Source organism: Hominiventricola sp., from assembly GCF_057604405.1.
Map to the genome: position 1 here is coordinate 1 of NZ_DBLYVB010000010.1, position 57,671 is coordinate 57,671.

At 46.2% G+C, this 57,671-nt stretch carries 61 protein-coding genes and 1 riboswitch (1 of these 62 running past the window's edge); of the genes, 53 read left to right on the forward strand and 8 right to left on the reverse strand.

Features of this window, described 5'->3' with window-relative positions; all coding sequences use genetic code 11:
- Positions 1-259 precede the first annotated feature (259 nt).
- The 30 genes from ACZMB2_RS07745 to ACZMB2_RS07890 all read left to right on the forward strand — a co-directional run bounded on the left by ACZMB2_RS07745 (position 260) and on the right by ACZMB2_RS07890 (position 30,944).
- Positions 260-1,840 carry a peptide chain release factor 3 gene (locus ACZMB2_RS07745; protein WP_487596275.1) on the forward strand — a complete coding sequence of 527 codons (1,581 nt, stop codon included), beginning with the start codon at positions 260-262 and terminating at the stop codon, positions 1,838-1,840.
- 102 nt (positions 1,841-1,942) lie between these two features.
- The gene (locus ACZMB2_RS07750) at positions 1,943-2,317 is read left to right on the forward strand and encodes an Asp23/Gls24 family envelope stress response protein (protein ID WP_487596276.1); all 375 of its coding nucleotides are present in this window, start codon (positions 1,943-1,945) and stop codon (positions 2,315-2,317) included.
- 76 nt (positions 2,318-2,393) lie between these two features.
- On the forward strand, positions 2,394-2,804 hold the full coding sequence (gene nusB / locus ACZMB2_RS07755; protein ID WP_487596277.1) for a transcription antitermination factor NusB: 411 nt from the start codon (positions 2,394-2,396) through the stop codon (positions 2,802-2,804).
- Between the two features lie 6 nt (positions 2,805-2,810).
- Positions 2,811-4,022: an exodeoxyribonuclease VII large subunit gene (gene xseA / locus ACZMB2_RS07760; RefSeq protein ID WP_487596278.1), complete on the forward strand. Its 1,212-nt coding sequence runs from the start codon at positions 2,811-2,813 to the stop codon at positions 4,020-4,022.
- On the forward strand, positions 4,012-4,242 hold the full coding sequence (xseB, locus tag ACZMB2_RS07765; protein WP_487596279.1) for an exodeoxyribonuclease VII small subunit: 231 nt from the start codon (positions 4,012-4,014) through the stop codon (positions 4,240-4,242). The genes xseA and xseB overlap by 11 nt, the downstream gene beginning before the upstream one ends.
- Positions 4,229-5,116 carry a polyprenyl synthetase family protein gene (locus ACZMB2_RS07770; RefSeq protein ID WP_487596280.1) on the forward strand — a complete coding sequence of 296 codons (888 nt, stop codon included), beginning with the start codon at positions 4,229-4,231 and terminating at the stop codon, positions 5,114-5,116. Before xseB ends, ACZMB2_RS07770 begins: the two co-directional genes overlap by 14 nt.
- 12 nt (positions 5,117-5,128) lie before the next feature.
- Positions 5,129-7,012, forward strand: a complete 1,884-nt coding sequence (dxs, locus tag ACZMB2_RS07775; RefSeq protein WP_487596281.1) for a 1-deoxy-D-xylulose-5-phosphate synthase — start codon at positions 5,129-5,131, stop codon at positions 7,010-7,012.
- Positions 7,009-7,812 carry a TlyA family RNA methyltransferase gene (locus ACZMB2_RS07780; protein ID WP_487596282.1) on the forward strand — a complete coding sequence of 268 codons (804 nt, stop codon included), beginning with the start codon at positions 7,009-7,011 and terminating at the stop codon, positions 7,810-7,812. The genes dxs and ACZMB2_RS07780 overlap by 4 nt, the downstream gene beginning before the upstream one ends.
- Before the next feature lie 8 nt (positions 7,813-7,820).
- Positions 7,821-8,678: an NAD(+)/NADH kinase gene (locus ACZMB2_RS07785; protein WP_487596283.1), complete on the forward strand. Its 858-nt coding sequence runs from the start codon at positions 7,821-7,823 to the stop codon at positions 8,676-8,678.
- 22 nt (positions 8,679-8,700) lie between these two features.
- Entirely contained in the window at positions 8,701-9,159 is a 459-nt protein-coding gene (gene argR / locus ACZMB2_RS07790; protein WP_487596284.1) for an arginine repressor, read from the forward strand.
- A gap of 12 nt (positions 9,160-9,171) precedes the next feature.
- Positions 9,172-10,854, forward strand: a complete 1,683-nt coding sequence (recN, locus tag ACZMB2_RS07795) for a DNA repair protein RecN (RefSeq protein WP_487596285.1) — start codon at positions 9,172-9,174, stop codon at positions 10,852-10,854.
- Positions 10,855-10,915: 61 nt separating this feature from the next.
- Positions 10,916-12,031 carry a SpoIVB peptidase gene (gene spoIVB, locus ACZMB2_RS07800; RefSeq protein WP_487596286.1) on the forward strand — a complete coding sequence of 372 codons (1,116 nt, stop codon included), beginning with the start codon at positions 10,916-10,918 and terminating at the stop codon, positions 12,029-12,031.
- An 88-nt stretch (positions 12,032-12,119) separates the two neighbouring features.
- On the forward strand, positions 12,120-13,520 hold the full coding sequence (locus ACZMB2_RS07805) for an NAD(P)/FAD-dependent oxidoreductase (protein ID WP_487596287.1): 1,401 nt from the start codon (positions 12,120-12,122) through the stop codon (positions 13,518-13,520).
- 5 nt (positions 13,521-13,525) lie between these two features.
- A complete protein-coding gene (locus ACZMB2_RS07810) occupies positions 13,526-14,116 on the forward strand; it encodes a cytidylate kinase-like family protein (RefSeq protein ID WP_487596288.1) in 591 nt (196 codons plus the stop codon).
- A gap of 152 nt (positions 14,117-14,268) precedes the next feature.
- Positions 14,269-15,114, forward strand: coding sequence for a transporter substrate-binding domain-containing protein (locus ACZMB2_RS07815; protein ID WP_487596289.1), 846 nt, complete (start codon positions 14,269-14,271; stop codon positions 15,112-15,114).
- A gap of 141 nt (positions 15,115-15,255) precedes the next feature.
- Entirely contained in the window at positions 15,256-15,924 is a 669-nt protein-coding gene (locus ACZMB2_RS07820; RefSeq protein ID WP_487596290.1) for an amino acid ABC transporter permease, read from the forward strand.
- Entirely contained in the window at positions 15,914-16,654 is a 741-nt protein-coding gene (locus ACZMB2_RS07825; protein ID WP_308458275.1) for an amino acid ABC transporter ATP-binding protein, read from the forward strand. Before ACZMB2_RS07820 ends, ACZMB2_RS07825 begins: the two co-directional genes overlap by 11 nt.
- Positions 16,655-16,932: 278 nt before the next feature.
- Positions 16,933-17,976 carry an ABC transporter substrate binding protein gene (locus ACZMB2_RS07830; RefSeq protein WP_487596291.1) on the forward strand — a complete coding sequence of 348 codons (1,044 nt, stop codon included), beginning with the start codon at positions 16,933-16,935 and terminating at the stop codon, positions 17,974-17,976.
- A 125-nt stretch (positions 17,977-18,101) separates the two neighbouring features.
- Positions 18,102-19,022 (forward strand): ABC transporter permease, encoded by a 921-nt coding sequence (locus tag ACZMB2_RS07835; RefSeq protein WP_487596292.1) that lies wholly within the window; start codon positions 18,102-18,104, stop codon positions 19,020-19,022.
- Entirely contained in the window at positions 19,022-19,816 is a 795-nt protein-coding gene (locus tag ACZMB2_RS07840; protein WP_308458272.1) for an ABC transporter ATP-binding protein, read from the forward strand. Before ACZMB2_RS07835 ends, ACZMB2_RS07840 begins: the two co-directional genes overlap by 1 nt.
- A 243-nt stretch (positions 19,817-20,059) precedes the next feature.
- Positions 20,060-23,608: a pyruvate:ferredoxin (flavodoxin) oxidoreductase gene (gene nifJ / locus ACZMB2_RS07845; RefSeq protein WP_487596293.1), complete on the forward strand. Its 3,549-nt coding sequence runs from the start codon at positions 20,060-20,062 to the stop codon at positions 23,606-23,608.
- Between the two features lie 134 nt (positions 23,609-23,742).
- Positions 23,743-24,666 carry a nucleotidyltransferase family protein gene (locus ACZMB2_RS07850; RefSeq protein WP_487596294.1) on the forward strand — a complete coding sequence of 308 codons (924 nt, stop codon included), beginning with the start codon at positions 23,743-23,745 and terminating at the stop codon, positions 24,664-24,666.
- A gap of 1 nt (position 24,667) precedes the next feature.
- Positions 24,668-25,642, forward strand: a complete 975-nt coding sequence (bsh, locus tag ACZMB2_RS07855) for a choloylglycine hydrolase (protein ID WP_487596295.1) — start codon at positions 24,668-24,670, stop codon at positions 25,640-25,642.
- Positions 25,643-25,722: 80 nt separating this feature from the next.
- Positions 25,723-27,162, forward strand: a complete 1,440-nt coding sequence (locus ACZMB2_RS07860) for a hypothetical protein (RefSeq protein ID WP_487596296.1) — start codon at positions 25,723-25,725, stop codon at positions 27,160-27,162.
- A gap of 53 nt (positions 27,163-27,215) precedes the next feature.
- A riboswitch (TPP riboswitch) is annotated at positions 27,216-27,322 on the forward strand.
- 100 nt (positions 27,323-27,422) lie between these two features.
- A complete protein-coding gene (gene thiW / locus ACZMB2_RS07865; RefSeq protein WP_118769086.1) occupies positions 27,423-27,920 on the forward strand; it encodes an energy coupling factor transporter S component ThiW in 498 nt (165 codons plus the stop codon).
- Positions 27,921-27,935: 15 nt separating this feature from the next.
- Entirely contained in the window at positions 27,936-28,760 is an 825-nt protein-coding gene (thiM, locus tag ACZMB2_RS07870) for a hydroxyethylthiazole kinase (protein WP_487596297.1), read from the forward strand.
- Positions 28,747-29,406 (forward strand): thiamine phosphate synthase, encoded by a 660-nt coding sequence (gene thiE / locus ACZMB2_RS07875; RefSeq protein WP_487596298.1) that lies wholly within the window; start codon positions 28,747-28,749, stop codon positions 29,404-29,406. The genes thiM and thiE overlap by 14 nt, the downstream gene beginning before the upstream one ends.
- Positions 29,399-30,049: an HAD family hydrolase gene (locus ACZMB2_RS07880; RefSeq protein WP_487596299.1), complete on the forward strand. Its 651-nt coding sequence runs from the start codon at positions 29,399-29,401 to the stop codon at positions 30,047-30,049. The genes thiE and ACZMB2_RS07880 overlap by 8 nt, the downstream gene beginning before the upstream one ends.
- Before the next feature lie 15 nt (positions 30,050-30,064).
- A complete protein-coding gene (locus ACZMB2_RS07885) occupies positions 30,065-30,367 on the forward strand; it encodes a thiamine-binding protein (RefSeq protein WP_118769090.1) in 303 nt (100 codons plus the stop codon).
- 10 nt (positions 30,368-30,377) lie between these two features.
- Entirely contained in the window at positions 30,378-30,944 is a 567-nt protein-coding gene (locus ACZMB2_RS07890) for a carbonic anhydrase (protein ID WP_487596300.1), read from the forward strand.
- 37 nt (positions 30,945-30,981) lie between these two features.
- Here the strand turns inward: ACZMB2_RS07890 and bioA are convergent, their stop codons facing one another.
- The 5 genes from bioA to ACZMB2_RS07915 form a co-directional block, all read right to left on the reverse strand.
- Positions 30,982-32,169 carry an adenosylmethionine--8-amino-7-oxononanoate transaminase gene (gene bioA, locus ACZMB2_RS07895; protein WP_487596301.1) on the reverse strand — a complete coding sequence of 396 codons (1,188 nt, stop codon included), beginning with the start codon at positions 32,167-32,169 and terminating at the stop codon, positions 30,982-30,984.
- On the reverse strand, positions 32,170-32,862 hold the full coding sequence (gene bioD, locus ACZMB2_RS07900) for a dethiobiotin synthase (RefSeq protein ID WP_487596302.1): 693 nt from the start codon (positions 32,860-32,862) through the stop codon (positions 32,170-32,172). It abuts the gene before it with no gap.
- Between the two features lie 4 nt (positions 32,863-32,866).
- Positions 32,867-33,850, reverse strand: a complete 984-nt coding sequence (gene bioB / locus ACZMB2_RS07905; protein ID WP_118769094.1) for a biotin synthase BioB — start codon at positions 33,848-33,850, stop codon at positions 32,867-32,869.
- A gap of 26 nt (positions 33,851-33,876) precedes the next feature.
- Positions 33,877-34,452, reverse strand: coding sequence for a biotin transporter BioY (locus ACZMB2_RS07910; RefSeq protein ID WP_487596303.1), 576 nt, complete (start codon positions 34,450-34,452; stop codon positions 33,877-33,879).
- Positions 34,453-34,543: 91 nt separating this feature from the next.
- Entirely contained in the window at positions 34,544-35,035 is a 492-nt protein-coding gene (locus tag ACZMB2_RS07915; RefSeq protein WP_487596304.1) for a GNAT family N-acetyltransferase, read from the reverse strand.
- 328 nt (positions 35,036-35,363) lie between these two features.
- On the opposite strand from ACZMB2_RS07915, the gene ACZMB2_RS07920 reads away from it, so the two are divergent.
- Positions 35,364-36,713 (forward strand): MATE family efflux transporter, encoded by a 1,350-nt coding sequence (locus ACZMB2_RS07920; RefSeq protein WP_487596305.1) that lies wholly within the window; start codon positions 35,364-35,366, stop codon positions 36,711-36,713.
- Entirely contained in the window at positions 36,706-37,533 is an 828-nt protein-coding gene (locus tag ACZMB2_RS07925) for a MerR family transcriptional regulator (RefSeq protein ID WP_487596306.1), read from the forward strand. The genes ACZMB2_RS07920 and ACZMB2_RS07925 overlap by 8 nt, the downstream gene beginning before the upstream one ends.
- 7 nt (positions 37,534-37,540) lie before the next feature.
- Here ACZMB2_RS07925 and ACZMB2_RS07930 read toward each other — a convergent pair whose 3' ends face one another.
- Together ACZMB2_RS07930 and hcp are read right to left on the reverse strand one after the other, a co-directional pair.
- On the reverse strand, positions 37,541-37,711 hold the full coding sequence (locus tag ACZMB2_RS07930; RefSeq protein WP_487596307.1) for a hypothetical protein: 171 nt from the start codon (positions 37,709-37,711) through the stop codon (positions 37,541-37,543).
- A gap of 131 nt (positions 37,712-37,842) precedes the next feature.
- Positions 37,843-39,438, reverse strand: coding sequence for a hydroxylamine reductase (gene hcp / locus ACZMB2_RS07935; protein WP_487596308.1), 1,596 nt, complete (start codon positions 39,436-39,438; stop codon positions 37,843-37,845).
- An 87-nt stretch (positions 39,439-39,525) separates the two neighbouring features.
- Here hcp and ACZMB2_RS07940 point away from each other — a divergent pair, with 87 nt between their 5' ends.
- The 19 genes from ACZMB2_RS07940 (at position 39,526) to ACZMB2_RS08030 (ending at position 55,091) form a co-directional block, all read left to right on the forward strand.
- Positions 39,526-40,188, forward strand: a complete 663-nt coding sequence (locus ACZMB2_RS07940) for a Crp/Fnr family transcriptional regulator (RefSeq protein WP_487596309.1) — start codon at positions 39,526-39,528, stop codon at positions 40,186-40,188.
- Positions 40,189-40,272: 84 nt separating this feature from the next.
- Positions 40,273-41,298, forward strand: coding sequence for a branched-chain amino acid aminotransferase (locus ACZMB2_RS07945; protein WP_118769102.1), 1,026 nt, complete (start codon positions 40,273-40,275; stop codon positions 41,296-41,298).
- A gap of 257 nt (positions 41,299-41,555) precedes the next feature.
- The gene (locus ACZMB2_RS07950) at positions 41,556-41,651 is read left to right on the forward strand and encodes a putative holin-like toxin (RefSeq protein WP_308458250.1); all 96 of its coding nucleotides are present in this window, start codon (positions 41,556-41,558) and stop codon (positions 41,649-41,651) included.
- 365 nt (positions 41,652-42,016) lie between these two features.
- A complete protein-coding gene (locus ACZMB2_RS07955) occupies positions 42,017-42,589 on the forward strand; it encodes a chromate transporter (protein ID WP_487596310.1) in 573 nt (190 codons plus the stop codon).
- A complete protein-coding gene (locus tag ACZMB2_RS07960; protein ID WP_487596311.1) occupies positions 42,586-43,146 on the forward strand; it encodes a chromate transporter in 561 nt (186 codons plus the stop codon). Before ACZMB2_RS07955 ends, ACZMB2_RS07960 begins: the two co-directional genes overlap by 4 nt.
- 25 nt (positions 43,147-43,171) lie before the next feature.
- Positions 43,172-44,017, forward strand: a complete 846-nt coding sequence (locus ACZMB2_RS07965; protein WP_487596312.1) for a patatin-like phospholipase family protein — start codon at positions 43,172-43,174, stop codon at positions 44,015-44,017.
- Positions 44,018-44,333: 316 nt separating this feature from the next.
- The gene (locus ACZMB2_RS07970; protein ID WP_487596313.1) at positions 44,334-44,729 is read left to right on the forward strand and encodes a zinc ribbon domain-containing protein; all 396 of its coding nucleotides are present in this window, start codon (positions 44,334-44,336) and stop codon (positions 44,727-44,729) included.
- Between the two features lie 3 nt (positions 44,730-44,732).
- Positions 44,733-45,572: a DUF5685 family protein gene (locus ACZMB2_RS07975; RefSeq protein WP_487596314.1), complete on the forward strand. Its 840-nt coding sequence runs from the start codon at positions 44,733-44,735 to the stop codon at positions 45,570-45,572.
- Entirely contained in the window at positions 45,572-46,252 is a 681-nt protein-coding gene (locus tag ACZMB2_RS07980) for a J domain-containing protein (RefSeq protein ID WP_487596355.1), read from the forward strand. The genes ACZMB2_RS07975 and ACZMB2_RS07980 overlap by 1 nt, the downstream gene beginning before the upstream one ends.
- A gap of 38 nt (positions 46,253-46,290) precedes the next feature.
- Positions 46,291-47,451 (forward strand): M15 family metallopeptidase, encoded by a 1,161-nt coding sequence (locus tag ACZMB2_RS07985; protein ID WP_487596315.1) that lies wholly within the window; start codon positions 46,291-46,293, stop codon positions 47,449-47,451.
- Positions 47,408-47,635 (forward strand): hypothetical protein, encoded by a 228-nt coding sequence (locus ACZMB2_RS07990; RefSeq protein WP_487596316.1) that lies wholly within the window; start codon positions 47,408-47,410, stop codon positions 47,633-47,635. Before ACZMB2_RS07985 ends, ACZMB2_RS07990 begins: the two co-directional genes overlap by 44 nt.
- A gap of 63 nt (positions 47,636-47,698) precedes the next feature.
- Positions 47,699-48,616 (forward strand): homoserine O-acetyltransferase MetA, encoded by a 918-nt coding sequence (metA, locus tag ACZMB2_RS07995; protein ID WP_487596317.1) that lies wholly within the window; start codon positions 47,699-47,701, stop codon positions 48,614-48,616.
- A 246-nt stretch (positions 48,617-48,862) separates the two neighbouring features.
- Positions 48,863-49,702 carry a DUF6017 domain-containing protein gene (locus tag ACZMB2_RS08000; RefSeq protein WP_487596318.1) on the forward strand — a complete coding sequence of 280 codons (840 nt, stop codon included), beginning with the start codon at positions 48,863-48,865 and terminating at the stop codon, positions 49,700-49,702.
- Complete coding sequence (locus ACZMB2_RS08005; RefSeq protein ID WP_487596319.1) at positions 49,699-51,318, forward strand: type IV secretory system conjugative DNA transfer family protein; 1,620 nt, start codon at positions 49,699-49,701, stop codon at positions 51,316-51,318. Before ACZMB2_RS08000 ends, ACZMB2_RS08005 begins: the two co-directional genes overlap by 4 nt.
- A 2-nt stretch (positions 51,319-51,320) precedes the next feature.
- Entirely contained in the window at positions 51,321-52,235 is a 915-nt protein-coding gene (locus tag ACZMB2_RS08010) for a DUF5688 family protein (protein WP_487596320.1), read from the forward strand.
- An 11-nt stretch (positions 52,236-52,246) separates the two neighbouring features.
- Entirely contained in the window at positions 52,247-52,402 is a 156-nt protein-coding gene (locus ACZMB2_RS08015; protein WP_487596321.1) for a hypothetical protein, read from the forward strand.
- Between the two features lie 163 nt (positions 52,403-52,565).
- On the forward strand, positions 52,566-52,814 hold the full coding sequence (locus tag ACZMB2_RS08020) for a DUF3847 domain-containing protein (RefSeq protein WP_487596322.1): 249 nt from the start codon (positions 52,566-52,568) through the stop codon (positions 52,812-52,814).
- Positions 52,815-52,914: 100 nt separating this feature from the next.
- Positions 52,915-54,576 carry a MobQ family relaxase gene (gene mobQ / locus ACZMB2_RS08025; protein WP_487596323.1) on the forward strand — a complete coding sequence of 554 codons (1,662 nt, stop codon included), beginning with the start codon at positions 52,915-52,917 and terminating at the stop codon, positions 54,574-54,576.
- The gene (locus tag ACZMB2_RS08030; protein ID WP_487596324.1) at positions 54,576-55,091 is read left to right on the forward strand and encodes a hypothetical protein; all 516 of its coding nucleotides are present in this window, start codon (positions 54,576-54,578) and stop codon (positions 55,089-55,091) included. Before mobQ ends, ACZMB2_RS08030 begins: the two co-directional genes overlap by 1 nt.
- 53 nt (positions 55,092-55,144) lie before the next feature.
- Here ACZMB2_RS08030 and ACZMB2_RS08035 read toward each other — a convergent pair whose 3' ends face one another.
- The gene (locus ACZMB2_RS08035; protein ID WP_487596356.1) at positions 55,145-55,318 is read right to left on the reverse strand and encodes a helix-turn-helix domain-containing protein; all 174 of its coding nucleotides are present in this window, start codon (positions 55,316-55,318) and stop codon (positions 55,145-55,147) included.
- Positions 55,319-55,477: 159 nt separating this feature from the next.
- Between ACZMB2_RS08035 and ACZMB2_RS08040 the strand changes: the two genes are divergently transcribed.
- Both ACZMB2_RS08040 and ACZMB2_RS08045 read left to right on the forward strand, forming a co-directional pair.
- Complete coding sequence (locus ACZMB2_RS08040; RefSeq protein ID WP_487596325.1) at positions 55,478-57,001, forward strand: SH3 domain-containing protein; 1,524 nt, start codon at positions 55,478-55,480, stop codon at positions 56,999-57,001.
- Between the two features lie 625 nt (positions 57,002-57,626).
- Positions 57,627-57,671: the start of a hypothetical protein gene (locus ACZMB2_RS08045; protein ID WP_487596326.1), read on the forward strand. Its footprint extends 330 nt past the window's final position; the window shows 45 of its 375 coding nt (coding positions 1-45); it begins with the start codon at positions 57,627-57,629; its stop codon lies off the right edge, out of view.

Here is a 57,671-nt window from a genome sequence, read left to right on the forward strand (position 1 = left end):
TGCGTGAAGCTGACTGTTACTAATAGGTCGAGGGCTTAACCAAGAGGTTTAGGTGTAAGGTTTTGGAAAGAAAAAGTATTGACTGTATGCAGTTTTGAAGGTACACGACAGAGACCATCACGAAAGTGATGGTCTTTTTTGTGCATAAGATACTACTTGACACTCATTCGCCCCTGCTCTATACTAATATGGATTATGCATTGACAGAGGATTCAATAGCTGGAAAGATAGAAAGTCCGGCAAGCAGGAGGAATGATACGTGGCAGATTTACGTAAAGAGATAGAGAAGCGGAGAACATTTGCAATTATCTCCCACCCGGATGCGGGTAAAACAACACTGACAGAGAAGTTCCTTTTATATGGAGGAGCCATCAACCTGGCAGGTTCTGTAAAAGGAAAAGCAACTGCGAGACATGCAGTCTCCGACTGGATGGAAATTGAGAAGGAGAGAGGTATTTCCGTTACCTCTTCGGTATTGCAGTTTAACTATGACAATTACTGCATTAATATTCTGGATACCCCGGGACATCAGGATTTCTCCGAGGATACTTATCGTACCTTGATGGCTGCAGACTCTGCGGTTATGGTCATTGATGGATCTAAGGGTGTTGAGGCCCAGACCAGAAAACTGTTCAAAGTCTGTGTCATGAGACATATCCCGATCTTTACTTTTATTAATAAAATGGACCGCGATGCCATGGATACCTTTGAACTGCTGGATGATATCGAGAAAGAGCTTGGTATTGCAACCTGTCCCATTAACTGGCCCATTGGTTCCGGTAAAGAATTTAAAGGTGTTTATGATCGTGCCACTGAGAAGATCCATGTATTCTCCGATACGGAGAAGGGCACCAAAGAGGGAGAGGATCAGGTGCTGACTCTGGATGAAGCAGAAAGTGTACTGCTTCCGGGACAGAGAGACCAGCTGGCAGACGAGATTGATCTTCTGGATGGTGCAAGTGCAGAGTTTGATCAGGAACTGGTAGACAAAGGAGAGCTTTCTCCGGTATTCTTCGGTTCCGCACTGACCAATTTTGGAGTGGAGATTTTTCTGAAACATTTCCTGAAGATGACCACTCCACCTTTGCCGAGAAAAGCAGATGTGGGACTCATTGACCCGGTAGAAGAAGGATTTTCTGGATTTATTTTCAAAATCCAGGCAAATATGAACAAGGCACACAGAGACCGTATCGCATTCATGCGTATCTGCTCTGGAAAATTTGAGGCTGGTATGGAAGTGCTCCATGTACAGGAAGGTAAGAAGATCCGTTTGTCTCAACCGCAGCAGATGATGGCACAGGATCGTAAGATTGTGGAAGAAGCCTATGCAGGTGATATTATCGGACTCTTCGACCCGGGTATTTTCTCCATTGGAGATACCGTTTGTATGTCCAGCCGCAAGATTCAGTATGAAGGTATTCCGACCTTCGCCCCGGAACATTTTGCACGTGTTCGTCAGGTGGATACTATGAAGAGAAAGCAGTTCGTCAAAGGAATTGAACAGATTGCCCAGGAAGGTGCCATCCAGATTTTCCAGGAATACAACACTGGTATGGAAGAGATTATCGTCGGTGTGGTTGGTGTACTGCAGTTTGATGTACTAAAATATCGCCTGAATAACGAATATAATGTAGAAATTCGTCTGGAAAATCTGCCCTATGAGCATATTCGCTGGATTGAGAATCAGGAGATTGATCTGGATAAGATCAGCGGTACTTCTGATATGAAGAAGATCAAGGATCTGAAGGGTCGTCCGCTTCTTCTGTGGGTCAACAGCTGGAGTATCGGCATGACTCTGGACCGGAATCCGGGACTGGAATTATCCGAGTTCGGACGATAATTTCCCCTTTTCAAAGAGGGTAAGTTTTGGTATACTTGTTAATAAGCGGGACTGTGCAGGTACGAAGATGCACAGGGTAGAATAGATGCAGGAGGTATCGGTATGGAAAAATTAGACAGAGCCACACATGTTCTCCAGGAGGACAGTGAGAAGGGCGCAGTGCAGATCGCAGATGAGGTTGTAGCGATTATTGCAGGAATGGCAGCTACCGAAGTCAAGGGTGTTGCATCCATGGCCGGTAATATTAAGAATGAACTGGTAGCAAAGATGGGCATGAAATCTTTGTCCAAGGGCGTAAAGGTAGAAGTGACTGATACAGATGTGAAGGTGGATCTTGCACTGAATCTGAAGTTTGAGGCGAATATCCTTGCAGTGTCTGGTGCAGTTCAGGATAAAGTAAAATCAGCCATCGAGAGTATGACCGGCATGGAAGTGTCTGAGGTAAATGTTCGCGTAGCCGGCGTAGAGCTGGAATAGGAGAACTTTTGAAAAAAAGGGACTGCTGCGGGGAAACCATATTCCGCGGCGGTCCCTTATGTCATGGAGGATATAAATGAAAAGAAGAGAGCAGAGAGAACAGATTTTTGCACTGCTGTTCCGTGTGGAGTTCAATACACCGGAAGAGATGGATGAGCAGGTTAGTATGTATGTGGATGAGATGAAAGAGGTGGAACCCCTTTCTGAAAAGGATGAGGAGTATATCATTGGTAAATATAAGAAGATTTTAGAACGGATAGAAGAAATTGACGGAATCTTGAATGAGGCATCCAAAACATGGAAAACATCCAGAATGAGCAGAGTGGACTTAACGGTTCTCCGCCTGGCTGTCTATGAAATGAAATTTGATGAGGACATTCCGGAGAAAGTAGCCATCAACGAGGCAGTGGAACTGGCGAAAAAATATGGCGGAGACGAGTCTCCGGCATTTGTAAACGGAGTACTGGCACACGTGGCCGGAAAGTAAAACAGCATGGCAAAAAATGTATATTCGGTGGCTCAGGTCAACCGGTATATTAAAAATATGTTTACCCAGGATTTTATGCTGAACCGGATTTATGTGAAGGGTGAGGTGTCCAATTGCAAGTATCATACATCCGGGCACATTTATTTTTCCTTGAAGGATGAGAGTGGTGCCATTGCCTGCGTCATGTTTGCAGGAGACCGGAGAAGCGGTCTTGCCTTTCGGATGCAGGAAGGACAGAAAGTCATTGTCCTGGGTAGTGTCAGTGTCTATGAGCGTGATGGCAGATATCAGCTGTATGCCAGAGAGATTATGCCGGACGGAGAGGGAGATCTTTACCGTCAGTTTGAGCTGCTGAAAAAGGACCTGGAAGAGATGGGAATGTTTGCCCAGGAGTTTAAGCAGCCCATTCCATTTTACAGCAGAACCATCGGCATTGTGACGGCTCCTACCGGAGCAGCCATCCGGGATATTATGAATATTTCCAGGCGCAGAAATCCTTATGTGCAGTTGGTGCTCTATCCGGCACTGGTGCAGGGAGAACAGGCAGCGGACAGCATCGTCCGGGGAATCCGTACATTGGATCAGTATGGCGTGGATGTAATCATTGCAGGCCGCGGAGGCGGTTCCATGGAAGATCTGTGGGCATTCAATGAGGAAAAAGTGGCGAGAGCTATTTTTGAATGCCGGACGCCGATTATCTCTGCGGTAGGACATGAGACGGATACCACCATTGCGGATTATGTGGCAGATTTACGGGCGCCAACTCCGTCAGCAGCGGCAGAACTGGCGGTGACAGATTACTGGCAATTGATGAGTGGACTGGAACTATACCGGAATCAGTTGGCGGATCGGCTGGAGCAAAAGATTCATAATGACAGACAAAGGGCAGAATACTTGAAGCTGAGGCTGTTACAGGCAAGCCCTGAGTATCAGCTCAGAGAAAAAAAACAATATGCAGCTGATCTGGAGGAACGTCTGAAACGTTCCATGGATCAGAAGCTTACAGACCGGAAGCATAAAATAGCATTGTATGCGGAACGGTTAGATGGAGTGTCCCCGCTGAAGAAATTGCAGCAGGGATATTCGTATACAGAAGCATCAGATGGAAAAGCGCTTCGCAGTGTATCTCAGGTAGCACCTTCCGATCTGTTGTTGATTCATGTAACAGATGGAACCATTCAGGCAGAAGTAAAGGAGTGGACGGAATATGGCAAATAAAGAAGCAGGACAGATGGAACCATTCCGTCTGGAGACAGCTTTTGACCAGATAGAGCAGTTATTACAGAAACTTCAGGAAGGGGAGGTTTCTCTGGAAGAATCTTTTCGGCTTTATGAGCAGGGAATGAAGCTATTGCAGAAATGTAATGAAAATATTGACCATGTAGAGAAGCAGATGCTTCAGATTGACGAGGAGGGACATACCCATGAATTTTCCTGAGGAACTTGCAAATAGAATACAGTGGACGGAAGGAGTTGTAAAAAGCTTCCTTCCGGAAGAAACCGGAAATCAGAAAGAAATTATGGAGGCCATGAATTACAGTGTGACAGCCGGAGGAAAACGGCTTCGCCCATTGCTGATGCATGAGACCTATCGGATGTTTGGCGGTACCGGAAGAGTGATTCAGCCGTTGATGGCAGCTATTGAGATGGTACACACCTATTCTCTGGTGCATGATGATCTTCCGGCCATGGATAATGACCAGTATCGTAGAGGAAAACTGACAACCCATGCAAAATACGGACATGCCATGGGCGTACTGGCGGGTGACGGACTTCTGAACTACGCCTTTGAGACGGCTATGACCGCTTTTGACTGCGGAGAGGATGCAGAGCGGGTTGCAAAAGCACTGAAAATTCTTGGCCGCAAGGCTGGTATTTACGGAATGATCGGCGGACAGGTGGTGGATGTACAATCAACTGGAAAAGCTGTTGATCAGGAAACCCTTGATTTTATTTACGAACTGAAGACTGGAGCTCTTCTGGAAGCTTCCATGATGGTAGGAGCTGTACTGGCAGGGGCAACAGAAGAGGAAGTTGCTGTCATTGAGCAGATTGCTTCCGATGTAGGACTTGCATTCCAGATCCGCGACGATATTCTGGATGAAACCAGTACGCTGGAGACCTTAGGCAAACCGATTCACAGTGATGAGCGGAATGAGAAGACTACTTATGTAACATTAAAAGGGCTGGAACAGGCAACAAAAGATGTGGAGGAGATTTCTGACCGGGGACTTAAGCGTCTGGCAGAACTTCCTTATGAGAATGAATTTCTTACCGAATTGATAAAGGCATTGGTATACAGGGAAAAGTAGAGGTTATGAATTATGGTGCTGGAGAAGATTAATCAGGTCAATGATATCAAGAAAATCCCGCCGGAGGAATATGATACGCTTGCCGAGGAAATCCGTCAGTTTCTGATTACAAAGATCAGTCAGACGGGGGGGCATCTGGCTTCCAATCTGGGGGTGGTGGAGCTTACCATGGCGCTTCATCTTTGCTTTGATTTTCCGAAGGATAAGGTAGTATGGGACGTGGGACATCAGTCTTATACCCATAAGCTTTTGACTGGACGAAAAGCTGGTTTTGATGAACTCCGTAAATATGGCGGCATGAGTGGATTTCCCAAAAGAAAGGAAAGCGACTGTGACAGTTTTGACACGGGACATAGTTCTACTTCCATTTCCGCGGGAATTGGTCTGGTGGCGGCACGGGATCTCCGCGGCGGTGATGAGCATGTGATTTCTGTGATTGGTGACGGCGCACTGACTGGAGGAATGGCATATGAGGCGCTGAATAATGCTTCCAGGCTGAAGAAGAATTTTATTATTATTCTGAATGACAACAACATGTCCATTGCTGAGAATGTGGGCGGTGTGTCAGAATATCTGAATGGACTTAGAACCAACGAAGCCTATACAAATTTTAAGACAGGTGTGGAGCAGTCTCTGAACCGGATTCCGGGCGGTACTCATCTGGCAAATCAGTTAAAGAAAACAAAGAGCGGTATTAAGCAGCTGTTCATTCCGGGTATGTTCTTCGAGGACATGGGTGTCACCTATTTAGGACCGGTGGACGGTCATGATATCGGAAAACTTCAGGAAGTACTGAAGAAAGCGAAAAAAGTCAAAGGTGCAGTTCTGGTGCATGTACTGACCAAAAAGGGAAAAGGATACCTTCCGGCAGAACGCCATCCGTCCCGATTCCACGGGGCAGAACCCTTTGATATTGAGACAGGACTTCCCAGCAAGAAGAGAAAGAAAGCCAACTATCAGGATGTATTTTCTACCTGTATGGTGAAGCTGGGTCAGAGAAATAAAAATGTTGTGGCCATTACGGCAGCTATGCCGGATGGTACCGGATTAAAACGTTTTAAAAATATTTACCCAGAGCGCTTTTTTGATGTGGGAATTGCAGAAGAACATGCAGTAACCTTTGCAGCCGGATTGGCAGCAGGCGGTATGCGGCCGATCTTTGCGGTTTATTCTTCATTTCTGCAGAGGGCTTACGATCAGGTACTTCATGATGTCTGCATTCAGAATCTGCCGGTGGTATTTGCCATTGACCGTGCAGGTTTGGTAGGAAGTGATGGAGAGACTCATCAGGGAATCTTTGACCTGTCTTATCTGTCCAGTATTCCGAATATGCACATTATGGCCCCGAAGAATAAGTGGGAATTGTCAGATATGCTGAAATTTGCCGTGGAATTTGACGGTCCGATTGCGCTTCGTTATCCGCGGGGTGAGGCTTATGATGGATTGAAGGATTTCCGGAAACCCATTGAATATGGTAAGAGCGAATTCCTCTATGAAGAGGAGGATATTGCGATTCTGGCGGTAGGCAGCATGGTAAAGACGGCGGAGGAAGTACGTCATAAGCTGAAAGACATGGGATATAACTGCAGTCTTGTGAACGCCAGATTTGTAAAACCAATTGATACAGAGATTATCAAAGAACTTTCCAAAGAACACAGATTACTTGTGACGATGGAAGAAAATGTAAGAAGCGGCGGTTACGGTGAGAAAGTCCGTGATTTTGTAGAGGATCATGAGATTCCGGTGCATCTTCTGACCATTGCACTGCCGGATGAGTACGTGGAGCATGGCAATGTGGCATTGCTGTATGAAGAAGTGGGAATTGATGCAGAATCGGTAACGAAGCGGATTGTCAGCCGTTACGCTGCCTGTCCGAAGGAGGATGACAGAGCATGAAAACAAGGCTGGATGTGCTTATGGTAGAGCGGGGACTGGCAGAGTCCCGTGAAAAAGCAAAAGCCATTATTATGTCCGGAAATGTATTTGTAGACGGACAGAGAGAAGATAAAGCAGGGACTTCTTTTTCAGAGAAGGTAGTGATTGAAGTGAAAGGTTCTCCGTTAAAATATGTGAGCCGCGGCGGACTGAAGCTTGAGAAAGCCATGACCCATTTTGATGTGACATTGGAAGGAAAGATCTGCATGGATGTCGGCTCCTCTACTGGCGGATTTACGGATTGCATGCTGCAGAACGGTGCAGTGAAAGTTTATGCGGTGGATGTGGGAAACGGACAGCTGGCATGGAAACTGCGTCAGGATGAGCGAGTGATTTGCATGGAAAAGACCAATATCCGCTATGTGACCAGAGATCAGATTGCAGATCCGATAGAGTTTGCATCAATTGACGTGGCATTTATTTCTCTGACTAAAGTATTGGAACCGGTAAAAGAGCTGCTCACACCGGACGGCGAGATTGTGGCGCTTATCAAACCGCAGTTTGAGGCGGGGCGTGAGCAGGTAGGAAAAAAAGGTGTGGTTCGCGACAAGGCGGTTCATCTGGAAGTAGTAGAGAAAATTCTGGACTATGCGGCAGGCATTGGTTTCCAGATTTTAAATCTGGAGTTTTCACCGATTAAAGGGCCGGAAGGAAATATTGAATATCTGGTTCATTTAAAGAACTATGAGGAAGGAACCGTCTGCGACCATGCTCAGGTAGATCCGAAAGATATTGTGGAGCAGGCGCATCAGGCATTATAGACGTACCGATGAAAACATTTTATATTATTGCGAACAGTGGGAAAGCAGAGTGCCTCCGCCTGGCTTCAGAGATTGCGGAGTATCTGACGGAACATGGACAGAACTGTCTCATCCGCAATGGTGGAGGAAATGCAGACAGAGAAGAGAAAGCCTACGATCCGGAAGTGGGAAAAGACGTGGACGGTATTCTGGTGTTGGGGGGAGACGGAACGCTTCTCAGAGCTGCCAGGGATCTGGCAGGAAGAAATATCCCGTTTCTGGGCATCAATCTTGGACATCTGGGATATCTGGCCGAGATCGAGGAACAGAATGTGTATAGTGCACTGGATCGACTGATCGAGGGCTCTTACTCTGTGGAAAATCGGATGATGCTGGAAGGAACCGTTCATGTAGATGGACAGGATGTGGCGAAAGATCTGGCACTCAATGACATCGTACTGGATCGAAGCGGCAGCCTTCGAGTGGTCAATTATGACGTTTATGTCAATGATCAGTATCTGAATTCCTTTACGGCAGATGGTATGATCGTCTCCACACCTACGGGCTCTACCGGTTACAGCCTGTCGGCTGGCGGACCGATTATTTCTCCAACAGCATCCATGCTGGTGCTGACACCCATCTGCCCCCATACACTGAATTCCAGAAGCATTGTCTTTTCCGGCGATGACCGGATCCGGATTCAGATCGGAGAGGGAAGACGGGGAGGACCGGATCAGGCATGCGTTACTTTTGACGGAGATACCAGTGTGGAATTGAAGACCGGTGACTATGTGGAGATAGTAAGATCCGGTGAAGTGACGCCGATTTTAAAGATTAATCAGATCAGCTTTCTGGAAGTATTGAGGGATAAGCTGAGCCGCAGATAAAAAAGGACAAGGGTGAGGCGCTGTGAAAGAGAAAAGACATGAGAAGATCATAGAACTGATTGAACAGTATGATATTGAGACCCAGGATGAACTGGCAGACCGACTGCGGGCAGCCGGCTTTCAGGTGACGCAGGCCACCGTGTCCCGTGATATTCGGAAATTGAAGCTTTCCAAAGTGCCGGGCAGAAATGGCAGACAGAAATATGCACTGCTCACTGGACAGAATCATCAGATGTCAGAAAAATATGTGGGAATTCTCAGGGAAGCATTTGTTTCCATGGACGCCGCACAGAATATTCTGGTGATCAAGACCGTGTCTGGCATGGCTATGGCACTGGCAACTGCCCTTGACAACATTGACTGGAAGGAGATCCTCGGCTGCGTGGCAGGAGACGACACCGTGATGTGTGTCATCCGGACCCAGGCAGATACTGCTGCAGTAATGGGGGAACTGAAGAAAATTGTGGAGGGTCAGTCATAAGGAGGGAAGCAAATGCTGCTGCATCTGCATGTGAAAAATCTTGCCCTGATCCGGGAGACCGAGATTGATTTTACAGAAGGGCTGAATATACTGACAGGAGAGACCGGAGCAGGAAAATCCATTCTCATTGGTTCTATGACCATGGCACTGGGAGGAAAAGTTTCCAGGGAAATGGTACGGGAAGATGCGGATTATGCGTTGGTGGAGCTTGTCTTTGCCACGGACCGTCCGGAGATCCGGAAAAAATTAAGAGAATTGGACATTCCTATGGAGGATGATCAGATTATTTTGTCCCGGAAGATTTCCGGCAGCAGAAGTATCTGCAGACTCAATGGGGAGACTGTGAGCACGGCGGTATTAAGAGAAGTGTCCGGTATGCTCATCGATATTCATGGGCAGCATGAACATCAGTCATTACTCAGCAAACGGAAACATCTGGAAATTTTGGATTCCTATGCCCATGAGCAGTTGGATCCGGTTTTGAAAGAATTAAAAGAATACTATCAGCAATGCAGAAAACTGCAGGAGGAACTGCAGGACATCTGTATGGATGAAGCAGAACGGCTGAGGGAACAGTCATTATTGGAATTCGAATTAAATGAAATTGAAGAAGCAAGGCTTCAGGACGGCGAGGATGAGCGTCTGGAGCAGGATTACAGGAAAATGGTGAACAGCCGCCGCATCATGGAAGTGCTGGGAACCGTACGGACTCTTTGCGTAGGGGAGGAGACATCCGCATCCGATCTGACAGGAAGATCCTGCAGAGAATTAAGCGGCATCACCCATTTCGATGAGGCACTGGAATCCTTATCCGAGCAGCTGCAGCAGATCGACAGTATGCTGGCGGATTTTAGCCGGGAACTGGATGATTATATGGAAGACCTGGATTTCTCAGAACAGGATTTTATAGAGACGGAAGAACGTCTGAATTTGGTCAATCATCTGAAATCGAAGTACGGCTCCACTTTGAAGGAGATTCAAAGTTATGCGGAACAGCAGCAGGAACGGCTGGATCTGTTGGTACATCTGGAACAGCGGAGAGATGTGCTTCAGAGGGAATACGAAAAGTCAGAGCAGCAGTTAAAGGGACAATGTAAAAAAACACATGAGATCCGTGCGGCAGCTGCAAAGGTGCTGGAACAGCGGATGCAGAAGGAATTGTCAGAGCTGAACTTCCTGGATGTACGGTTTGGAATACGTGTGGAAGAAGGAGAAAATCCGGGAGCAGACGGCTGGGATGATGTGGAGTTCCTGATATCCACTAATCCGGGTGAGCCTGTGAAGCCTCTTGGCAAAATAGCATCCGGTGGTGAATTATCGAGAGTCATGCTGGCTATCAAGACGGTGCTGGCAGATCAGGATTCCATTGATACGGTGATTTTTGATGAGATTGATACGGGAATCAGTGGTAGAACCGCCCAGAGAGTATCGGAGAAACTGGCTCTTATTGGCAGGAGCAGGCAGGTCATCTGTATCACCCATCTGGCCCAGCTGGCAGCCATGGCTGACAGTCATTATTGTATTGAAAAACAGGCGGTAAATGGGGAAACCCAGACCAGAATCCGGAGACTGACCGAGGAGGAAGTTCCCATGGAGCTGGCAAGAATTCTAGGCGGCGCGGAGATTACTGACGCGGTGCTCGACAATGCCAGAGAAATGAAACGGCTGGCGGTTCAATATAAAGGAAATATTTGACAGGAAAAAGAGACGGTTTTATGCAGACACTAATGTGAGAACATGAGAAAGGTGTGGCTGCATGAATCGTCTTAAATTTTACCGAATATCCCTGTGGATTGCACTGCTTTCAGCGGTAGCAGCATTAGGAATCTACGGATATTGGTATATGAAAACACAGGTGCCGGATCAGATTCGAGTCAGTGAAGACGAGAATCAGACGCTGTATCTGGGAGTAAAAGAAGTCTCGGTCCGGGTAGTGAAACGGCAGCGGGTGATTCCAGGAGGAATTCCCGTAGGTCTTTATCTGGAAACACAGGGTGTTTATGTGGTAGGAACAGATAAAATAGAAGCATCCGATGGACTCTTCTATGAGCCGGCAGAACAGGTGGTTTATCCGGGGGATTATATTCTGGCAGTGAATGGTAGAAAAATTACAGATAAAGAAGAACTGATTGCCTGTGTGCAGGCAAACAGGAGCGACATCATGATTTTGAAACTCCGCCGAAATAAGGAGGAAATTCAGGTGCGGCTACAGGCAGTGAAGTCAGAAGATCAGGAGTATAAACTGGGGATCTGGGTAAAAGATGATATCCAGGGGATTGGAACCTTGACTTATATGACACAGGATGATCAGTTTGGAGCTTTGGGACATGGTATCACGGACAGTGATACAGGGGAATTACTGACAATTTCCGGAGGGAGCCTTTACGATACGGAAATTTTAAGGATCGAGAAGGGAAGAAGAGGAACACCGGGGGAAGTGAGCGGTATGATTACTTATGCAGAGAGGTATCGCGAAGGAACCATCCTGAAAAATACAAAAGTCGGGGTATTTGGACAGATGAACGGTACCCTGGTAAGAAAATTTTCAGAGGAACCGGTGGAGGTTGCCTTCCGGCAGGAGATTAAGACGGGACCTGCAGTGATCAGGAGTGCTGTCTCTGGAGAAATGGAAGAGTATGCAGTTCAGATCCAGGAAATCCGTATCAATGAATCCGACGTCAACAAAGGTATGATTTTAAAAGTGACGGATCCGGAATTGTTGGAATTGACCGGTGGAATCGTACAGGGAATGTCTGGTTCTCCGATTCTCCAAAATGGACGGCTCATCGGAGCCGTGACCCATGTGTTTGTCAATGACCCCACAAAAGGTTATGGGGGATTTGCGGAGAGCATGCTGGAGGCGGGGAAATAAAGAAATTCCGTTTTGCAAACAGATCAGGATATGCTATACTAAGGACGGAAGTCCATTCGAAAATATGTGAAATACAGGAGAAGATTTTATGAAATATGACGTAGTAATTATCGGAGCAGGACCGGCTGGTATTTTTACCGCACTGGAACTGGTACGAAACGGATCAGATAAGAAAATCCTTATGGTGGAAAAGGGAAAACCGGTGGACAAACGTCACTGCCCGAAAGCAGAGACCGGAAAATGTATGAATTGCAAGCCGAACTGCATGATCACTACCGGATTTTCCGGAGCAGGTGCATTTTCTGATGGAAAGTTAAGCCTTTCCTGCGAGGTAGGAGGAGAACTGCCGAATCTGATCGGTTCTGAATTTGCGCAGGAACTCATTGATTATACAGATACGATCTATCTGGAGTTTGGCGCTGACGAGCATGTGGAAGGCGTATATGAGGGCGAGGAGATCAAAGAAATCCGTAAACGTGCCATCCGTGCAGGCCTTCAGCTGGTAAACTGCCCGATCCGTCATCTGGGAACGGAGAAAGCTCAGCAGCTGTATCTGAATATCCAGAATTATCTGCAGGAAAAAGGCGTGGAGATGCGTTTTAACACGGAGTGTGACAATATTATTCTCAAAGAGGATGTCTGTCAGGGCGTTCGTCTGGAAGATAAGGCAGGCAGTGAGGAAATCTACGCTGACAATGTCATTATTGCTACCGGAAGAAGAGGCGCTGACTGGTTGGAAAAAGTCTGCGAGGAGAATGGAATTGCCCATAAGCCGGGGACCGTTGATATCGGTGTCCGTGTCGAGTGCCGCAACGAGGTCATGGAGATGATCAACAAGGTACTTTACGAAGGAAAACTCATTGGTTATCCGAAGCCGTGGAAGAATAAAGTGCGTACTTTCTGTCAGAATCCGGGCGGATTTGTAGCACAGGAGAACTACGACAATAACCTGGCTGTTGTAAACGGACACAGCTTCAAAGACTTGAAGAGTGAGAACACCAACCTGTCCATTCTTGTAAGCCATAACTTTACAGAGCCGTTTAATCAGCCGATTGCCTATGCGCAGAAGGTAGGAGAGCTGACTAATATGCTTGGTGCAGGTCATATCCTGGTACAGCGATATGGTGATATACTGGATGGAAAAAGAACCTGGCCGAAGGAGCTGGCTCAGTCCAATGTGCGCCCGACCCTGAAAGATGCGGTAGCAGGTGATATCACGGCAGCTATGCCTTACCGTGCCATGACCAATATCATCGAGTTTATCCGGATGCTGGATGAGGTTGTTCCGGGATTTGCCAGCGGCGAGACCCTGCTGTACAGTCCGGAGCTGAAATTCTATTCCAATAAAGTAAAGATGGATACGAACCTGAACACCAATATTCAGGGACTGCACTGTCTGGGAGATTCTTCCGGATGGACCAGAGGACTGATGATGGCTTCTGCCATGGGTGTGCTGATGGGACGCAAACTTCTGGAAAAGGAGAGTTAATCATTATGAGAAAAATTATTACCATTGCCCGTGAATTTGGCGCAGGGGGTGGAGAAATCGGAAGAAGAGTTGCCAAAGAGCTGGGCATCGAATATTATGACAAGGATATTATATTAAGAACTGCACTGGCAAACCCGAAACTGACGCCGGAAGAAGTGCGCAAATGGGATGAGAGGGTACCTAATACATTTGGATTTGCACAGAGTCTCTTTGATTTCTATAACAAACCGTTGGATGAAGAACTCTGGCAGGCACAGATGGACGCGATCCGTGAGATGGCCAGCCATGAAAGCTGCGTGATTGTAGGACGGAACAGTGAATACATATTAAGGGAGTTTGATCATTGTCTGCGGGTATTTGCCCATGCAGGATTCCAGTGGAGAGTCAACCGTATGGCAGGCAAGATGCCTGGGGTTCCGCTTGAACAGGTGGCATCTGACGTGCGTCAGGCAGACAAAGCGCGAAAGAAGAGCTGTGAACATTACACCAAGACCAGATACCGGGATGCGGTCAACTACGACCTGTGCCTGAATACGGAAAAGCTGGGAATTGACTGTGCGGTGAAGTTTGTATTGGAGGCAGCAGAAAATCTGTAGCACAGATAAAGCCTTGACAGAATTTTCCCTTGACAATACGGACAGAAAAAATTATACTGTTTTCAAATGCGAGGCATTGTATACAATAATACAAATGCCTTTCTGCATAAATAGGGCCGGTATATTTGCCGGAGAAAAGGAGCGTACATATTATGAAAAAATTAATTGCACTGTCTCTCATTGCGTGCATGGCAGTATCCACTGCAGCATGTGGATCATCATCTAAAGATACTGCAGCAGCTGAAACTACAGATGCAGCAGAAGAGACTACGGACGCAGCAGAGGAGACTGCTGATGCAGCTGATACTGAAGCATCTGACAAAACATGGGTTATCGCAATGGATACCGTATTCAGACCATTCGAGTATACCGATGAAGACAACGATTTTGTTGGAATTGATGTTGATATCATCAAAGCAATTGCACAGGATCAGAACTTTAAAATTGATATTCAGAGCCTTGGATGGGATGCAGCTGTAGCAGCGGTACAGTCCGGTCAGGCAGATGGTCTGATTGCAGGCGCAAGTATCACAGATGAGCGTCAGGCAAACGGATGGATCTTCTCTGACTCTTATTTTGATTCCTGCCAGATTTTTGCAGTAGCAGCTGGCAGTGATATCGATTCCTTTGAGGATCTTGCAGGAAAGAATGTAGCAGTAAAGAATGGTACCCAGGGTGCTGCATTTGCAGAGAGCCTGAAAGATCAGTACGGATTCACTACCACCGTATTTGAAGATTCACCGACTATGTATCAGGATGTTGTAGCCGGCAACAGCGTTGCATGTGTAGAGGATAAGCCGATTATTCAGGACTGGATTGCAAACAAAGGTCTGGGACTGAAAGTGGTTGACTCTATGGAGAGTGATCCGGCTCCTTACGGATTTGCAATCATGAACGAGGCAAATCAGGAACTGCTTGACATGTTCAATGCAGGACTGGCTGATATCAAAGCAAACGGAACTTATGATGAGATCCTTGCAAAATATCTTGGAGAGTAATCAGTAAAATAATTCTGGTGACGGGAAAGCAGCTGCAGAATATGCGGCTGCTTCCTGCACTGTGAAAACCCCTGTGTGAGAGGCTTTCACAGTGTAAGAAGCATTTTCGGGAACCAGAAGAGAAAAAGGAGACGAGAGACTATGATGAGTATTATTGAAGTTTACGGCGGTATGCTGCTTCGCGCGCTCGGCCAGACTTTGCTGCTGACATTGTTGTCGCTGTTGTTTGCGATGATCATTGGTATGATTTTCGGACTGATGAATGTAGGGCATAACCGGGTGCTGAATCTGATCGGAACGATTTATGTAGATGCCGTCCGTGGTGTGCCGCTGATCGTACTGGCATATTTCATTTATTTTGGTGTACCGGCTGGTATGCAGGGCCTGGGATTTTCCAGTTTCCGTCTGAATGCATTGCAGGCAGGTACCGCAGCACTTTCCATGAACTGTGGTGCGTATATGGCAGAGATTATCCGTGCCGGTATTGAGAGTGTCGACAGAGGACAGATGGAAGCATCACGAAGTCTGGGACTTTCCTACAGCGCCTCCATGGCACTGGTTGTTGTACCCCAGGCAGTACGAACCATGATCCCGTCTATTATTAATCAGTTTATCATTACCTTGAAGGATACCTCTATCCTGTCTATTATCGGATTCCCGGAACTTACGAATGTAGGAAAGACGATTGTGGGAAATACCCTGAAGAGTCTTCAGACCTGGGCAATCGTTGGTATCATGTACATGGTTGTTATCGTTACCCTGAGTAAGATTGCCAAGAGAATTGAGAGGAGGGTAAACCGTGGAAGATAAGCAGCTGAAGATTCATGTTACGAATCTGAAAAAGAATTTTGGAAAACTGGAAGTATTAAAAGATATCAGCATGGATGTCCACGAGGGTGAGGTTGTCGTTCTCTTAGGACCGTCCGGAAGTGGAAAATCCACTTTGTTAAGATGTCTGAACCAGCTGGAAACCGCTACCGCAGGCCAGATTATTATCGACGGACACGATGTGACGGACAAACATACAGATATCAACAAAGTGCGTGAGAATATCGGAATGGTATTCCAGCATTTCAATCTGTTTAACCATCTGACCGTGCTGGATAACATGACCCTTGCTCCGGTACACTTAAAACTCATGAGCAAGGAAGAGGCAAAGGCCGAGGCCATGAGACTTCTGGAAAGAGTCGGACTGGCAGATAAGGCAGATGCATTCCCAAGCCAGTTGTCCGGTGGACAGAAACAGCGTGTAGCGATCGCCCGTGCCCTGGAAATGAAGCCGGATATCATGCTCTTTGATGAACCAACCAGTGCTCTGGACCCGGAGATGGTCGGCGAAGTACTGGCTGTTATGAAAGAGCTGGCTCGTGATGGCATGACCATGGTGGTTGTTACCCATGAGATCGGTTTTGCGAGAGAAGTAGCAAGCCGTGTCATATTTATGGAAGGCGGATATATTGTGGAAGAAGGAACTCCGGATGAAGTCATCCTGAATCCAAAAGAGCCGCGTACCATCGACTTCTTAAGCAAAGTATTATAAAATATTTAATAAGTACAGAAAACATCTTTCACTGTGAAAGGAACGTCCACAGCCCCGGCACTTCACGAGAACAAGTCGAAGACATTGTTCGAGTGTTAGTACCGCTGGGCGAGGACTTAGCGCGAGCGGTTCCTTTTCACTGGAAAGATGTTATTTTTTATTAAATATTTTCATACTTATTGACTTTTGTGCGTTGAAGTGCTATATTGATTAAGTCTAAAAGCTTCAATGCATTAAAGCATTGAAAGCCAATTCGGAAAAGACGGAGGAAACGGATTATGAAAAAGATGATAGCTCTGGCTATGGCAATGACCATGGGACTTAGTCTGGTCGCATGCGGAAGCAGCGATACCGCAGCATCCACAGATACTGCAGCTGAGACAACTGAGGCAGCTGATACTGCTGATACAGCAGAAGAGACGGAAGTACCGTCTGCAGGCGGATCCTACACGATCGGTATCTGCCAGCTGGTACAGCATGAAGCACTGGATGCAGCTACCCAGGGATTTAAGGATGCCATCGTAGAGGCACTCGGTGAGGATGCGGTAACTTTCGATGAGCAGAATGCACAGGGCGATTCCAATACATGCGCAACCATTATTAACGGCTTCGTGGCTGAGGATGCAGATCTGATTCTTGCAAATGCAACTCCTGCACTGCAGGCAGCACAGGCTGGAACCAGTGAGATCCCGATTCTTGGTACTTCAGTAACGGAGTATGGTGTAGCTCTTGGTATTGATGGTTTTGATGGAACTGTTGGTGGAAATATTTCCGGTACGTCTGATCTTGCACCGCTGACTGAGCAGGCAGCTATGCTGAATGAGCTGTTCCCGGATGCTAAGAATGTAGGTCTTCTGTACTGTACTGCAGAGGCAAACTCCCAGTATCAGGTAGACGAGGTGCAGAAAGCACTGGAAGGAATGGGATATACCTGCAAACAGTATGGTTTCTCTGATTCCAATGACCTTTCTTCTGTAACAACTACCGCAGCAGATGAGAGTGATGTTATTTATGTACCGACCGATAACACCGTAGCAAACAATACAGAGATCGTAAACAATATCTGCCAGCCTGCAGGTGTTCCGATTATTGCAGGTGAGGAAGGTATCTGCAAAGGATGCGGAGTTGCAACTCTTTCCATCAGCTACTATGATCTTGGTGTAGCAACCGGTAAGATGGCAGTGAAGATTCTGACAGGCGAAGCTGATATCTCTGAGATGCCGATTGAGTATGCTCCGCAGTTTACCAAAGAGTACAACCCGACACTGTGTGAGGCTCTTGGAGTAGCTGTTCCGGATGATTACACTGCAATTGCAGAATAAATAAGAAGAAACCAAAAAGTTCATACAAATATGACTTACTATGATGGCAGCGAGAAGGGCTATTCCACTCTCGCTGCCGTCGTCGTGAAATAAAAAGCAATAAGAATTACGAGGTGATTGGGAACATGAACATTATGAGTTTACTGAATGCCCTGCCGGGAGCAGTGGCGCAGGGTTTGATCTGGGGAATTATGGCGATTGGTGTCTATATCACCTTCCGTATTCTTGACATCGCAGATCTGACCGTAGACGGCAGCCTTTGTACAGGCGCAGCAGTCTGCATTATGATGATCCAGGGAGGAAGCAATGTATGGGTTGCCCTTCTATGTGCATTTTTAGCCGGTATGCTGGCAGGATTTGCAACCGGACTTTTCCATACCTTTATGGGGATCCCGGCGATTCTGGCCGGAATTCTGACACAGCTTGGACTGTATTCCGTGAATCTGAAAATTATGGGCAAATCCAATCAGGCCATCAATGTTGATAAATTTGATCTGCTGGTATCCCTTCGTTATATTAAGAATGTTGCCATTTATAAAAATACCATTCTGATCGTAGTCGTTCTGATTATACTTCTGGTAGCAGTACTGTACTGGTTTTTTGGTACAGAACTTGGATGTTCCTTACGTGCAACCGGATGTAATGACAAGATGGCAAGAGCACAGGGAATCAACACGGATTTTAACCGGGTACTTGGCCTTATGATCTCTAACGGACTGGTTGCTTTTTCCGGTGCACTGCTGGGACAGTATCAGGGATTCTCCGATATCAACATGGGCCGTGGTGCCATTGTTATCGGACTGGCAGCCGTCATTATCGGTGAGGCTATCTTCGGAAAGATTTTCCGCAACTTCGGATTGAAACTTATCGCAGTAGCCATTGGTTCTATTATTTATTATTTTGTACTTCAGATCGTCATCTGGTTCGGTATCGACACAGATCTTCTGAAGCTTCTGTCTGCACTGGTAGTTGCCATATTCCTGGCAATTCCGACCTGGAAGAGCAGATATTTTTCCAAACCGGTTAGAAAGGGAGGAAACCACTGATGCTGGAACTGAAGAATATTTATAAAACATTTAATGCCGGAACAGTAAATGAAAAACAGGCACTGAAAGGAATTGACCTGACGCTGGAGGATGGTGATTTTGTAACGGTCATCGGAGGAAACGGTGCAGGAAAATCCACCATGCTGAATGCAATTGCAGGTGTATGGCCGGTAGATGAAGGACAGATCATCATTGACGGAAAGGATGTAACCAAACTTCCGGAGCATAAAAGAGCTGCTTTTCTGGGACGTGTGTTCCAGGATCCGATGAATGGAACTGCAGCCACTATGGGAATTGAGGAGAATCTTGCACTGGCACTTCGGCGTGGGCAGTCCAGAACCCTCCGCGCAGGAATCAAAGCCAGTGAGAGAGAAGTGTATAAACGGCTTCTATCAACCCTTGGTCTTGGCCTGGAAGACCGTCTGACTTCTAAAGTTGGGCTTCTCTCAGGAGGACAGAGACAGGCACTGACCCTTTTGATGGCAACCTTAAAGAAACCGAAGCTTCTTCTGCTGGATGAGCATACGGCAGCTCTGGATCCGAAGACAGCAGCAAAAGTACTGGAAACCACCGAGATGATTGTCAACCGTGACCATCTGACTACGCTGATGATCACTCACAACATGAAGGATGCCATTACTCATGGAAACCGTCTGATCATGATGATGGAAGGAAAGATTATTCTTGATATTCGTGGCGAGGAGAAGAAGAAACTGACCGTGGAAGATCTCCTTCACAAATTTGAAGAGGTCAGCGGGGAAGAGTTCACCAATGACAAGGCGATTCTTGGATAACCAGATCATAAAAAAAGAATCGGGAGCCAAAATGGCTTTCCGATTCTTTTTTTACTCAGCAACAGATGAGAGTTTGTCTAAACTAACCAAAAACAAGAGCTTAATGAGAAAAAATTATGGAAAAAATTAAGTATAGAAATGGACAACCTTCGACAGATGTGCTAGAATGAATCCGTATGATAAGAGCTATTTTTACAAAGTAATAAAGAGTCTTATTGATTCAAATAAGGAGGAATAATAAAAATGGCCAGAAAAATGAAAACCATGGATGGAAACCATGCAGCCGCTCATGTATCTTATGCATACTCTGACGTAGCTGCTATCTATCCGATCACCCCGTCATCTGTAATGGCAGAAGCAACTGACGAATGGGCAACTCAGGGAAGAACCAATATCTTCGGACATACCGTACAGGTAACCGAGATGCAGTCTGAGGCAGGTGCAGCAGGTGCTGTACACGGTTCTCTGGCAGCAGGTGCTCTGACTACCACTTTTACCGCTTCTCAGGGTCTTCTTCTGATGATCCCGAACCTGTACAAAGTAGCAGGTGAGAGACTTCCGGGTGTATTTAACGTATCCGCTCGTGCACTGGCAAGCCATGCACTGTCTATCTTCGGAGATCACTCCGACGTATATGCCTGTCGTCAGACCGGAGTAGCAATGCTCTGTGAGTCCAGCGTACAGGAGGTTATGGACCTGACTCCGGTTGCACACTGTGCAGCAATCAAAGGACGTCTGCCGTTCATCAACTTCTTCGACGGATTCCGTACATCTCATGAGATCCAGAAGATCGAGCAGTGGGATTACGAAGATCTGAAAGATATGGTAGATATGGATGCAATCGAGGCTTACAGACAGGACGCTCTGAACCCGAATCATCCGTGCCAGAGAGGTTCCGCTCAGAACCCGGATATCTTCTTCCAGGCTCGTGAGGCATGTAACCCGTACTACGATGCTCTTCCGGCAATCGTACAGGAGTACATGGACAAAGTAAACGCTAAGATCGGTACCGATTACAAGCTGTTCAACTACTACGGTGCTCCGGATGCTGAAAAAGTTATCATCGCTATGGGATCTGTATGTGATACCATCGAGGAGACCATCGATTACCTGACCGCTGCAGGAGAGAAAGTCGGCGTTGTTAAAGTTCGTCTTTACAGACCGTTCTGCGCAGATGCTCTGGTAGAGACTATTCCGGATACTGCAAAACTGATCACTGTACTTGACAGAACTAAAGAGCCGGGTGCTCTTGGCGAGCCGCTGTACCTTGATGTTGTTGCAGCTCTTAAAGGAACCAAATTCAATGATACTCCGGTATTTACCGGCCGTTACGGACTGGGTTCCAAAGACACCACTCCGGCACAGATCGTTGCAGTATATCACAACACCGAGAAGGCTAAATTCACTATCGGTATCGTTGATGATGTAACACATCTGTCTCTGGAAACCGGTGCTCCGCTGGTAACTACTCCGGAAGGAACCATCAACTGCAAGTTCTGGGGTCTTGGCGCAGACGGTACTGTAGGTGCTAACAAGAACTCCATTAAGATTATCGGTGACAACACTGATATGTATGCTCAGGCATATTTTGATTATGACTCCAAAAAATCCGGTGGTGTGACCATGTCTCACCTTCGTTTTGGTAAGAAACCGATCAAATCTACATACCTGATCCACAAAGCTAACTTTGTAGCTTGCCACAATCCGTCCTATGTACGTAAGTACAACATGGTACAGGAGCTGGTAGACGGCGGTACCTTCCTGCTGAACTGCCCGTGGGATATGGAAGGTCTTGAGAAACATCTTCCGGGACAGGTAAAAGCATTCATCGCTAACCACAACATCAAATTCTATGTAATTGATGGTGTTAAGATCGGTATCGAGACTGGTATGGGACCGACCCGTATCAATACCATTCTCCAGTCCGCATTCTTCAAACTGGCTGCAATCATTCCGGAGGAGCAGGCTATCGAACTTATGAAGGCTGCTGCAAAGGCTACTTACGGACGTAAGGGTGATGATGTCGTTGCTAAGAACTGGGCTGCTATCGATGAGGGAGCAAAACAGGTTGTAGAGATCAAAGTTCCGGAAAGCTGGAAGAATGCAGCTGATGAAGGACTTGTAACTACTCATGCAGAGAGCGGAAGACAGGCTGCTGTTGACTTCGTTAACAACATCCAGGCTAAAGTATCTGCTCAGGAAGGTAACTCCCTGCCGGTATCTGCATTCAAGGATTATGTAGATGGAACTACTCCGTCCGGAACTTCTGCATACGAGAAACGTGGTATCGCAGTTAATATCCCGGTATGGAATGCTGAAAACTGTATCCAGTGTAACAGATGTTCTTATGTCTGCCCGCACGCTGCAATTCGTCCGGTTGCTATGACCGAGGCTGAGGCTGCTGCTGCACCGGCTGAGATGAAGACTCTGGCTATGACTGGTATGGCTGATAAGAAGTTTGCAATCGTTGTATCCGCTCTTGACTGTACCGGATGCGGTTCCTGTGCAAACGTATGCCCGGGCAAGAAGGGTGCAAAAGCTCTCGATATGGCAAATATGGAAGCAAATGCAGCTTGCCAGAGCGCATTCGATTATGCTGTTACTCTTCCGGAGAAAGCAGATGTTATCGAGAAATTCAAAGAGGCTACCGTAAAAGGATCTCAGTTCAAGACTCCGCTGCTTGAGTTCTCAGGCGCATGCGCAGGCTGTGGTGAGACTCCGTATGCAAAACTGATCACCCAGCTGTTCGGTGACAGAATGTACATTGCGAACGCAACAGGATGTTCCTCTATCTGGGGTAACTCTTCACCGTCCACTCCGTACACTGTAAACGAGAAGGGTCAGGGACCGGCATGGTCTAACTCCCTGTTCGAGGATGCAGCTGAGTTTGGTTATGGTATGCTGCTTGCTCAGAACGCTATCCGTGGCGGGCTGAAAGCAAAAGTTGAGGATATCGTTGCTAATGGCAAGAATGCAGATGTCAAAGCTGCAGCTCAGGAATGGCTTGATACTTATGGAGTTGGAGCAACCAACGGTGCTGCAACTGATAAGCTGGTAGCTGCTCTGGAAGCTTGCGGATGCGACAAGGGCAAAGAGATCCTTGCACAGAAAGACTTCCTCGCTAAGAAATCCCAGTGGATCTTCGGTGGTGACGGATGGGCTTACGATATCGGATTCGGCGGCGTTGACCATGTACTTGCTTCCGGCAAAGACATCAACGTTATGGTATTCGATACCGAGGTTTACTCCAATACCGGTGGACAGTCTTCCAAAGCTACCCCGACTGGTGCTGTAGCACAGTTCGCAGCTGGTGGTAAAGAGACCAAGAAGAAAGACCTGGCTTCTATCGCAATGAGCTATGGTTATGTATATGTAGCACAGATCTCCATGGGTGCTGATTTCAATCAGTGCGTAAAAGCAATCGCAGAGGCAGAGGCATATCCGGGACCGTCCCTGATCATCGCTTACGCTCCGTGTATCAACCATGGTATCAAGAAAGGTATGAGCAAAGCTCAGACCGAGGAGCAGCTGGCTGTAGAGGCTGGTTACTGGCATTGCTTCCGCTTCAACCCGGCTCTGGCAGCAGAGGGCAAGGATGCATTCGCTCTGGATTCCAAAGCACCGACCGGCGACTTCCAGGCATTCCTGGACGGCGAGGTTCGTTACAACTCTCTGAAGAGAGCAAATCCGGAGAGAGCACAGGCTCTGTTCACCAGATCCGAAGAGGAGTACAAAGCAAGATTTGCTTACCTGAACAAACTGAAAACTCTTTACGGAGCAGATGCAGAGTAATCTGTAGAATCCATAAGAATTTCGAAGAGGTGTACCAAAAGGTACACCTCTTTTTTCGTCAAAAACTTGTAAAATACCGGACTTATGAGTATATTAGTAATAAGTGGAATTTTCGTACAGGAGGAGAGAAAAGCATGAAAAAACCAACATTAGTCATTATGGCGGCAGGAATGGGAAGTCGTTACGGCGGATTGAAACAGATTGACCCCATTGATCCCCAGGGACATATTATTATGGACTATTCTATCTACGATGCAGTACAGGCTGGATTTGGAAAAGTCGTATTTATTATCAAGAAGGAGAATGAAGCAGATTTCCGTGAGAGCATTGGAAACCGTATGGAGAAACGGATTCCGGTGGAGTATGTATTTCAGGATCTTCACAACCTGCCAGAAGGCTTTGAGGTGCCGGAAGGCCGTGTAAAACCATGGGGAACCGGACATGCTGTCCTGTCCTGTCTGCCGGTTGTGGACGGACCTTTTGCAGTGATCAATGCAGACGATTATTATGGACAGGAAGCATTTCAGCTGATTCATGATTTCCTGGTTAATACGAAAGATGGAGAGAAATATCAGTATGCCATGGTAGGTTATCTGCTGAAAAATACACTGACCGAGAATGGTCATGTGGCCAGAGGTGTCTGCGAGACTGACGCACATCAGAAACTGACCGCTATTACAGAAAGAACACGAATTGAGCGCCGTCCGGAAGGACCGGCTTATACTGAGGATGATGGGGCTACCTGGCATGCACTGCCAGAGGATGCACCGGTTTCCATGAATCTGTGGGGATTTTCTGAAAGTATTTTAAAAGAATTAAAAGACCGTTTTCCGAAATTTTTAAAAGAAAGTATCCCGGAGAATCCGCTGAAATGTGAGTATTTCCTGCCCTTTGTGGTAGATGAACTGATTCGCGAGGGAAAAGCAGAGGTCACTGTGCTGAAGTCTCATGACCGCTGGCATGGTGTTACCTACAAAGAGGACAAGCCGGTTGTTATGAAGGCTATGCAGGATCTGAAAGATGCGGGCAAATATCCGCAGAGTCTGTGGGAGGATTAATATGTGTACAGCAGCAACCTATCAGACAAAAGATTTTTATATGGGACGTACTCTGGATTATGAATTTTCTTATGGAGAAGAGATTGCAGTGATGCCGCGGAACTATCCCATTCACTTTCATTATGCAGGTGTGATGGAGCAGCATTATGCAATGATCGGTATGGCACATATGGCGGACGGATATCCGCTTTACTATGATGCAGCCAATGAAAAAGGTCTTGGTATGGCTGGTCTGAATTTTGTGGGAAATGCAGCTTATGCAGAGGAAACAAAAGAGAAAGAGAATGTAGCCCAGTATGAGTTTATCCCCTGGATCCTTTCCAGATGTGCGACTGTGGAAGAGGCAAAAGCAGCACTTGGGAAAATGAATCTGACAGGAATCTCATTCAGTGATCAGCTTCCTTCTGCACAGCTTCACTGGATCATTGCGGATAAAAATGGCTGTATTGTGGTGGAATCTATGAAGGATGGATTCCATGTCTATGATAATCCGGCAGGGGTGCTTACCAACAATCCTCCGTTCCCTCAGCAGATGTTTTTGCTGAATCAGTATAGGAATCTTTCTCCGAAGCAGCCAGAGAATCAGTTTTCCAAAGAGCTGCCGCTTGATATGTACAGCAGAGGCATGGGAGCACTGGGACTTCCGGGAGATTTGTCTTCCACATCCCGCTTTGCAAGAGTGGCATTTACGAGACTTAATTCCAGGTCAGGAGATACAGAGGAAGAGAGCGTCAGCCAGTTTTTCCATATCCTTGGTTCTGTAGACCAGCAGAGAGGCTGCTGCGAAGTGGCGGAAGGAAAGTATGAGATTACGATTTATACTTCCTGCTGCAACACCAGCAAAGGTGTTTACTATTATACCACCTATGAGAATCCGCAGATCACGGCAGTCAGCATGCATGCAGAGGATCTTGAAGGAATGGAAGTGGTCAGTTATCCTATGTTGCAGAAGACAGAGATCCGGTATCAAAATTAAGAAATCTTAAGTGGACAAATACCTCCTGTGTAGTAAAATGAGGATACCAAAATGAAGGTAATTTCATGAAGGAGGATCTTATGAAAAAGAGAATTGCGATTTTATGTGTATTGATGCTTGGAATGTCCATGTTGACAGCATGTGGAAACAATGCAGATCAGACAGCGCAGGATACAGAAAATGCGGGGGATACCACGGAAAATACAGAACCGGAAGAAGCAAAACCGGAAGTGATGGATGATGGTATGACGGAAGCCTACGAAGGGATTATCGACGACTATCGGTCACTGATAGAGGAACAGTGGGATTATGACCAGATCTATGAGCATAATTACAGTAATCTGGCCACTATGGTGTCAGTAGGTTATACGTTATACGATCTTGATCAGGACGGACAGCTGGAATTACTGATTGGTGAAACAGATACGGAAGAACCGGTGAACCGGATGATTCTGGATGCTTATACTATGGACGGAGATGCGGCAAAGCAGCTGTTTACCAGTCAGGAGAGAAACCGATATTATCTGGTGGAAGATGAGGCGGGTGCTGTGATCATTGCCAATGAAGGTTCCAACGGTGCAGCAAGTTCCGGATGGCTGTATTATATCGTAGAAAATGGAGAACTTTCTATTCAGCAGTCGGTCATTTATGACGCAGGAGCAGATGAGCAGAATCCATGGTTTACTTCCGTGGATGATGACTGGGATGTGAGCAATGATACGCCGACGGATGAAGAGACCGCGCAGGCAATGATTGATTCTTATACGGAGCAGTATGCCGTCCTTGACTGGACCCCGCTTATGGACGCTATCGGTACTCCGGCTACGATGGATTCCAATGTGACGAAGCTGGAAGCCAATATTCCGGTGGAGATTGACGGCCAGGAATTTACATTGGTAACATCCGATCCCAAAGAAAATGATGATATGATCAGCGTAACCGCCCAGTATGGCTCTAACAGTTTTGAACTGGATGCAGAGACGCTGGCCGTGGGAGATATCTATGCATTGAAGCTGAATGGACAGTACTATGTGCTGGCGGAAACACGTACCTATAATGATTATGCGACAACCTATCTGGTGAAAATGGATGGGGAAAAGTTCGCGGTTTCCCAGCAGGACGGAAGCATTGAAAAAGTTCCTTCCAATCCGGCAGACGGTATCGAGATTACATCCAAGGTGGATGTGCTGGGCACTTATGGCGGCACCAGAACTTATCATATTGTGGATGACAAACTGACGCCGGATGGAGATACGTATCTTTTCAATCATGCATCGGATGTGAAACTAAGTGTTAAAGGTTCCGTGTCCTGCAGAATAGAAGGCTCCAATGCCACCTTAAATGCAGGAGATGTGATTACCCCGACCAGTTACTCTGAAGACGGTACCTTTGGCTTTGAACTGGAGGATGGAACGGCAGGAAGTCTGACGGTGGACCTTGAGGCAGACGGATTTTATGCAGGAACCATAGGCGGTGTGTCGGAGAATGATCTGTTTGAAGCGCTGCCCTATGCAGGGTAAGAAAAATGAATAGGACTTGCATTTCCTACTGTACAGGGGTAAAATAGACAGCAGAAAGAGAACAGGGGAGCTTGTGTGACAGGCTGAGAGGAAGGAATGACCTTCGACCCTTTAACCTGATACGGATAATGCCGTCGTAGGAAGTCATCGAATATGATTTTACAGGAGGCACCGATACAGGAGCCTCCTTTTTTGTCAGTAAAAAGTCAGGTGTTGGTCATCAGGTTTCCCTTGTTTGAGCAAAAGAGGAGTGAATGAATATGCAGAAAAATGTAACTAAAAAAATGGCACTGACTGCCATGCTGGCCTGTCTGGCCTTCGTCCTGAACACCTTTGTCTATTTCCCGGCCATGGCACCGTTCCAGCACTGCGTGGATGTCATTGCAGCGGTTCTGGTAGGCCCTTGGTATGGATTCGCGGCAGCCCTTTTATGCGGCATTATGAGAATGTTGTCCGGCCGTACCATTCAGGCAGTTACCGGAGCAATCTATGGACCGATTCTGGGAGGCCTGATTTATAAGAAGACGAAAAATATTTATCTGGTATGGATTGGAGAAGTCATCGGAACCGGATTTTTCGGAGCCATGTCTTCTTATCCTTTGATGAAGATGTTCTACGGACTGGATGCCCAGTCCCCGTTTTACTATATTCCGTTCTATACCCCGTCTGCAGTGGTAGGAGCAGCTATGGGTGTGGCAATCCTGGTGATCTTAAAGAAAACGGCTGTGCTTGGACGGATGCAGAATGAGCTGGCGTAAGGAGACAAAGGTTTTATGAACAAGTATGCAGAGGCATTACATCTGGTGCGGGAAAAGGAACCGCTGGTGCAGTGCATTACCAATTTTGTGACGGTCAATGACTGTGCAAATATCATTTTGGCAGCAGGCGGCTCTCCGTCTATGGCGCATGACGTCCGGGAGGCGGCAGAGGCAGCCAGAAATGCCCGGGCACTGGTCTGCAATATGGGAGCCATTGAAGATGCCCCGTCCATGATTCTGGCCGGAAAAGAGATGAACAAGCTTGGTCGTCCGGTTGTTCTGGATCCGGTAGCAGCAGGTGGAACGAGCCTTCGAAGAGAAGTGGCAGCAGAATTGTTAAAAGAAGTGAAGTTCAGCTCCATTCGTGGAAATGCGTCAGAGATCCGTTATCTGGCAGGACAGCAGACCGCCGGAAGTGGTGTGGATGTAAGTGCCCTTGATAAGATTACGGAAGAGAATCTCAAAGAAGCAGCAGAGATGGTGCGGGCACTTGCGGAACGCACGGGAAGTGTCATTGCTGTTTCAGGAAAGCTGGATCTGGTATCCGATGGGAAAGAAACGGCAGTCCTCAGAAATGGATGTGCAACTATGGCGAGGATTACGGGCAGCGGCTGTATGCTGACTTCCATGATCGGCGCATTTTGCGGAGCCATGTCGGAAGACTGCTTTACGGCAACAGTGGCAGCCATGAGCGTGATGGGAATCAGCGGAGAGGTGGCAGAGGCACGCCGTATCAAGAACGGAACAGGCAATGCTACATTCCGGACAGATTTGATTGATGCTGTATTTAATATGACAGAAGAACAATTGGTGGAGGGAATGCAATATGAAATACTCTAAAGAAGAGATCCGGAAATCCATGCTGCTTTATGCAGTAACCGACCGGATGTGGTTAAAGGAAGGCGAAAAACTGACAGATGTATGCAAAAATGTGCTGGAGCATGGGGCAACATTTCTGCAGATCCGGGAGAAAGACCTGGATGAGGGAACCTTTGAGCAGGAAGCAGAGGAACTGAAAGGCCTGTGTGCCCAGTATCATGTGCCTTTTGTGGTAAATGACAGCGTGGAGATTGCCATCGACATTGATGCAGACGGCGTCCATGTGGGCCAGTCCGATATTAAGGGAAGAGATATCCGTGCCATGATCGGTCCGGATAAAATTCTGGGAATTTCCGCCGGAACCGTAGAAGAAGCACAGGCTGCAGAAAAAGCAGGTGCAGACTATATTGGTGTCGGTGCTGTGTTTGGAACCAGTACCAAGAAAAATGCAAGAAATCTTTCCAAAGAAAAGTTAAAAGAGATCAGCAGCTCTGTATCCATTCCGGTGGTAGCCATCGGCGGCATTAACGCTTCCAATGTGGAAGAACTCTCTGGATGTGGCGTGGACGGAGTTGCAGTAGTATCTGCCATTTTTGCAGCGAAGGATCCGGGAGCAGCTACAGAGCATCTGAAAACACTGGCAGCAGAGATGGTGAGCCATGAATAAGCCGTATGCAATTTTTGATATGGACGGAACCCTGGTAGATTCCATGGGATTCTGGAAGCGTCTGGCTTTTGAATATCTGGAAAGCCATGGGGTGAAAAAAGTGTCAGCAGAGATTCTGGAACGTATCAAGCCTATGACGATGACAGAGTCAGCAGCACTTTTTATCAGCGAATATGGTCTTTTGGGAACACCGGAGAGCGTGGCAGCGGATATGAATACCATGATGGATGAACATTACCGGAATGATATCCCGCTGAAACCAGGAGTAAAGGAATATTTAACAAAATTAAAGGCAGCGGGAGTCCGTATGTGCGTGGCATCAGCCACAGCAGAACCGCTCATGAAAGCCTGTCTGGAACGTCTTGATGTTCTTGCTGATTTTGAATTTCTACTCTCCTGCGAGACTGTAGGGGCAGGAAAGAAGCAGCCGGATGTCTATCTGGAATCCATAAGACGGATGGGTGCAAAAGCGGCAGAGACGGCTGTTTATGAAGATGCCATCTATGCGGCAGAGACGGCAAAACGGGCAGGATTTTATGTGGCAGGTGTTCAGGATGAGAGTAACACAGACTGCTGGGAGAAGATGAAACGGCTGGCAGATGAAGTGATAGAAGACTGGAAGTCTGCGGCAGCGGATTTGTAAAAGGAGAAGAAAGATATGACAAGTGTAGCAATTCAGGTACTGCCATCGGCAGAAAATGATCAGGAGCTTTGCAGAATCGTAGATGAGGTAATTGCTTATATTGCAGGCACTGGTCTTCGCTATGAAGTGGGTCCCTTTGAAACCACCATCGAGGGAGATGATTATGACCAGTTGATGGATATTGTCAAGGAATGCCAGCACGTGGCAGTCCGCGCAGGGGCGAAGAAGGTGTCCGCTTACGTAAAAGTGGTATATCGCCCGGAGGGTGAAATCCTTTCTATTGACCAGAAGATCGGCAAATATAAGAAAAACAAATAGGGTTTGAAGTATGCATGCATTTATTATGACCGCCGACAAGGCGCTGAAGAAATTAAAAGAGGGAAATGCAAGATACCTGAATGCGGAGACCAGCCGGGGAAATATTTCCCGTATGCTCCGAAAATATACGCATGAAAATGGACAGCATCCTTATGCGATTATCATTACCTGTTCGGATTCCCGTGTGATTCCGGAGAGTATTTTTTCGGCAGGCCTGGGAGATCTCTTTGTGATTCGTGTGGCGGGAAATGTGATCGATGACCATCAGCTGGGAAGCATCGAGTATGCGGCGGACCATCTGGGAAGCCCGCTTATCGTAGTGCTTGGACATACGTTCTGCGGTGCGGTGGATGCGGCCATCAACCATGACCCGCAGGGATATATCAAATACATTACCGATGAGATTAAGCTGGCCATCGGGGATGAGACGGATGATTTCAAAGCCTGCTGTCTCAATGTGCAGCACAGTATCGATATGATTGAACACAGTCTGGAAATCCATCAGATTGAGGAAGAAGGACTGCGGGTCGTCGGGGCCGTCTATCATATCGAGGATGGAAGGGTAGAATTCCTCTGACAGGAGAAGGGGTACGACATAAAAATGGTTCCGGAGATTATCTCCGGAACCATTTTTTCATGACGTCATAAATCTGTATTAGTTCATCTTCTTTGATGATATAAGGCATCATTGTATACATACAGGTCAGGAACGGACGGCTGAAGACCCCGTGTTCATAGGCGAACTGCTGGAATCCGTCCAGAGTGGCAGGATCATAGACATCCACACAGGTGCAACCACCCATGATGCGGATCTCACGGATTCTGGGATCGGTAAATCCGTCCATTTCCCGGTGGGAGATCTCCGTGATCCGGTGGATTTTGCTCATGTAATCTTCCCGCTCAAAGATCTCAATGCCTTTTAAGGCGACCGCGCAGGCAAGAGGATTTCCCATAAAGGTGGGTCCGTGCATCAGTGCTTTCCGGTCGTCATCACTGTAAAATGCTTCAAAGACTTTATGGTTGGCAACTGTTACGGCATGACCGATATAACCGCCGGTCAGTGCTTTGCCTAAGACCAGAATGTCCGGAAGTATCTCGTCAGCCACAAAACGATAGCCGGTGCGGCCGAATCCGGTGGCTACCTCGTCAAAAATCAGCAGTACATCATATTCTGTACAGAGCTCTCTGGCACGTTTCAGGAATGCAAGATCATACATCCGCATACCTCCTGCACCTTGCAGAAGAGGTTCCACGATAAAGGAATTCAGCTGATCGTGATAATGGACAAAGGCTTCTTCCAGAGCCGCGATCTCAGTGGGAATATGGATGACGCCTTCTTTTTTATCAAAAGCGAAATGATAGTCTTCATCATCACCGACTTCCATGGCTTTAAATGTATCTCCATGGTAAGCATGGGTAAGAGCCAGTACCAGCGGGCGTTTCCGGCCCTGATTGGTATTGTACTGAAGTGCCATTTTCAGGGAAACTTCCACAGCTACACTGCCGGAATCAGAGAAGAAGCAGTAGTCAAGATCACCGGGGAGGAAGTTTTCCAGTTTATCAGAGAGCTTCTGTACCGGATCATGGGTCAGACCACCCAGCATGACATGGCAGAAGTGATCAGCCTGTTCTTTGATGGCGGCAGTCAGTTCCGGATGTTTGTAACCGTGGATCATGCACCACCAGGAAGAAACAGAATCAATGAGCTTCTGATCCTCTGTATAGAGATAGACTCCGTCTGCATCCACGATTTTGTAAGGTTCCCGCATGGTTTTCATTTGTTCATAAGGATACCAGATCATTTATTTCACCTCGTCATAAAGCGCACAGAGTGCGTCGATATTCATATCAAGTTCCGTGTCACCGTCCTGCACCTTTGCCAGTGTCGGCAGTCCTGTCATATGTTCGCACATGAAAATATTGTCGTCCTCCATCACATCGCCCGGATGGTAATGATTGAAAATAATTCCTTTCAGCGGCAATCCGTGGGTTTTCATGTATTCTGCGGTCAGTACTACGCTGTTGATGGTGCCAAGTCCGGCATCTGCTATGAGAATACTGGAAAGATGGAGCTCTTTCACCACATCTTCCAACTGAATTCTCGCCTCGTCAAAGCAGATGGGGCAGAGAATGCCACCGCTTCCTTCTACCGTTACATAGTCGTAGACTGCTGTTACATCTGCAAATCCATGCGTTACTACATCCATCACCACCGGATTTCCCTCCAGGCGGGATGCCAGGTGCGGAGAATAAGCATGCTCATAGACATAGGGACACATGGAAGTAAGAGACTGATCGATGCCGCTCATGGTCTGAACTGCCAGGGCGTCTCCTGGGATTAAGGTACCGTCAGGACGTCTGTCATTACCGCTCATGGCTGCTTTATAATAGGCAGGATTTTTTTGGGCTTCCTGAAGCTTTTTAACAATCAGACCGGTAACATACGTTTTCCCGGTATCTGTGCCGGTACCGGTGACAAAAAGTGCTTTGCTCATGGCATTATGCCTCCTTCCAGTAGTCCGGAGTTACATCACGGCCCAGATCTGTCAGCATCTGACGGTCGCTCCGGATCGTGGCACAGGCAACCGTGGTCAGCATATTTCCGGTAATAGTAGCAGATGCTCCAGCCTGAAAGGCTTTTTCTCCATCGTTGGTCAGAAGTGCACGTCCGGCAGCCAGACGAATATTGGCGTCCGGATTGATGTAGCGGAAGAAAGCAATGGTTCTCAGGATATCCTCTTCGGAAAGTTCCTTAAGATGTTCGAGAGGTGTCCCAGGAATGGGCATCAGAGCATTGATGGGAATGGAATCAATTCCCAGTTCAGCCAGACTGACAGCCATGTCGAGACGGTCTTCCCAAGTCTCGCCCATGCCGATGATACCTCCGGAACAGGCACACATGCCTTCTGCTTTTACTTTTTTCAGAGTCTCAATTTTCATGTCATAGGTATGGGTAGTGCAGATATTTGGGAAATTTCTCCGGGAGGTCTCGATGTTATGGTGATAGCTGGTCACGCCTGCTTCGTGGAGACGGTGCAGCTGCTCAGCAGAGAGAAATCCCATGGAAGCACAAAGGTCAATCTTACATTCCCGGTGCATGGTCTCATATGCGTGGATGGCTTTATCAAATTCTTTTCCAGTCAGTGCTTTTCCGGCGGTGACAATGGAGAAGCGGTTCACACCTTCAGATTCATTGAGTTTGCAGAGCTCCACGATTTTTTCTTCCGGCAGAAAATCGTAGATTTCACAGTTGGTATGATGATGTGCGGACTGGGCACAGTATTTACAGTCTTCCGGGCAGCGTCCGCTTCGTCCGTTGATGATGGAACAAAGATCCACCTTATCACCGATGCGCGCTTCGCGGATCTGGTCTGCTCCTTTACAAAGATCGTCGAGATCGCAGGTAAGGAAGAAGGAAAGATCATCTTCTCTGGTCAGTCTTCTCCCGTCAATAATTTCTTTTGCAAGTGCAAGTACATCCATGTTGTGTCTCCTCGTAGATTCAGGTTTTATAATTTTGCAGTTGTTTTTGCCGGGTACAGAGCGTGAAGGCCGATGACCGGACGCACCCGTTTGGCAATGACAGCTCCTAAGATACTTAAAGCGATATCTCCCGGTACAGCCAGCAGGAAGCAATAGAGAAACAGCGGCCATACGCCGATTGGAGTGTTGATCACATAATTACAGATAAAGTAGTAATATATCATGCCGAAGGCATAGACTACCATCAGTCCGGCAAGATTTGCGAAAAGATAACGAAGGATCGTCTTTTTCTTCATATGCTCAGCAATCCATCCGGTAACGAAGGTACCGACTACAAAGCCGATGATATAACCGAAGCTTGGTTTCAATACATACCAGAGACCGCCGCCTTCGGTAAAGATAGGAAGTCCTGCAAGACCAAGCACCATGTAAGCGAAAACCGACAGGGAACCAAGGCGTGCGCCCAGGAGCAGTCCAGCCAGCATGGTAAAGAGATATTGTAACGTAAAGGGAACCACCGGGACAGGAATTTTAATAAAAGCGCCCACGGCAATGAGTGCGGTAAAGAGTCCGCAGTAGATGATAGATTTTGTCTTTGTCATTTGTAAACCTCCGTAATCACTATGGTTCACAATTATAAAAGCGGGAAAACAAATTGTCAACTAAAAATAATTAGGAGGTTAACAAATGAGCTTATAACTCATGATAATAGGGACAAATATACTCATAATGACCGTCTTTCATACGGAAACCACCGGGAATGACGCCCAGCTGGATAAAGCCAAGACGTTCATAGAGATGTCTCGCGTGAATATTGCTGGCAACAACAGCATTAAACTGCAGGATGCGGAAGCCATGGAGTTTTCCCTGAATAAGACAGTCGGAGACCAGTTTCTCTCCGATATGAAGTCCCCTTGCCTGGGAGCTGACTGCATAGCTGGCATTGCAGATATGACCGCACCGGCCGATATTATTAGGATGAAGAATGTAAAGTCCCAGAACATTTCCAGTGTCCGTATCCTCTGCTACAGCAGTGTATGTCTGCTCAGCAAAAAATGCTTTGCCGGTTTCCGCATTCAGAAAATCTTCCTGGGGGAAAGCAACGCCGTCCTCCACGACCTCGTTCCAGATCTGATTCATAGAAGGAAGATCTGTGTTCTGATATGCTCTGATGATAATATTCATGATGGTATCCCTCCGAATTGTAGGTGATAGTTCCGTGCAGCCCTTTCGGAAGAGACAGGCTGTGAGCGGAACCGCTCGCGCTAAGTCCTCGATCCAGCGGTACTAACATTCGAACATCGCAGAGCGCTCGTTCTCATGAAGTACCGGGACTGCGGACGTTCCTTTCGCAGCCTGTCACTTCCATCGGGTCTGCACACCGACAAACTATAGTCGTATTATAAAACCACGAAAAAAATTTGCCAAGTGCTTGCTGTAAGAAAAGATTGACCTTACAATAGTTATAAGGTTTAAGATAAAGGGCAGTTCAGGAAAAGGAGTTACGAAAGAAATGGAAAAAAATCTGACTTCAGGAAGTGTTTTTCAGAATATTGTGTGGTTCTCCCTGCCGTATCTGTTGTCGTATTTTCTGCAGACATTGTACGGCATGGCGGATCTTTTTATTATTGGACAGTTTGAGGGAGTAGCCGGAACGACGGCAGTCTCTATAGGAAGTCAGGTCATGCATATGATTACGGTTATGATCGTAGGACTTGCCATGGGATCGACGGTGAGCATTGCTCAGGCAGTAGGAGCAAACAATAAAAAGCAGGCGTCCCTGTCGGTGGGAAATACGGTCACATTGTTTATGGGATTATCTGTGGTGCTGTCAGCAGTGCTGCTTTTATTTGTGCGTCCCATTGTGACAGTCATGTCCACACCGGAGGAGGCAGTGAGCGGAACGGTGCTTTATCTGACCATCTGTTTTCTGGGGATTCCTTTTATTACAGCCTATAACATCATCAGTTCTATCTTTCGGGGACTGGGAGATTCCAGAAGTCCCATGTACTTTATCGCAGTAGCCTGTGTGGCAAATATTGTACTGGATTATCTCTTTATCGGTTATTTTCATCTGGGGCCGGCAGGTGCGGCCCTGGGTACCACGCTTGCCCAGGCAGTCAGTGTGGTCATTGCGTTACTTGCTATTTCCAGACAGAAATCTGGTATTACGCTTTGCAAAAATGATTTTCGCCCCAGAAAATCGGTTATGGGACAGCTTCTGCAGATCGGTGTTCCGGTAGCGCTGCAGGACGGATTTATTCAGATTGCTTTTATTGTTATCACCATTATCGCCAACCGGCGTGGATTAAGCGCGGCGGCTGCAGTAGGAATTGTGGAAAAAATGATCAGCTTCCTCTTCCTGGTGCCGTCCTCTATGTTGTCTACCGTATCGGCACTCTGCGCCCAGAACATTGGTGCAGGCAAAGAGGACAGGGCAAGAGAGACCCTTCGCTATGCTATCATGATTGCGGCAGGATTTGGTATTCTGGTATCCATTCTTATTCAATTCATTGCAGAACCGGCAGTGGGGCTCTTTACTACAGATGCCACGGTTCGGATGATGGGTGGACAGTATATCCGGGGGTATATTTTTGACTGTATTTTTGCGGGCATTCATTTCAGCTTCAGCGGATATTTCTGTGCCTGCGGGCGGTCAGAATTTTCCTTCCTCCACAATATCATTGCCATCCTGCTGGTGAGAATTCCGGGAGTGTACCTCACATCCAAGCTCTTTCCGGCTACATTGCTGCCAATGGGAATAGCCACAGCCTGTGGGTCACTGCTGTCGGTAGGTATCTGCGTGATCGTCTATCTGTGGCTTCGGAAACATGGAATAGAGAGGAAAAAAGTTCATGGATGATAAGAAATTATTCCGGATCAGTGATGTGGCAAAGATGTTCCAGGTGAGCGCGGGAACGCTCCGCCATTATGATCAGGCGGGACTTCTTCACCCGGAATACACAGACCCGGAGACGGGATACCGCTATTACAGCGCTCGGCAGTTCGAGGTGCTGAACACAATCCGGTATTTGCGGGCACTTGATCTGCCTCTTGATGAAATTGCGGAATTTCTTCATAACCGGGATATTGATGTCATTGAGGAAAAGCTGGAACGGCAGAAAGAACTCATTGCCCGGAAAAAGCGGGAACTGGAGATTATCGAGCGGAAGATTGATCACCGGATTCAGCAGATCCGGGATGCCAGCCAGTCAGAGCTTGACGTGATCCGGAAAATCAGGCTTCCGGGATGCCGCATGGTGCGGATGCAGGATTCTCTGCGTCCCAAATCCTATCTTGATCTGGAATTTTCAATTCGACAGCTGCAGAAAGACCAACCGGAGACAAGTGTATTTTTGGGAAAAGTGGGAATTGGAATCACCCTGGAACATCTTCTGGAAGGAAAATTTGATACCTACGATCTGGTATTCTTAATTTTAGATGAGGAAGACAGCTATCAGGGGACAACAGAAGAACTGCAGGAGCAGATGTATGTGACTATCCGTTTCTGCGGCGGACACACAGAAGCGCCTGATTATTACCGGAAAATTCTCACTTACATCAGGGCAGAACATCTGACGATCACAGGTTTTTCTCAGGAAATCACCATGATAGATGATGGCATCACCAGCAATCCTGAGAAGTTTGTGACGGAGATCCGGATTCCAGTAGGAAACAGATAAGAAAACTTTATTTTTGTGTCAGCCAAAGATTGCGTGCAGCCTGCAGTTTATCAGGGGTGCATTCCGTGAGGCGGAGAATGTCGGCATCAGAAAGACCGAGTTTTAGTGCGTTGATAATAAATTCTTGTTCCTCTTTTAGTTTATTTAGTACTGATGGTTCTAAAAATTTATCTGCCATGAGATAGAGTACAGATTCCATATGTGACCGATCTTCTATGGAAATACGTATAAATTAATAGTAACATATGGTTAATAAAAATACAACGTAAAAACTGCCCTGATGGTTTCAGGGCAGTTTTTTTTTTCATTTTATTTCAACAGCTCTTTCAGATCTTCTTCCGGGGTGGTGATCGGTGCGATTCCAAAATTCTCTACCAGGTAATTCAGAACATTGGGAGAGAGGAATGCCGGAAGGGAAGGGCCGAGGCGGATGTTTTTGATCCCTAAGTGGAGCAGGGTGAGCAGGATGCAGACGGCTTTCTGCTCATACCAGGACAGTACCATGGACAGGGGCAGTTCGTTGACATCGCATCCGAAGGCTTCGGAGAGTGCCACAGCTACTTTGATAGCGCCGTAGGCATCGTTACACTGGCCCATATCCATGATGCGGGGGAGACCGCCGATGGTTCCAAGATCCAGATCGTTAAAACGATATTTCCCACAGGCCAGGGTAAGGATGATGGTATCAGCAGGTGTCTGCTTTACAAAATCCGTATAGTAATTACGTCCCGGGCGGGTACCGTCGCAGCCAGCTACCAGGAAGAAGTGACGGATAGCACCGCTCTTTACGGCATCGATTACCTGATCAGCTACACTGAGCACGGTTCCATGGGAGAATCCGGTCATGACAGTAGAGCCGCCGTTGATTCCGGTAAATGCCTGATCTTCGGTATATCCACCGAGTTCCAGTGCTTTTTCAATCACCGGAGTGAAATCTTTTTCTTCATCAATGTGGACGGTTCCTGGGAAAGCAACTTCTCCGGTGGTGAAGACACGGTCCGCATAGGATGCCTTCGGCGGCATCAGGCAGTTGGTGGTGAAGAGAATCGGTGCCGGGAGGGAAGCAAATTCTTTCTGCTGATTCTGCCATGCGGTTCCGAAGTTTCCCTTCAGATGCGCATATTTTTTCAATTCCGGATAACCATGGGCAGGGAGCATTTCACCGTGCGTATAGATGTTAACTCCTTTTCCTTCTGTCTGCTTAAGCAGCAGCTGCAGATCTTTTAAGTCATGTCCGGTGACAACGATAAATGGACCTTTTTCCACAGCCAACGGAACTGTGGTGGGAACTGGTGTGCCATAGGATTCGGTATTGGCTTTATCAAGCAGTTCCATGCACAGTAAGTTGTATTTCCCAACTTCCATGACAATGGGAAGGAGCAGTTCCATATCCCAGTCCTCGCCGAGGGCAAACAGCGCTTTACTGAAGAATTGATTTACTTCGGCATTCTCATATCCAAGTACCATGGCATGGTAAGCATAGGCGGCCATTCCGCGAATACCGAATAAAATCAGGGATTTCAGGGAACGGATATCTTCATCAGCCTCCCAGATCCGCATCATGTCATAATCATCATTGTGACCGCAGGAAGACATGCAGCTGCCGCAGCCAGGAACCAGTTCTGCTTTTGCTTCATGTACCCGAGCTAGCAGCACTTTTAATGCATCATCGTCAAAATTCACATTGGTAAGAGTAGCAAAAAGACTTTCAATCATTACCTTTTCAATAGGCTGTCCCTCTGGAAGAGTGCCGTTTGCCGCATGAGCAAGACCGATCAATGCACCTGTCAGCTGATCCTGAATCTGAGCAGTCTGAGCAGATTTTCCACAGACGCCGGCCTTTCCGGTACATCCGCTGCATCCAGCGGTCTGCTCACATTGAAAACAAAACATATTTGTATCCATAAGAAATTCTCCTTTTTTTTGATTTGATGAGTGGAGTATACTATAGTGTGAACAACAAATCGGTTGAAAATACAACGAGGTAAGAAAATGAAAGAAATGTTATCCGTTTTGCGGACATCAGGAATTTTTTCCGGAATTTCTGAGGAAGAGACAGAAAAAATGCTTCATTGCCTGGAAGTGCGTCCGGAAACTTTTCAAAAAGACGAATATATTTTGCGGGCAGGAGATCGGGTAGAAGCTTTTGGAGTGGTAATCACAGGAAAAGTGATGATCATTCAGGAAGATTTCTGGGGAAACCGGAATATTCTTGCTGCAGTGGGAGCGGGACATTGTTTTGCAGAAACCTTTGCCTGCTCCCCGGGTGCTGTACTGAATGTAAGTGTCATGGCACAGACCAATGTGCAGGTGCTTTTTTTGAGTGTAAAGAGGATTCTTACTACCTGTCCATCCACCTGCAGTCATCACAGCCGGATGATCCGCAATCTGTTATCTGAATTGGCCGAGAAAAATCTGCGCCTGAACGAAAAAATTACCCACCTTGGACAGCGAAGCCGCCGGGCAAAGATTTTATCCTACCTTTCTGCAGAAGCACAACGCCATGGCAGTGCGGAATTTGACATCGCATTTTCACGCCAGCAGCTGGCAGATTATCTGTCTGTGGATCGGAGCGGACTTTCCATGGAACTGAGCCGGATGCAGGAAGAGGGATTATTGGAATATCGGAAGAATCATTTTGTACTGAAATCTTGACACTGGTTTTTGAAAAGCGTATCATAAAGCAAGGTAAGTCATCGCAGACATCATCTATATACATAGGAAAGGAAGTAAAGTGTGATGGAAAAGAAAAACATTGACTGGGGCAACCTTGGTTTTGGATATATGCCAACCGATAAGAGATTTGTTGCCAACTATAAAAATGGAGCATGGGATGAAGGTGCTCTGATTGACGATCCAATGATTACCATGAGTGAATGTGCCTGTGTACTTCAGTATGCACAGACCTGCTTTGAGGGAATTAAAGCTTATACAACCGAGCAGGGTAAAATCGTTACCTTCCGCCCGGATCTGAACGCAAAACGTATGGCAGATTCTGAGAGAAGACTGCAGATGCCGGTATTTCCGGAAGATCGTTTTGTACAGGCAGTTGTAGATGTTGTAAAAGCAAATGCAGCATATGTACCGCCTTATGGAAGCGGAGCAACGCTGTATATTCGTCCGTATATGTTCGGTATTGATTCTGTTATTGGTGTGAAACCGGCAACTGAGTATCAGTTCCGTATCTTTACTACTCCGGTAGGTCCGTACTTCAAAGGCGGAGCAAAACCGATCACCATCCGCGTATCTGATGTGGACCGTGCAGCACCTCATGGAACCGGCGATATCAAGGCTGGTCTGAACTACGCAATGAGCCTTTACAATATCGTAGATGCTCACAACAAAGGATTTGATGAGAATATGTACCTTGATCCGGCTACCAGAACTTATGTTGAGGAGACCGGTGGTGCCAACTTCATCTTTGTAACCAAAGACAATAAAGTCGTAACTCCGAAGTCCAACAGTATCTTACCGTCTGTTACCCGTCGTTCTCTGATGGTAGTAGCAAAAGATTATCTGGGACTGGAAGTAGAAGAGCGTCCGGTTGCAAAAGAAGAGCTGAAAGATTTCGCAGAGGCTGGTCTGTGCGGAACTGCAGCAGTTATCTCCCCGATCGGAAAGATCGTAGACCACGGAACCGAGATCTGCCTGCCGAGCGGTATGGAAGAGATGGGACCGGTTACCAAGAAACTTTATGATACTCTGACCGGAATCCAGATGGGCCGCATCGAGGCACCGGAAGGCTGGATCAAAGAGATTATGTAATTTTGTGACTATTCAGAGCCATGCAAAACTGCGTTTTGCGAATGGGGTTCTGAATAGTTACGTAATTTTAACCGAAATGTTAAAAACTGCCATTATGCGGGAAAATTCCTGTGTAATGGCAGTTTTTTGTGAAGATAAAATTGTACGTTATGTAATATTATGATATACTATTTGCATGAGAAGCAAATGTACATAAATATTGCTAGGTTAGATTAGGTGGAAGCCTCCCATACTTGAAAAGAGGGGAGGTGGTGCGAATGGATACATATGAAGTATTAAGCCTGTTGTTTTTGGGCGGTTCATTTCTGCTTGCGCTGCTTGCCTACATAGATAGGATTAACAAGCGAAAATAAATAAGCCACCTACGTCTTGACCGGACAGGTGACTTATTTTATCAACCTTGGAGGCAACCACAATGTGTGCAGTTGCTTCTCTTTATTTGTATTATAATATGAGTTACTTAAACTTTCAAGCGTCCCTTGCAAAAATCTTTATTTATGAGATAATATACGTTGCAGTTTACAGGTGATTATGTGGATGAAAGTGACAGCCTGTGAAAGGAACGTCCGCAGTCCCGGTACTTCATGAGAACGAGCGGCAGCGATGTTTGAATGTTAGTACCGCTGGATCGAGGACTTAGCGCGAGCGGTTCCGCTCACAGGCTGTCACTTTCATCCGCTTAGCCACAATATCTATAAAGAAACAGTAGGAGCATATTATGAAAGAAAAGAACAACGGCCATCTGCTGCGTTCTCTGTTTTTATCAACATTTTATTTGAGTGCCTTCACCTTCGGAGGCGGCTATGTGATTGTGACATTGATGAAACAGAAGTTTGTGGATGAGCTTCACTGGATAGATGAGGATGAAATGCTGGATTTGGTAGCTATTGCCCAGTCAGCACCGGGGGCCATTGCGGTGAATGGAGCCATTGTGGTGGGCTACAAGCTGGCCGGAGTGACGGGACTTCTGACGGCAGTGCTGGGGACGGTGCTTCCGCCGTTTTTAATTCTGTCGGTGATCTCAGTCTGCTATGAAGCATTTCGTTCCATGACACTGATTGCCCTCATGCTGGAAGGCATGCAGGCAGGTGTGGGAGCTGTTATCGCATCCGTAGTCTGGGATATGGGAAGCGGCATTACAAAGGAAAAGGACATGGTCAGTATACTGGTCATGATTGCTGCATTTGCCGTTTCCATGATTTTTAACATTAACGTGATCTTTATCATTCTGGCAGCGGGAATTTTAGGATTTGTCAGAACCATGCTGCGAAGAAGGAGGGGGCAGGTATGATTTATTTACGTTTATTTTTAAGCTTTCTCCAGATCGGGGCATTCAGCTTCGGAGGCGGCTATGCAGCCCTTCCCCTCATTCGTCATCAGGTGGTGGAGGCAAATGGCTGGCTTCAGTTGTCGGAATTTACGGATCTCATTACCATTTCCCAGATGACACCTGGTCCCATTGCCGTCAATTCAGCTACATTCGTAGGGTTAAAAGTGGCAGGAATTCCGGGAGCAGTGATATGTACGCTGGGATGTGTGCTTCCGTCCTGTATTCTGGTATCATTGATTGCAAAGTTATATCTCAAATATCGTTCTATGGATCTGCTGCAGGGCGTGTTAAAAGGTCTTCGTCCGGCAGTCGTGGCGCTCATTGCGTCTGCAGGTGTGGATATCATGGTGTCTGCGTTGAACATCGGTGGACAAGGCAGAATAAAACTGCAGATGGCAGTGATTTTTGCTATTTGTCTGGTATTGCTCAGGAAGAAATGGAACCCCATTCTGGTAATGGTACTGGCAGGTGTCATGCAGGTGATTTACGGATATATAATGATGTTGATGGGAATATAGACAGATAGTAAGGAGGAGTCAGAGTATGAAAACAGGACTGGTACTGGAAGGCGGTGCCATGCGAGGCATCTATACGGCAGGCGTGCTGGATGCATTTCTGGAGCAGGACATCAAAGTGGATGGCGTGATCGGCGTATCCGCAGGTGCGGTTCATGGATGCTCTTATGTATCCGGACAGCACGGGCGCAGCATCCGTTATTATTTGAAATATATGAAAGATCCCCGGTTTATGAGTTTCCGGTCACTTCTGAAGACGGGTAATCTGGTAGAGACAGAGTTCTGCTATCATGAACTTCCGGATAAGCTGGATATCTTTGACCGGAAGGCTTTTGAAGAGTCACCGATCACCTTTTATGTGACCTGTACCAATGTGGAGACTGGAAAAGCAGAATATATCCGTATGGACAACATGGATGAGATTGATTATATGCGGGCATCTGCTTCTATGCCGCTGGTGTCCCAGATTGTGGAAGTGGGCGGCATGAAGCTTCTGGATGGCGGTGTGGCAGACAGCGTGCCTCTCGATGCGTTCCGAAAACTTGGCTATGAGAAAAATATCGTGGTACTGACCCGGCAGAAAGGCTATCGGAAGAAACCCTCTTCCATGGCATTGGCAGGAAGAATTTACCGGAAGTATCCGGCTTTTGTGGAAGCTATGAAGGAGCGTTATCAACATTATAATGATACGATGGATGAGATTGACCGCCTGGAAGAGGTGGGGGAGATTCTGGTCATCCGGCCAAGCTGTGATCCGGACATTGGACGAATGGACAAACGTCCGGAGAAAGTTATGAGTGTCTATCAGTTGGGATATGCGGACGCACAGGCAAAGATAGAAGCGGTTCGAGAGTTTTTGACAGGGAGTTTTTAAAGCTACAGTTCCTAGATATGAATTGGGCAGTTGGAAGTGATAGTCTGCGAAAGGAACGTCCGCAGTCCCGGTACTTACTGAGAACAAGTCAAAGACGATGTTCGAAGCTTAGTACCGCTGGATCGAGGACTTAGCGCGAGCGGTTCCGCTCGCAGACTATCACTTCCAACTGACTGATTTAGACTTGTGAACTGCAACTCTTTAGAAAATTTCATAATTTTTTCATTGTTTTTTCACGACCTTCGTTTACAATAGATTCATATGTGTGTTGTAAATAGAAAAGATAACAACATTTACCGTATAGAAGGAGTCTGGAATGAGAGAAAAATTTTATCGTTTTATGCAGGGAAGATATGGCGTGGATGATCTGTATCGTTTCCTTGTCTGTCTGGCATTGCTTGGAATGGTACTGAACTGGCTTTTTAAAAGTCAGTTGCTGAGCTTTGCGGTAACATTGATCCTGATATATGCCGTGTACCGCGTACTGTCCAGAAATCACAGTGCCCGTTACACGGAGAACCAGAAATATCTGAATGCCACGGCAAAATTCCGTTACTGGTTTGATCAGCAGAAAAAGCTTATGGAGGAGCGGAAATATCATCATATCTATACCTGTCCGAAATGCAGACAGAAAATCCGGATTCCCAAAGGGAAAGGAAAGATTATGGTGCGCTGCCCTAAATGTCATCATGAATTTCAGAAGAGGAGCTGACAGATGTTCGGATATATTGTGGTACATAAGCCGGAACTGAAGGTGCGGGAGTATGAGAGCTACCGCGCCAGCTACTGCGGACTCTGCCACAGCCTGAAGAAAAGGTACGGCAGGATCGGTCAGCTGACCTTAAGCTTTGACATGACATTTCTGGCATTGCTTCTGACAGGACTGTATGAGCCGGAAACAATTTCCGGACAGGGGCGGTGTCTGGCACATCCTATGCAGAAGCACTGTTACCGCCAAAATCCATATTTTGATTATGCAGCGGATATGAACATTCTGCTTACTTATTATAAATGCCTGGATGACTGGAATGACGAGAAAAAAGCCAGCGCCAGGCTCTTGTCATTCCTTCTGAAAGGAAAAATGAGGAAGCTTTCGGTGGCGAAACAGGAGAAATCCAGGAAGATCAAGGAACTTTTGGATCAGCTTTCTTCATGCGAGAAGGAAAATATCCAGGATATTGATAAAACTGCTGGATTTTTTGGGGCAATTATGGCAGAATTGTTCGTGTACGCGGAAGATGAGTGGGCGGACAAATTACGCCGGATGGGATTTTTCTTCGGAAAGTTCATCTATCTTATGGACGCGTATGAGGATATTGAGGAAGACCTGAAACAGGGAAGATACAATCCTCTGGCAGATTTATATAAGAAAGACACCTTTGAACAGGAATGCCAGCAGATTCTGAAAATGATGATGGCGGAGACATCCAGGGTATTTGAACAGCTTCCGATTCTGGAAGATGTGGAGATTTTGAGAAATATATTATATGCGGGCGTCTGGAGCCGTTACGGTCAGATCCGTTGCAGTAGAAAGGAAACAGAGAAAGAAGCATGATGACAGATCCATATGAAGTGCTGGGATTGAAAAGAGGCGCTTCGGATGAGGAGATAAAGAAGGCATATCGGACATTGAGCAGAAAATATCATCCGGATGCCAATATTAATAATCCCAATGCCGCACAGGCAGAGGAAAGGTTTAAACAGGTACAGGCAGCCTATGACCAGATTATGAAGGAGAAGGAACAGGGCTATTCTGGATACGGAAGTACCAATGGTTATGGTGGTTATGGTTATGGCGACTATGGAAACTATGGCGGCCGCGGCTATGGAAACAGTTATGGAACCGGACAGACGGATGAGGAGACGAATTATCTGAATGCGGCCATGAATTACATCCGCGCGGGAAAATATAATGAAGCATTAAACGTACTTTCCGGAATTTCCCGGAAATCTGCCCAGTGGTACTATTTGAGTGCCATTGCAAATAATGGCCTTGGAAACAATGTGGTGGCACTGGATCATGCCCAGCGTGCCGTATCCATGGAACCGGGCAGAATGGAGTACCGTGCATTGTTGCAGCAGCTGCAGGGTGGTAATGGCTGGTATGATCAGATGAGCACACCATACGGGGGAATGCAGGTCATGGGAAATGATTTCTGCTGTAAGCTCTGTTTGGCAAATATGTTCTGTAATCTCTGCTGCCTGGGTGGCAGAGGCGGAATGCTTTGCTGTTAGAAAAGAAAGTACGAAGGAATAGATAGGAACGATAGAGAATGAAGAAGGGAAGAGGATATCGAAGCGCTGCGGGGTTATTGATCGCAGCGTTTCTGTTGACTACAAACGGTCAGATCAGTTTTGCAGCAGAAGCGCAGGCAGCAGCAGAGGCGCAGGCAGCAGCAGAGGCGCAGGCAGCAGCGGAAGCGCAGGCGGCAGCAGAAGCGCAGGCAGCGGCAGAAGCCCAAGCGGCGGCGGAAGCGCAGGCGGCAGCAGAGGCGCAGGCAGCAGCAGAAGCCCAGGCGGCAGCAGAAGCCCAGGCAGCAGCAGAAGCCCAGGCGGCAGCAGAGGCCCAGGCAGCAGCAGAGGCCCAGGCGGCAGCAGAGGCCCAGGCGGCAGCAGAAGCCCAGGCAGCAGCAGAGGCCCAGGCAGCGGCGGCAGCCAATGGAACACAGCCAGATGCGACAGTTGATCCGAATACACAGCCAGCCAATGCACAACCGGCCCAGGTTCAGCCGAAAACTTCCAATAAGAAAAAAATCAATGAGCAGGTGAAAAAAGATATTGCCGATTCGCTGGATGCGAATGTGAAAGATGCGATCATCAATGGCTACTTAAGTCTGCTGAACAAAGATTATATTTTAAAGGATGAGCTGGATCTTGACCTGACCAGTATTGGCGGCGGACATCAGCTGGAGAGAAGAGCAGCAAAAGAAATTACCAGAATGGTAAAGGATGCGAAGAAGGATGGTGTGAACATTAATATTACTTCTTCTTACCGTACTTATGCCAAACAGGTGACGTTATTTGAAAATAAAATCAGTCGTCTGGAAGCAGCCGGCAAAGCACATACTGCGGCGGTAAAGGAAGCAGGAACAGTGGTTGCCGTTCCAGGCACCAGTGAACATCAGTTGGGGCTGACTGTGGACTTTGTGACGAATGGTTACAAAAAACTGGATGAAGGTATCCGGAATACGAAAGAATACCAGTGGGTGGCAGAGCATGGCTGGGAATATGGATATGTGATCCGCTATCCGAAAGACAAGTCGGATATTACGGGAATTATTTCTGAACCGTGGCATCTCCGTTATGTGGGGATTCCAGCGGCAAAGCTGATGACAGAGCAGGGAGTCTGCCTGGAAGAATTTTTGGGGGTGGCATACGATGGCCAGAAAGATGGAATTTCGAATGGAGCGGGATGGGCTAATACAGGTCGGTAACACCGTAGCCTTGAAAGAAGATACGGCAAATACGATGGCAGGTGTTATGTTCTATTATACAATTAAAGATGCCATTGCCATGTCCAATAACACGAAGAAGCCATTAAAGAAGCTGGAAGGAACCGTAACGTCCATAGAAGCCAACGAAAGTTACTGGACTGTAACCGTAGAGATCGAAGAATAATCTCGCATGGATGCGGGATGTGTGTTATGATAGAAAGATTAAAAGAGAAGAGGAATTAAGAACATGCCAATCAGAATACAGAATGATTTGCCGGCAAAAGAAATACTGGAGAAGGAAAACATCTTTGTGATGGACGAGAGCAGAGCTCTGACACAGGAAATCCGTCCGTTGAAGGTGGGAATCCTGAACCTGATGCCGCTGAAAGAAGATACAGAGCTTCAGCTTTTAAGGAGCTTTTCCAATACACCGCTGCAGGTGGATGTGACCTTTATTACCGTAAAAACTCATGAATCCAAAAATACGGACAAGAGCCACTTGAACAAATTTTATCAGACTTTTGAAGAGGTGCGGAAAAAGAGATTTGACGGACTTATTATTACCGGAGCACCGGTAGAACAGATGGAATTTGAAGAGGTAGATTACTGGACGGAGCTTCGCGAGATTTTTGCCTGGTGCGAGTCTCATGTGACGTCTACTTTATATATTTGCTGGGGAGCCCAGGCGGCACTTCATTATTATTATGGGCTGGATAAAGTGCTGCTTCCGCAGAAGCTGTTTGGACTTTATACGCATCGTGTGATGAATCGGAAAGAGCCGTTAGTCAGAGGCTTTGATGATTATTTTGTGGCACCCCATTCCCGCCATACCACGATTCCAAAAGAAGCCATTGAGGCATGCGAAGATCTAAAGATTATGGCAGAATCCGACGAGGCAGGAGTCTTTCTTTGCATGGCCGAGAACGGCAAGAAGATTTTTGTTATGGGACATCCGGAATATGACCGGGTAACCCTGGGAAAAGAATATAAAAGAGATAAGGATAAAGGATTGGATATCCAGGTTCCGAAAAATTATTTTCCCAATGATGATGACATGGAGCGTCCGTCGCTGATGTGGAGGGCGCACGCCAATACACTTTATACAAACTGGTTAAATTATTATGTATATCAGCTGACACCATATATATGGGAAGATGATAAGTAAAAACATTGGAAAATCAAGAAAAACGTTGATATTACAGCATTCTTATGAAACTGTGAAAAACAGGATAAGTTCTTATATTTTGATGCAATTTGATGTATTTTCTCCAGAAAATGGAGATAAAATGGAGATAAACTAAATATCGTGGAGATAAAATAACAATAGGAAAGACCCACACAACGAAAAGACGTTAGCAATAAAGCAGACGTCTTTTTTTGTTGCTCAAAAAAAGAAGGAGGAAGTAAAAAGGTGGCAATTATCAGAATAAAAAAAGAAAAAAATTATACGGTGGTAGATAACGGTTATCTTAATGATTTACGGTTGTCAGCAAGGGAGATTGGTGTAATGAACAAGGTACTGTCGTTGCCTGATGATTGGGTATTTTCGGTCCGTGGGTTGACGAGCTTGTTTAAGGATGGAGAAGACAGTATTCGCAGTGCTCTCCGTGTGCTGGAGACGGCAGGTTATCTGGTACGCAAACGTATTCGCAATGAGCATGGAAAACTGGGGAAAATGGAATATACATTTTATGAGCGGTCAATCTCTCCTGGTAATCCAGAACGGGAAAAACCTGTAATGGAAGAAAAAAATGTGAGTTTGCCAGAATTGGATTATCCAGATGAGGGTCAGAAGTCGCAATTAAGTACTAATAGAGTAATTACTAATAATAGTAATAACTATCCAATCAATCAGGATCGGGCGATGGAGGATAGAACCGTGCAGGAGGAGACGGTCCGCAATCATATTGATTATCCCTCTCTTGCGATCCGTAATCCTCATAATGTTGACCAGATCAATGAGATGGTGGCAATTATAGCAGATGTGATGATGATGCCAGATAATGCGGAGATTACAGTGGGTGGCAACCAATTGCCCGCAGGGACAGTGAAATCCCAGTTATGTAGACTGGGGACCAATCATATAGAGTATGTGTTGGACAGCATGTCGGGATCGGCAGCCCCTATCCGTAATATACACGGTTATCTGTTGACGGCTCTATATCGTGCACCGCTCACACTGCACAATCATTATGCAGCGCAGGTGGCTTGCGATGATATGGCAGCTGCGGGGGGAGATATTACGTCATGATCGCAAGGATCCGCAGGCTGTGTAATGGGATTGCCTACACCGGTATTTGGATCCAGCCTATCATGATGGTGGCATTGTATCGTATCCTGCGCCTGATCTACTGGCGCAGGGGCGTTAGCTGGCGGGCATGGCTGATTGCGTTTGGAGTATCGTTCCTTCCCAGCGTGTATGTATGGTGTGGAAATAAAATCACAAGAAAAAATGGAAAGAAGAAATATGGTCTTATGGACGTGATCTTAAACAAGGCAACTCCATATTATGACACTGGAAAGGTGGAAGCTATGTATCCCGATGTGCCAGAAGAATTGCTGTATCCAGAACCAACCGGTGTTGTGCTGGGCCGGTGGCATCACAAATATGTCTGCCACAGCCTTGATAATGACGGACATGTTCTGGTGATCGGTGGTTCCGGAACCGGAAAAAGTTCCGCATTGGCAATCCCTACATTGCTATGTAATCCGGATATTCCGATTTTAGCACTGGATATTAAGGGTGAGCTTCATCAGAAAACAGTTAAATTAGGTGAGCCACTTGTCCGGGTTATGGATCCGGGAGACCGGAACAGTTATGGATATGATCCGCTCTATGGAATCGACAGGAACAGCTCAAGCCAGGAAATTTTGGAAGCGGTGTTATTGATTGTTCACTCCCTCATTCCACTTCCGGCGAACACCAAAGATCCCTTTTGGATCAATTCAGCCAGAAATTTATTGACTGGTCTACTGATCTATCACATGAAGCAGGGAAAAAATTTTATCGATTGCATGGATGAAATCTTAGGAAAACCAATCAAAAACAGCATTGATGAGGTTGTTCAAAATGTATGCTCCGTAAATGCGGAATACCGGTATCTCATCCAATTTGCAGATATGTCAGAAGTTACTTTAAGTGGCATTTTCGCCGAGTTGGCAAACCACATTACCATTTTTGCAAATGACGCTGATATCCGCTACTGCTTCCGCGAAAACAGGCACAAAGTTTCGCCTGTAGATCTGGAAGGCGGAAACAGCATTTACCTGGCTATTCGTGAGGAAAAGCTAAGTGCCTATTATGATGTATTGCAGTTGATTTTTAATCAGACTTTGGCTTACCTCGAAAAGCGCCCTGAGGATTCTAAAAGAATCTTGATCCTGATTGATGAGCTGCCACGTATTCTTTCATCTGGAAAGCTGGAAAAATTGCTGGATGGCATTAAAACACTGCGGAGCCGAAAAGTAACCTTACTTCTGGTGACGCAATCACTGGAAGCGTTGATGGCAGCATACAGCGAAAATGAAGTGGCAGATCTGGTAAGTAACTGCCAGTACATATCCGTCCTGTCGGCAACATCAACAAAGACACAGAAAGCAATCTGTGACTGGTGCGGAAAATTCCGTGAACGGAAAAACAATTATAACGAAGGTGCTCCCAAAAGAATGTCCATATCTTATGACTACCACAATATTGTGGAGCCATCAGATCTTATGACACTGGCGAAGTCTGGGGAATCTATATTGATAAGCCCTTATGGATATGCCCGGATCGAGAAGACACCTTACTACAAAGATATGAAGCTCAAAAAAATGTATGAAAACATACAAACCTACAATAAAACCATTAAAGAAGTGGAGGACTAAAAATGGAATACGAAAAATTTGTAAATCATTTAAAAAATCAGCTGGAGCTTGACATGTACGATCAGGATATAACAGCAGAAAGAACGATGATTAACAGGCTGAATCAGGATCGGGATGTGCTGGTACTCCGTAGTCCGTACTCTCGCATTGCACCTGTCGTCTATCTGGATGATGCTTACTATTGCCATCGGCGTGGGGATTCTGCGGTAGCAATTTCCAGAGATATTGCAGACAGTATCAGACGCACTACACCGGAAATTCCGGATTTTTCCGCGCCGGAGACCAAAGATCACCTGTATTGCATGGTAATTAATGCAGAAGACAATGCAGAATGGCTGAGTCATTCCCCGCATGAGCAGATGCAGGATATGGCAGTGATTGCTTATTACCGGTTGGATGACCATGCAACCATCCGGGTTACGGACGAGATGTGCCCATATCTGCGTATGACTGGAGAAGAAGTATTGGAACATGCACACAGGAATACCAATGCACAGGAATATCGTTTGGAATCTCTGGAAGATGTGCTGGATCGGATGATGCCGTTAGATGTTATGGACGTTCCTACATTAGAAGAAAAAGCTTACGTCCTGACCAACCAGAAGAAATCATTTGGTGCTGCGCTGATTACCAATCCAGAGGTTTTGGAGTACGCCAGAGAGGTTATTGGAGAGGATTATTATATTGCGCCCAGCAGCATTCATGAAACAATTTTATTCCCGGAAAGCACTTTCGATGATCCAAGGGAATTAGAAGATATCATCAAAATTGTGAACGAAACTACTGTCCGTAGAGAAGAACAGTTATCAGATCATGCCTATTACTATAACAGTCAGGAAAAGAAAGTTGAAATGGCTGTTAAACCGGAACAGGAAAAAAGTGAATTTCAGGAACAGAATAACGAGCGGAACAGATGAAAGGAGAAAAAATGGCAGTTAATAAAGAATTAAAGGATCAGTACCTGGCTTATATGAGATATAGAGAAATGCAGTTCCAGACAGAATATATCTTTTCCACATGCAGCGAATCAGAAAGAGACCAGTCAGAAGATGGGAAAAAGAAATTATTTATCAGGGTCAGATAACTGAGCATAAGGGCTTGTTTTCCTCGTAAGTGCAGAAAATATGGTTGCCGGGATCTGTCAGGGACTTGCCGCTATGCGGTGCGAATGCATCCTTGACGGAGACTGGAAATCATATAGGATGCGTCTGGAGGAAAACATCCGTGAAAGGATCCAATATATGAAAATGAAGAATTTAACACCTGAACAGTTACAGCACCAGCAGAAATTGAAAGAAAACAGAGACAAATTAAAAGAACGTAAAAGCCGTACACATAAACTGATTGTCCGTGGAGCAATTGCAGAAGCAGCCATTCCGGGGGCAATTGATATGACAGACGAAGAATTCCAGAGGGCACTTTTTGACGCTATCGGCAGAAGCGGCGATACAGTGCCATGCTCTCCGCGGGAGTCCCGCGGAAGCGACCCTCGGTAGAGCGCACCACCATGCTTTAGCGTGGTGTATAAGTGCGCCCTTCTGATATACAGACGGGATCCAAAGAACCAAATTACATAAAAGAGAAGAAGGTGGCAGCATGGCAATCTATCATGCATCTGTGAAAATGATTTCCCGAAGTGCCGGAAGATCCTCCGTAGCTGCTGCAGCATACAGAAGTGGAACTTGTCTAGAAAATGAATATGACGGAAGAAAACATGATTTCCGAAAAAAGCAATGGATTGCTTATACCCAAATTATGCTTCCAGAACATGCTCCATCGGAATATCAGGATCGTTCTAATTTGTGGAATGCAGTAGAAAAATCAGAAAAAGCATCCAACGCACAGTTAGCCAGAGAAGTAGAACTGGCACTTCCTAAAGAATTGACTTTGGATCAGCAGATTCAACTGATCCAGGATTATGTACAAAGAAATTTTACTAATCAGGGAATGTGTGCAGATATTGCAATCCACAGTCCGCCAAAGACTAATGACAGGTATCAGCCTATTGACAGTACAGGACATCGGACAAACGATAAAGAAAAAATGATTTTTGAGAATCCACATGCTCATATTATGCTGACTGTCCGTCCCATAGATCAATCCGGAAAGTGGGAAGCAAAATCACAGAAAGTTTATTTGTGTAAAAGGGGTGACACCGAAAAAGGATTTACCGCTGCAGAATATGCCGAAGCAAATAAAAACGGCTGGGAGAAGCAATATCAATTCCAATCTGGAAAAGGAAAAGTCTGGTACACCATGCAGGAAGGGCAGGAAAAGAATCTTGAACGAATTAACAGATCACCAAAAACCGAGCGGTTTGGGAGGAAAAATCCAGTCACTGAGTACTGGAACAGCAAAGACCGGATTCTGGAGTGGCGTAAAGACTGGGAAGTAGCTGTAAACAAAGAGCTTGAACAAATTGGATGCGAAGCGCGGATTGACAGTCGCTCTTTCAAAGATCAGGGCAGAGAACAGGAACTTCCTACAATCCATATGGGGGCTTCCGCAGTTAATATGGAAAAGAGAGCTGTAAGAGAAAAACTGGAAGGAATTTCGCCTGAGAAAATTAAATATTCTGATATTGGCATTTATAACTCTGAGGTCAAAAGTTATAATTCTATGTTCCGGCAGTGGAAAGAAAAGGTTACGGAAACGTGGAAAAATGCAAAGGCAGGCTTCCGGAAACTTGCAGCAGAATTGGAAATCCTGCGCGAACAGTTTCTGAAATCCTCTTACGAACTTGCAGACTACCAGAAGCATCATAGCCACAGAGAATCAGAATATCAGCAACGACAGGAAGAATTTTCTAAAATGGATCGCTTACTGGATAGCATCCATCAGAAAAATGCAGGATCCAAGCAACGGATTTCCGAAGCGGAGCAGCAGCTGAAAGAATGTTCCATCTGGAATTTTAGAGAAAAACATACTCTTCATGCTGTGATAGATGCAGAAAAGGTAGCCATATCTACCAGAAACGAATATGTAAGCCATGAATTGCATCGTCTGGGATATCGGAATCCAGATCAGTACCGGGCATCCAAACATTCTTACAGAACAGAGGAATCTGACCACAGAAAATATATGGGCACTTTGGCAGCACTGCAGGGTGTGCAGGAACATCTGCGTTCGGAAATTCAAGAAAAACTTCAAAACATTTCTTCGGAAGATCAGAAAGAAATTGCCAGAGAAAGTATGAAACTTCGTAATAGTAACGAGGAAAAGCAGCAGAAAAAAGAGAAAGAACAGGAGAGACAATAATGAGAAAGAATACATCTATGTTACAGGTAGTCAGTATTTTGGCAGTGCCTTTTTTGACATTGGTGCTGATTTTAACGGCACATACAAAAGCGTTTCAATATGATGGATTATCAGGGGGAGCGCAGAATTTGGTTAATGAAATGACAAAGATTAATGGATGCAGCCTTTTGCTGGCGATGGGATTATTCATATTGCTTATTCTTCGTGCCAGAACGAGTTTGCACAGAAAAAATAGGGTATCTGAGAATATTGGCGAGATCTACTTTCCGCAGGTGGGACAGGCCTGCAAGACTATTATACAGATTGGGCTGGTGTTAAGTATCTATCTCTTACAGTATCATGCGTATTTGTATCCTTTTCTGAAAAATATAGAAAAAGGGCAGATCGTACCGGCAATGACCTATTATAACATGTCATTGGTATACAAGATTGCTGTATTTGTATGGGTGGAAGTTTCCGTTGAAAAAAATCTGCTGAGAGAAAGATACAGAAAAATCAAGCATGCTCTAAAATAAAAAAAGCGCGCCATCCCACGATGAATAAACCGGGGCTGGCGCGATAAAGTTTCTTACATAGGTGGTTCATGGAAAGATACAACATCATTAGGCTCACATTCAAGAATAGAACACAGCTTTTCAAGTGTGAGCAGAGTTATATTTCTGTTATGTTTCAGAGAATCCAATATGCGATTATCAATTCCGGATTTAAGAAGCCGATATTGAGAAATATTTTTCTTCTTCATAGTTGCCCATAAGGGACTGTAATCTATAATTGAAATCACCACCTTATGGGTTCATTATATTTTGAATGCCGAAAATATAATATTGTGAAGAACATCACAATATTGTATAATCAAAAATAAGATAAAATTTGAATAAGGAAAATTATGGGAGGAATACTCATGAAAAAGAAACAGATTTACGCACTGCTGACCGCAACGGTGCTGATGGCAACGTCCATCACCGGCTGCTCCGGCAAAGCAACTGAGGAAACTGCAGTTGAAGAAACCACCGAGGCCGAGGAGACCGAAACTCCGGAAGAAGAACCGGAAGCAGTCGAAGAGCCAGTCTACGAAACCAGGCAGTACACCGTTGAAGTAGCAGCCCAGAATGAGGATGGCACGTTCAAAGCTTACGATGCTGATGGTAAAGAGTATGTCCTTACTTTTGCAGATGATCTGAGCGATGATGAAAAAGCACTGGTCGTTCCGGAAGCTTGCTTAATTGTGAGCACTGAGGTACAGGTCGGCACGAAACTGGTCGTAAACGGCGAGGAAGTTTCCAACACTGAGGAAAACTCCGAAAATTCCGAAGAATCTGCAGATGCAGAAACCACAACCGAGGAGAAATCCGAGGACGAAGCGGATGCAGAACTCAAAAACGAGGAAAATACTGACGTAGAAGAGAGTGAGAACTCCACCACTGAGGAGAATGCAGAAGTAGCGGAAGAGGAAGCAACGGATGAAACCACAACTGAGGAATCTCCGATTGCCGTAACCGTGACTGCAGTTGAAGCACTGGAAGATGAAGCACAGGCAGCTACTCTTGCCACCGTAACTTTCAAGGCTTTGAACGGTTTTTCTGTTGAAGATCTGGCAGACACCACCATGTATGCAAAACAGACCATTAATGTCAGAAAAGGACCGTCAGCAGATTATGAACAGCTGGGATCTCTTTCTTCTGGACAGGAAGTGACCGTGACTGGTATTGCAGATACAGGCTGGTATCGTATCAATTACAATGATGAGACTGGTTACTGCTCCAACAACTATCTGCAGACTGAAAAGCCGGCCCCGAAAGCTGCTGCTTCGACTTCAAATAGCGGAAGCTCCAATGATGGAAGCGCTGCAGCCAGCGAAACACAGGTTGCTCAGGCAGATACCGGAGCAAGTGCACCGGCCGCTTCATCTGGTGTGGATCAGAGCGCTTTAATGGCACAGTATAAAGAAGCCGTAAGCGCAGGAGACTTTGAAAGAGCGAAACAGATCATGGAACAGTCGGTAGGTGCACCGATTGGTGGCGGATCATCTAGTGGAAGTTCTTCTAGTAGCAGCGCCTCCTCTAGTGGAAGTAGTTCATCTTCAAGTGAGGAAAGAAGTGTTGCAACCTCTGCTGATTTTGTAAATTATATGAACAGTAAACTCGCAGAAGAGGGAGTGGATCAGGCAAGTTGGAGCAGTAGCATGGCGAGCACAGCTACAGAAAGAGCTTCGGAATTGGTAGATGATTTCTCTCACAATGGTTCCAGAAACTGTCAGGCAGAAATTTGTTTGCAGAGTAAAAGTGGAGATGTTGCAAGCTGGTACAATCAGTTTTATAATTCTGCTGCACATAGAGGAATTATGCTTTCTGGATATGGTTCCGCTGCTGCTGCATACTGTAAAGTAAATGGAACATACTATGTAGTTGTTATGTTTGGTTTCTAAAATTACATTGAAAAAATATTGGATGCTTAGAGATTTAATGGATCTTTAAGCATCCTTTTTTGCATAAATGCATCATAGTGCATGATAATGCACTGTGTTGCATTTTGGTGCAATCATTCAGAAATAAAAGTCGAAAAAACCTTGAAAAAATAAGAAAAAACGGTTGCGAATTATATCTTAGTATGATACTATATGTATAGGTCTGATAGACCCATTGGAAGTAGTAGCACGCCACAGGGCAATTAATGGATTGTCGCTGCTGGAGATTAACGCAAATTATTAACGGGAGTAGTGTACCCATTGACAGGGTACAGTGCTCCTTTTTTTGTCCTGCGGACCCGGCAGGACAAAAAATAAAAGACGAATATGTAGAGATTACGGTCCATCATATAGCATCGGCTATCAGCAGCATGATGGATTAATGATGTAGAAGAAGATAATGATAACGCTGATAATAGGCCCACTACTATTGTTGGCGTGTGGATAGCGAGTATTAATGGATCCCGGGGAGAGGCAGGGATAGTAGAATATGCCCCCAAAAATGCAACATAATGTTGCAGCGGACAGCTATGTATTGCTGCTGTGCATAGCTGTCCCTGTGTCCTATTAGCAAAGGATACTAGAAATGAAAAAAACGATATTGGAACGCGTAGGTATGACAATCAAACAT

Excerpts from the sequence above, each read along its gene's own strand:
- ACZMB2_RS07960 (WP_487596311.1), top strand. The coding sequence starts at position 42,586 with ATGATTTATTTACGTTTATTTTTAAGCTTTCTCCAGATCGGGGCATTC.
- bioD (WP_487596302.1), bottom strand. The coding sequence starts at position 32,862 with ATGAGCAAAGCACTTTTTGTCACCGGTACCGGCACAGATACCGGGAAA.
- ACZMB2_RS07985 (WP_487596315.1), top strand. The coding sequence starts at position 46,291 with ATGAAGAAGGGAAGAGGATATCGAAGCGCTGCGGGGTTATTGATCGCA.
- ACZMB2_RS07950 (WP_308458250.1), top strand. The coding sequence starts at position 41,556 with ATGGATACATATGAAGTATTAAGCCTGTTGTTTTTGGGCGGTTCATTT.
- thiW (WP_118769086.1), top strand. The coding sequence starts at position 27,423 with ATGCAGAAAAATGTAACTAAAAAAATGGCACTGACTGCCATGCTGGCC.
- ACZMB2_RS07780 (WP_487596282.1), top strand. The coding sequence starts at position 7,009 with ATGAAAACAAGGCTGGATGTGCTTATGGTAGAGCGGGGACTGGCAGAG.
- bioB (WP_118769094.1), bottom strand. The coding sequence starts at position 33,850 with ATGGATGTACTTGCACTTGCAAAAGAAATTATTGACGGGAGAAGACTG.
- mobQ (WP_487596323.1), top strand. The coding sequence starts at position 52,915 with ATGGCAATCTATCATGCATCTGTGAAAATGATTTCCCGAAGTGCCGGA.
- ACZMB2_RS07750 (WP_487596276.1), top strand. The coding sequence starts at position 1,943 with ATGGAAAAATTAGACAGAGCCACACATGTTCTCCAGGAGGACAGTGAG.
- ACZMB2_RS07970 (WP_487596313.1), top strand. The coding sequence starts at position 44,334 with ATGAGAGAAAAATTTTATCGTTTTATGCAGGGAAGATATGGCGTGGAT.
- ACZMB2_RS07835 (WP_487596292.1), top strand. The coding sequence starts at position 18,102 with ATGAACATTATGAGTTTACTGAATGCCCTGCCGGGAGCAGTGGCGCAG.
- nusB (WP_487596277.1), top strand. The coding sequence starts at position 2,394 with ATGAAAAGAAGAGAGCAGAGAGAACAGATTTTTGCACTGCTGTTCCGT.
- ACZMB2_RS07945 (WP_118769102.1), top strand. The coding sequence starts at position 40,273 with ATGGAAAAGAAAAACATTGACTGGGGCAACCTTGGTTTTGGATATATG.
- ACZMB2_RS07910 (WP_487596303.1), bottom strand. The coding sequence starts at position 34,452 with ATGACAAAGACAAAATCTATCATCTACTGCGGACTCTTTACCGCACTC.
- ACZMB2_RS07955 (WP_487596310.1), top strand. The coding sequence starts at position 42,017 with ATGAAAGAAAAGAACAACGGCCATCTGCTGCGTTCTCTGTTTTTATCA.
- recN (WP_487596285.1), top strand. The coding sequence starts at position 9,172 with ATGCTGCTGCATCTGCATGTGAAAAATCTTGCCCTGATCCGGGAGACC.
- ACZMB2_RS07980 (WP_487596355.1), top strand. The coding sequence starts at position 45,572 with ATGACAGATCCATATGAAGTGCTGGGATTGAAAAGAGGCGCTTCGGAT.
- dxs (WP_487596281.1), top strand. The coding sequence starts at position 5,129 with ATGGTGCTGGAGAAGATTAATCAGGTCAATGATATCAAGAAAATCCCG.
- spoIVB (WP_487596286.1), top strand. The coding sequence starts at position 10,916 with ATGAATCGTCTTAAATTTTACCGAATATCCCTGTGGATTGCACTGCTT.
- ACZMB2_RS07880 (WP_487596299.1), top strand. The coding sequence starts at position 29,399 with ATGAATAAGCCGTATGCAATTTTTGATATGGACGGAACCCTGGTAGAT.
- thiE (WP_487596298.1), top strand. The coding sequence starts at position 28,747 with ATGAAATACTCTAAAGAAGAGATCCGGAAATCCATGCTGCTTTATGCA.
- ACZMB2_RS07890 (WP_487596300.1), top strand. The coding sequence starts at position 30,378 with ATGCATGCATTTATTATGACCGCCGACAAGGCGCTGAAGAAATTAAAA.
- ACZMB2_RS08035 (WP_487596356.1), bottom strand. The coding sequence starts at position 55,318 with ATGAAGAAGAAAAATATTTCTCAATATCGGCTTCTTAAATCCGGAATT.
- ACZMB2_RS07930 (WP_487596307.1), bottom strand. The coding sequence starts at position 37,711 with ATGGCAGATAAATTTTTAGAACCATCAGTACTAAATAAACTAAAAGAG.
- metA (WP_487596317.1), top strand. The coding sequence starts at position 47,699 with ATGCCAATCAGAATACAGAATGATTTGCCGGCAAAAGAAATACTGGAG.
- ACZMB2_RS07810 (WP_487596288.1), top strand. The coding sequence starts at position 13,526 with ATGAGAAAAATTATTACCATTGCCCGTGAATTTGGCGCAGGGGGTGGA.
- ACZMB2_RS07885 (WP_118769090.1), top strand. The coding sequence starts at position 30,065 with ATGACAAGTGTAGCAATTCAGGTACTGCCATCGGCAGAAAATGATCAG.
- ACZMB2_RS08020 (WP_487596322.1), top strand. The coding sequence starts at position 52,566 with ATGAAGAATTTAACACCTGAACAGTTACAGCACCAGCAGAAATTGAAA.
- thiM (WP_487596297.1), top strand. The coding sequence starts at position 27,936 with ATGAACAAGTATGCAGAGGCATTACATCTGGTGCGGGAAAAGGAACCG.
- ACZMB2_RS08005 (WP_487596319.1), top strand. The coding sequence starts at position 49,699 with ATGATCGCAAGGATCCGCAGGCTGTGTAATGGGATTGCCTACACCGGT.
- nifJ (WP_487596293.1), top strand. The coding sequence starts at position 20,060 with ATGGCCAGAAAAATGAAAACCATGGATGGAAACCATGCAGCCGCTCAT.
- bsh (WP_487596295.1), top strand. The coding sequence starts at position 24,668 with ATGTGTACAGCAGCAACCTATCAGACAAAAGATTTTTATATGGGACGT.
- ACZMB2_RS07990 (WP_487596316.1), top strand. The coding sequence starts at position 47,408 with ATGGAATTTCGAATGGAGCGGGATGGGCTAATACAGGTCGGTAACACC.
- ACZMB2_RS07820 (WP_487596290.1), top strand. The coding sequence starts at position 15,256 with ATGATGAGTATTATTGAAGTTTACGGCGGTATGCTGCTTCGCGCGCTC.
- ACZMB2_RS08010 (WP_487596320.1), top strand. The coding sequence starts at position 51,321 with ATGGAATACGAAAAATTTGTAAATCATTTAAAAAATCAGCTGGAGCTT.
- hcp (WP_487596308.1), bottom strand. The coding sequence starts at position 39,438 with ATGGATACAAATATGTTTTGTTTTCAATGTGAGCAGACCGCTGGATGC.
- ACZMB2_RS08040 (WP_487596325.1), top strand. The coding sequence starts at position 55,478 with ATGAAAAAGAAACAGATTTACGCACTGCTGACCGCAACGGTGCTGATG.
- ACZMB2_RS07965 (WP_487596312.1), top strand. The coding sequence starts at position 43,172 with ATGAAAACAGGACTGGTACTGGAAGGCGGTGCCATGCGAGGCATCTAT.
- ACZMB2_RS08015 (WP_487596321.1), top strand. The coding sequence starts at position 52,247 with ATGGCAGTTAATAAAGAATTAAAGGATCAGTACCTGGCTTATATGAGA.
- ACZMB2_RS08030 (WP_487596324.1), top strand. The coding sequence starts at position 54,576 with ATGAGAAAGAATACATCTATGTTACAGGTAGTCAGTATTTTGGCAGTG.
- ACZMB2_RS07850 (WP_487596294.1), top strand. The coding sequence starts at position 23,743 with ATGAAAAAACCAACATTAGTCATTATGGCGGCAGGAATGGGAAGTCGT.
- ACZMB2_RS07860 (WP_487596296.1), top strand. The coding sequence starts at position 25,723 with ATGAAAAAGAGAATTGCGATTTTATGTGTATTGATGCTTGGAATGTCC.
- ACZMB2_RS07915 (WP_487596304.1), bottom strand. The coding sequence starts at position 35,035 with ATGAATATTATCATCAGAGCATATCAGAACACAGATCTTCCTTCTATG.
- ACZMB2_RS07785 (WP_487596283.1), top strand. The coding sequence starts at position 7,821 with ATGAAAACATTTTATATTATTGCGAACAGTGGGAAAGCAGAGTGCCTC.
- ACZMB2_RS07975 (WP_487596314.1), top strand. The coding sequence starts at position 44,733 with ATGTTCGGATATATTGTGGTACATAAGCCGGAACTGAAGGTGCGGGAG.
- ACZMB2_RS07920 (WP_487596305.1), top strand. The coding sequence starts at position 35,364 with ATGGAAAAAAATCTGACTTCAGGAAGTGTTTTTCAGAATATTGTGTGG.
- xseB (WP_487596279.1), top strand. The coding sequence starts at position 4,012 with ATGGCAAATAAAGAAGCAGGACAGATGGAACCATTCCGTCTGGAGACA.
- xseA (WP_487596278.1), top strand. The coding sequence starts at position 2,811 with ATGGCAAAAAATGTATATTCGGTGGCTCAGGTCAACCGGTATATTAAA.
- bioA (WP_487596301.1), bottom strand. The coding sequence starts at position 32,169 with ATGATCTGGTATCCTTATGAACAAATGAAAACCATGCGGGAACCTTAC.
- ACZMB2_RS07815 (WP_487596289.1), top strand. The coding sequence starts at position 14,269 with ATGAAAAAATTAATTGCACTGTCTCTCATTGCGTGCATGGCAGTATCC.
- ACZMB2_RS07805 (WP_487596287.1), top strand. The coding sequence starts at position 12,120 with ATGAAATATGACGTAGTAATTATCGGAGCAGGACCGGCTGGTATTTTT.
- ACZMB2_RS07840 (WP_308458272.1), top strand. The coding sequence starts at position 19,022 with ATGCTGGAACTGAAGAATATTTATAAAACATTTAATGCCGGAACAGTA.
- ACZMB2_RS07830 (WP_487596291.1), top strand. The coding sequence starts at position 16,933 with ATGAAAAAGATGATAGCTCTGGCTATGGCAATGACCATGGGACTTAGT.
- ACZMB2_RS07940 (WP_487596309.1), top strand. The coding sequence starts at position 39,526 with ATGAAAGAAATGTTATCCGTTTTGCGGACATCAGGAATTTTTTCCGGA.
- ACZMB2_RS07770 (WP_487596280.1), top strand. The coding sequence starts at position 4,229 with ATGAATTTTCCTGAGGAACTTGCAAATAGAATACAGTGGACGGAAGGA.
- ACZMB2_RS07925 (WP_487596306.1), top strand. The coding sequence starts at position 36,706 with ATGGATGATAAGAAATTATTCCGGATCAGTGATGTGGCAAAGATGTTC.